This window comes from Zestomonas carbonaria, from assembly GCF_904061905.1.
In the GTDB taxonomy this organism is placed as follows: Bacteria; Pseudomonadota; Gammaproteobacteria; order Pseudomonadales; family Pseudomonadaceae; genus Aquipseudomonas; species Aquipseudomonas carbonaria.
The window spans coordinates 114,219-170,853 of the sequence record NZ_CAJFCI010000012.1 but is presented as its reverse complement, the minus strand read 5'-3'; the positions used below and the strand labels follow the sequence as shown (position 1 = coordinate 170,853).

Below are 56,635 nucleotides of genomic sequence, written 5' to 3'. Positions count from 1 at the left end.
CCGATCGCCACCGTGGGCAACAGCGGCGGACAAGATACCCCGGCGCTGTATTTCGCCATCCGCCAGCAGGGTCGCCCGAGCGACCCCGCGCAATGGTGCCGAGCGCAGGGCTAGGACGCCCGTCAGTGAGCGCCACCTTTATCTAGGAGTCAGTTCGACATGCCGTATCTGTCCCGCCTTCCCTTCCAGGCCCTGGCGCTCGCGCTACTGATCGGCGGAGCCCCGCTGCTGCAGGCCGCCGAGCCCAAGCCGGCCGCCAGTGCCGTGAGCAGCACCGCCAGGGACAAGGCGCCATTGCCGCTGGACGAACTGCGCACCTTTGCCGAGGTCCTCGACCGGGTCAAGGCCGCCTATGTCGAGCCGCTGGACGACAAGACCCTGCTGGAGAACGCCATCAAGGGCATGCTCGGCAACCTCGACCCGCACTCGGCCTACCTCGAACCCGAGGACTTCCAGGCGCTGCAGGAAAGCACCAGCGGCGAATTCGGCGGCCTGGGCATCGAAGTCGGCATGGAAGACGGCTTCGTCAAGGTCATCTCGCCGATCGACGACACCCCCGCCTCCAAGGCCGGCATCCAGCCCGGCGACCTGATCATCAAGCTCGACGGCCAGCCGACCAAGGGCATGACGATGATGGACGCGGTGGACAAGATGCGCGGCAAGCCGGGCGCGAAGATCCTGCTGACCATCGTCCGCGAGGGCGGCAAGCCCTTCGACCTGGAGCTGACCCGCGCGGTGATCAAGGTCAAGAGCGTCCGGAGCCAGTTGCTCGAACCCGATTACGGCTACCTGCGCATCACCCAGTTCCAGGTCAACACCGGCGAGGAAGTCGGCAAGGCCCTGGCCAGGCTGAGGAAGGACAACGACGGCAAGAAACTGCGCGGCCTGGTCCTCGACCTGCGCAACAACCCCGGCGGCGTGCTCCAGTCCGCGGTGGAAGTAGCCGACCACTTCCTCAAGAAGGGTCTGATCGTCTACACCAAGGGCCGCATCGCCAACTCCGAACTGCGCTTCTCCGCCACTCCGGCCGACGCCAGCGAAAACGTGCCGCTGGTGGTGCTGATCAACGGCGGCAGCGCCTCGGCCTCGGAAATCGTCGCCGGCGCCCTGCAAGACCACAAGCGCGGCGTGCTGATGGGTACCGACAGCTTCGGCAAGGGCTCGGTGCAGACCGTGCTGCCGCTCAGCAACGAGCGGGCGCTGAAGCTGACCACCGCGCTGTACTACACCCCCAACGGCCGCTCGATCCAGGCCCAGGGCATCGTCCCGGACATCGAGGTGGCGCGCGCCAAGATCACCCGCGAGCAGGACGGCGAGGCCTACAAGGAAGCCGACCTGGTCGGCCACCTGGGCAACGGCAACGGCGGCGAAGACCGGCCGAGCAGCAAGAAAGCCCGGAGCGAGCCGCGCCCGCAGGACGATGACTACCAGTTGGCCCAGGCCCTCAACCTGCTCAAGGGCCTGAACATCACCCGCAACAACTGATCGCAGCCCCAATGAAAAACCGGACCTCGATGGTCCGGCTTTTCATTGGCTCCACGCCCCGGATTGCATCCGGGCTACGTGCTGGCGCGCGACCTCGGTGCGCGCGGCGCACCCTACAAAAGCGGGATCAGCGCACCACGATACCGCGACTGGCCAGGTAGGCCTTGGCCTCCGGCACGGTGTACTCGCCGAAGTGGAAGATGCTCGCCGCCAGCACCGCGTCGGCCTTGCCTTCGAGGATGCCGGCAGCCAGGTGCTCGAGGTTGCCGACCCCGCCCGAGGCGATCACCGGGATGCGCACGGTTTCGCTGATGGCGCGGGTGACGCCGAGGTCGAAGCCGCTCTTCATGCCGTCCTGGTCCATGCTGGTCAGCAGGATCTCGCCAGCGCCCAGGTCTTCCATCTTCTTCGCCCAGGCCACCGCGTCCAGGCCGGTCGGCTTGCGCCCGCCGTGGGTGAAGATCTCCCAGCGCGGCGTCTCGCCCGGGCCGGAAACCTTCTTGGCATCGATGGCGACCACGATGCACTGCGAACCGAAGCGCTCGGCGGCCTCGCCGACGAACTCCGGGTTGAACACCGCGGCGGTGTTGATCGACACCTTGTCGGCACCGGCGTTGAGCAGGTTGCGGATGTCCTGCACGGTGCGCACGCCACCGCCGACGGTCAGCGGGATGAACACCTGGCTGGCCATGCGCTCCACGGTGTGCAGGGTGGTGGCGCGATCGTCGACGCTGGCGGTGATATCGAGGAAGGTGATCTCGTCGGCGCCCTGCTCGTCGTAGCGGCGGGCGATCTCGACCGGATCCCCCGCATCGCGGATGTTCTCGAACTTGACGCCCTTGACCACGCGGCCGTTGTCCACGTCGAGGCAGGGGATGATGCGTTTGGCCAAGGCCATGCTTTTTCTCCGAAAAAGAGCTGCAAGCTGCAAGCTGCAAGCTTCAAGAAGAAGCCGGAGCGAACAGCACCTCTATCTTGCGGCTTGTGGCTTGCCGCTTACCGCTGCATCGCATAGCGCCTGCGCTTCGGCGACGTCCAGGGTGCCCTCGTAGATCGCCCGGCCGGTGATGGCGCCGATGATGCCCGGAGTGCGCGCGTCCAGCAGCTTCTGGATGTCGCCCAGGTTGTGGATACCGCCGGAGGCGATCACCGGAATCTTCGTGGCGTTGGCCAGGGCGGCGGTGGCTTCGACGTTGCAACCCTGCATCATCCCGTCCTTGGCGATGTCGGTGTAGACGATGGCGGATACGCCATCGGCCTCGAAGCGCTTGGCCAGGTCGATCACCTGTACCTCGCTGACCTCGGCCCAGCCGTCGGTGGCGACGAAGCCATCCTTCGCGTCCAGGCCGACGATCACCTTGCCGGGGAAGGCGCGGCAGGCTTCGCCGACGAATTCCGGCTGCTTGACCGCCTTGGTGCCGATGATCACGTAGCTGACGCCGGCGCGCACGTAGTGCTCGATGGTTTCCAGCGAGCGGATGCCGCCGCCGATCTGGATCGGCAGCTCTGGGTAGCGCTTGGCAATCGCGGTGACCACCTCGCCGTTGACCGGCTGGCCTTCGAAGGCACCGTTGAGGTCGACCAGGTGCAGGCGACGGCAGCCGCCCTCGACCCACTTGGCGGCCATGGCCACCGGGTCATCGGAAAACACCGTCGCGTCTTCCATCAGGCCCTGGCGTAGACGCACGCAGGCGCCGTCCTTCAGATCGATAGCGGGGATGATCAGCATGTCTTTTTTCCTAACGTCAAAAAAGAGCAGCAAGCTGCAAGCCTCAAGCTGCAAGCAGGCGCATTCGTTTCTCTTTCAGCTTGAGGCTTGACGCTTTCAGCTGCTTTTTTCGAGTGCCCATAGGTCGCTCTCGATGCTCTCGAACCTGTCTTTCAGGTGCGCCTGCACGTCGAGAATCGCCTTGTTGTAGTAATGCGGTGCCAGCTCGCGGGTAATCAGGTCGAGCACTTCCTGCACCTCGAAGGTACCCAGCTCCAGCTCGAAACGCTCATCGAGAAAGCGCTGCAACAGCAGCAGCGCGGCATGCTCCTGGGCCGGCTCGAGCGCCAGGCTGGGAACCTTCGCGCGGGCCATTACCAGCGCCCATCCCAGGCAGCGAAGTTCTGCAGCAACTGCAAGCCGTGGGTGTGGCTCTTCTCCGGGTGGAACTGCACGGCGAAGCGCGAACCGTCGGCCAGCGCGGCGGCGAAGTCCTTGCCGTAGTGGCCGCGACCGACCACCTGCTTGGGGTTGCCGGCCTCGATGTAGTAGCTATGCACGAAGTAGAAGCGCCCGCGATCGGGGATGTTGTGCCAGAGCGGGTGGTCGATGCTCTGCGCCACTTCGTTCCAGCCCATGTGCGGCACCTTCAGCGGCTCGCCGTCTTCGACCAGGTCCTTGCCGAAGAAGCGCACCTGGCCGGGGAACAGGCCGATGCAGTCGACCCCGCCGTTCTCCTCGCTACGCTCCATCAGCGCCTGCATGCCGACGCAGATGCCTAGGAACGGGCGGTCCTGGCTGACTTCGCGGACCAGGGTGTCGAAGCCCAGACGCCGGATCTCCGCCATGCAATCGCGAATCGCGCCGACACCGGGGAACACCACCCGGTCGGCCTCGCGGATCACCTGGGCATCGCTGGTGATATGCACCCGGCCGGCACCGACGTGCTCGAGGGCCTTGGCCACCGAGTGCAGGTTGCCCATGCCGTAGTCGATGACAGCGACCGTCTGCATCAGAGAGTGCCCTTGGTCGACGGCATCTGCCCGGCCATGCGCGGGTCCAGTTCGACGGCCATGCGCAGCGCGCGGCCGAAGGCCTTGAACACCGTCTCGATCTGGTGGTGGGTGTTGTGGCCGCGCAGGTTGTCGATGTGCAGGCTGACCTGAGCGTGGTTGACGAAGCCCTGGAAGAACTCCTGGAACAGGTCGACGTCGAAGCCGCCGACCACCGCGCGGGTGAACGGCACGTGCATCTGCAGGCCGGGACGGCCGGAAAAGTCGATAACCACGCGCGACAGCGCTTCGTCCAGCGGCACGTAGGAGTGGCCGTAGCGGGTCATGCCCTTCTTGTCGCCGACGGCCTTGGCGAAGGCCTGGCCGAGGGTGATGCCGACATCTTCGACGGTGTGGTGATCGTCGATGTGCAGGTCGCCCTTGCAGTAGATGTCCAGGTCGATCAGCCCGTGGCGGGCGATCTGGTCGAGCATGTGCTCGAGGAAAGGCACGCCGATGTCGAACTTGGCCTGGCCGGTGCCATCCAGGTTGATCGCGACCTTGATCTGGGTCTCCAGGGTGTTGCGCTCGACGGACGCCTTGCGTTCGGCCATCACCAGCTCCACAAAATGCTCACGGAAAAGGCGGGCATTATAGGCCCGTGGCGCCCTACGCGGCTACCGACGGCGGTCGCCCACGGTTTACACTCGTCGGCCCTTTTCCGCGCCGGAGCCCGCCATGCCCGTGATCGTCGAAGCCGTCCGCCAACCCAGCGACCAGGATCGCAGCGACCTGGCGAAGATCTACGCCGACGCCCCCGACTGGCTGCTCGCCCCGCACGCCGACGGCGCGGCGCTGGTCGCCGCCGGCCTGGCCGCCGGCACGCTGATCGCCGGACGCTTCAACGACCGCCTGCTCGGCGCCGCCCTGCTGGAACGCGGCGACGGCCACTGGCGCCTGTCGCACCTGTGCGTGCGCAAGGTCACCCGTGGACGCGGCGTCGGCCAGCGCCTGCTCGACGAAGCCCGGCGCCTGGCCCGCGAAGCCGGCGCGCCACTACACCTGGCCGCGCCGGCCGGGCATCTGGAAAGCCAGGCGCTGGCGGCCCGCGCCGGCCTGCCGCTGGACAGCCTGTAACGCAGACCGCAGGCGGCCCCGGGCCTCCAGCGCCCATCGGCTTTCCGCAGCAGCCCTACTCGATGTTCACGTCGCGGGAACGCCGCGCCGCCTCGGCGCGCTTGGGCAGGGTCAGGTTCAGGACGCCGTCCTTGTACTCGGCCTTGATCTGCTCCTCATCGGCGTCCTCGGGCAGGCTGAAGACGCGCGAGAAGCTGCCGTAGAAGCGCTCCACGCGATGCTGCTTGCTGTCCTTGTCCTCTTTCTCGAAACGCCGCTCGCCACGCAGGCTGAGCTGGCCGCCCTCGATCTTGACCTGGATGTCCTCGCGCTTGACACCGGCAAGCTCGGCCTTGATCAGGTAGGCTTCGGGCGTCTCGCTGATATCCACCGCGGGCGCCCAGTCCGTGGCGGTCATCAGTTCCTGGCTGGCGCCTGTGCCGCCCTTGCCCAGCAGACGCGGATACTGGTTGAAGAATTCTTCGAACTCACGAAACGGATTCCAACGTGAAAGAGACATGATGGTTGCCTCCTCTATTGGTACACGGTCACGCCGACCGCTTTTCAAATATAGGCTTCGCATCCCCACCAACCTTGATGTGGATCAACCCCGCCCGCGCGCTTTCAGAAATATCCCATGGACCATCTCGACACCCTGATCATCGGCGCCGGAGCCCTCGGCCTGGCCTGCGCCGCGCGCCTGGCCCGCCCCGGCCACGACCTGCTGATCGCCGAAGCGGAGACGCTGATCGGCAGCCATACCTCCAGCCGCAATTCCGAGGTGATCCACGCCGGCATCTACTACCCGCCCGGTTCTCTCAAGGCCGAGTTGTGCCTGGAAGGCCGCGAACGCCTGTACGCCTGGTGCGCCCGGCACGACGTCGGCCACCGGAGGATCGGCAAGTTGCTGGTGGCGGTCAGGGAGGACGAGCGCGGCAAGCTGGAGGCCCTGGTCGCCAACGCCGAGGCCTGCGGGGTGGACGAACTGCAACCGCTGGACCGCGCCCAGTTGCGCCGCCTGGAGCCGGAAGTCGCGGCGGCGGCCGGGCTGCTGTCGCCCAATACCGGGATCATCGACAGCCACGCCTACCTGCAATCGCTGCTCGCCGCCGCCGAGCGCCAGGGCGCGCAACTGGCGCTGGACACCCGCATCGAACGCCTCGAACCCCATCCCGACGGCTGGCGGGTCACCGGCACCAGCGTCGGCGAGCCCTTCCAGTTGCTCGCCGACCGGGTGATCAACGCCGCCGGCCTCGGCGCCCAGGCCCTGGCCGCGACCATCCCCGGTCTGGCGGCAAGCGCCATCCCGCGCCTGCACCTGTGCCAGGGACGCTATTTCAGCTACAGCGGGCGCTCGCCGTTCAGCCATCTGATCTACCCGATGCCGGAAGCCAACACCGCCGGCCTGGGCATCCACGCCACCCTGGATCTCGCCGGGCAACTGCGCTTCGGCCCGGACGTGCACTACCTGGAACGGCTCGACTACGGCGTCGACGAGGCGCTGCGCGAGCCCTTCGCCACGGCGATCCGCCGCTACTGGCCGGGCCTCGACGCCGGGCGCCTGGTCCCCGGCTACAGCGGCGTGCGCCCGAAGCTGGCCGGCCCCGGTGAACCGGCGGCGGATTTCGTCATCCAAACCCCTGCACGACATGGGCTGGCCGGCCTGGTCAACCTGTTCGGCATCGAATCGCCGGGGCTGACCGCCAGCCTGGCGATCGCCGAACGCGTGGCAATGGCACTCTAGAACCCGTTCGGAGGCCAGGCACGAAGCCCATGGCGACCCGGGCGCGCTGCGCGCCCTTTTCCCGCTCATGGGAGAGGGAGCGAAAAGCGACGTTCCCGGGCGACAAAGGCTCCATTTGGCTCTCAACGACTCTTGGCGCTGGAAGCCCGTCATCATGGCGGCGTTATACTCGCCCTTTTCAGCAAGCGATCAACACGTAAGGAATCGTCCATGAAATCCATCGGCAAAATCCTGGGCCTGCTCTTCCTCGGACTGTTGCTGATCGTGGTGGCCCTGGGCTTCGCCCTCACCCACCTGTTCGATCCCAATGACTACAAGGACGAGATCCGCCAGATCGCTCGCGACAAGGCCAATCTGGAGCTGACCCTCAAAGGCGACATCGGCTGGAGCCTGTTCCCCTGGCTCGGCCTGGAACTGCACCAGGCAACCCTGGCCAACGCCGCCACGCCCGACCAGCCGTTCGCCGACCTCGACATGCTCGGCCTGTCGGTGCGCGTGATGCCGCTGCTGCGCAAGGAAGTGCAGATGAGCGACATCCGCGTCGAAGGCCTCAAGCTCAGCCTCAGCCGCGACAAGCAGGGGCGCGGCAACTGGGAAGACATCGGCCGCCCGGCCAAGCCGGCGGACAGCGGCGCCGCCCAGCCGCAGGCCGAAACGCCGACCGCCAGCGAACCGGCCGAGGAGAAACCCGGCCAGCCGCTCAGGCTGGACATCGACAGCCTGATCGTCAACAACGCACGGATCGACTACAGCGACGCCCGCGACGGCTCGCAGCTCAGCGCCGAGAGCATCCAGCTCACCACCGGCGCGATCCGCGAAGGGACCAACATCCCGGTCAAGCTGACCGCCTTCCTCGGCACCAACCAGCCGCTGATGCGCGCCAAGACCGAACTACAGGGCGAACTGCGCTTCGACCGCGCCCTCAAGCGCTACCAGTTCGAGGACATGCGCCTGTCCGGCGAAGCCTCCGGCCAGCCGCTGGAAGGCAAGACCGCGACCTTCGTCGCCCAGGGCCAGTTGCTCCTCGACCAGGCCGCGCAGATCGCCGAATGGAACGGCCTCAAGCTGTCGGTCAACCAGTTGCGCGCCCTCGGCGAACTGAACGTCCGCGAACTGGACAAGACGCCCAAGCTCACCGGCGCGCTGTCCATCGCCGAATTCAACCTGCGCCAGTTCCTCGAAGGCCTCGGCCAGAAGCTGCCGGCAATGGCCGACGGCAACACCCTGACCAAGGTCGAACTGGTCAGCCGCCTGAACGGCACCCCGAACAGCCTGGCCCTGGAAGAACTCAAGCTGAAGCTCGACGACAGCAGCTTCAATGGCCGCCTCGCCGTCGCCGACCTGGCCAAGCAGGCGCTGCGCGTGCAGCTCAAGGGCGACCGCCTGGACCTCGACCGCTACCTGCCGGCCAAGGCCGCCAAGGAGTCCGACGCCGCCAGTGCCACCCGCAAGGCCGAAGTGAAGAGCACGGTCACCGCCGCCACCACCAGCGGCACCAGCCCTCTGCCGCAAGCACCGTCCCAGCAGGCCTGGAGCGACGCGCCCATGCTGCCGATCGACAAGCTGCGCAGCCTCGACCTACAACTGGACCTCGGCCTCGGCCAACTGGTCATCGACAAGCTGCCGATCGACAACGCCATCCTCAAGGCCCAGGGCAAGGGCGGCCAACTGGCCCTCCAGGACCTGCGCGGCGACCTGTACAACGGCAACTTCAACGCCAAGGGCAGCCTCGACGTGCGCCAGGCGGTGCCGCAGCTCTCCATCCAGAACCGCATCAGCGGTGTGCCAGTGGAAAAACTGATCGAAAGCCAAGGCGAGAAATCCCCGCTCACCGGCCGTCTCGAACTGACCACCGACCTGCGCACCAGCGGCAACAGCCAGAAAGCCTGGATCGACGCCCTCAACGGCACCTCCAGCTTCACCCTCAACAACGGCGTGCTGCTCGACGCCAACCTCGAACAGCAGCTCTGCCAGGGCATCGCCCTGCTCAACCGCAAGAGCCTGGGCAGCAACCCGCGCGGCAAGGACACGCCGTTCCAGGAACTGCGCGGCAACCTCAACTTCACCAACGGCGTGGCCAGCAACCCCGACCTGCGCGCGCGCATCCCCGGCCTGACCGTCAACGGCAACGGCGACCTCGACCTGCGCGTGCTGGGCATGGACTACCGCCTGGGCATCGTCATCGAAGGCGACAAGAGCGAAATGCCCGACCCGGCCTGCCAGGTCAATCCGCGCTACGTCGGCCTGGAATGGCCGGTGCGCTGCCGCGGCCCGCTGGAACTGGGCGCCAAGGCCTGCCGCCTGGACCGCGACGGCCTCGGCAAGATCGCCGCCAAGCTGGCCGGCGACAAACTGACCGAGAAGCTCGAAGAGAAGGTCGGCGACAAGGTCAGCCCGGAACTGAAGGACGCCCTCAAGGGCCTGTTCAAGCGATGAGCCCGGAGCAATTCTCCGGCGCCGTGCTCGACTGGTACGACGCCCACGGCCGCAAGGACCTGCCCTGGCAGCAGGGCATCACCCCGTACCGGGTGTGGGTCTCGGAAATCATGTTGCAGCAGACCCAGGTCAGCACCGTGCTCGGCTACTTCGACCGCTTCATGGACGCGCTGCCGACGGTCCGTGACCTGGCCGAAGCTCCCGAGGACGAAGTGCTGCACCTGTGGACCGGCCTGGGCTACTACACCCGCGCGCGCAACCTTCAGAAAGCCGCGAAGATCGTCGTCGAACGGCACGGCGGCGAGTTTCCGCGCTCGGTCGAACAGCTCGCCGAACTACCCGGCATCGGCCGTTCCACCGCCGGCGCCATCGCCAGCCTGAGCATGGGCCTGCGCGCGCCGATCCTCGACGGCAACGTCAAGCGCGTACTGGCCCGCTACGCCGCCCAGGCCGGCTATCCCGGCGAGCCCAAGGTGGCGGCGAAGCTCTGGGAACTCGCCGAGCGCCTGACCCCGCACGCGCGGGTCAACCACTACACCCAGGCGATGATGGACCTCGGCGCCACCCTCTGCACCCGCAGCAAGCCGAGCTGCCTGCTCTGCCCGGTGCGCAGCGGCTGCCGTGCCCACCTGCTGGGTCGCGAGACCGCCTACCCGGAATCCAGGCCGCGCAAGGCGCTGCCGCAGAAACACACCCTGATGCCGATCCTGGCCAGCCGCGACGGCGCCATCCTGCTCTACCGGCGGCCATCGAGCGGCCTGTGGGGCGGCCTCTGGAGCCTGCCCGAGCTGGACGACCTGGCAGCCCTAGCCCCACTCGCCGCGCGCCACGCCCTGGAGCTCGGCGAGCGCCACGAACTGCCGGCGCTGACCCATACCTTCAGCCACTTCCAACTGGCCATCGAGCCCTGGCTGATCCACGTCGAGGCCACCTCCCCCGCCGTGGCCGAAGGCGACTGGCTCTGGTATAACCTCGCCACCCCGCCGCGCCTGGGCCTCGCCGCCCCGGTGAAGAAACTGCTCAAGCGCGCGGCCGCCGAGTTGAATGCAGGAGAGTCGTCATGACCCGCACCGTCCATTGCCGCAAGTACAAAGAAGACCTGCCCGGCCTCGACCGCCCCCCCTACCCGGGCGCCAAGGGCGAGGACATCTACAACAACGTCTCGAAGAAAGCCTGGGACGAGTGGCAGGCGCACCAGACCATGCTGATCAACGAACGCCGCCTGAACATGATGAACGCCGAGGACCGCAAGTTCCTCCAGCAGGAAATGGACAAGTTCCTGTCCGGCGAGGATTACGCCAAGGCAGACGGCTACGTACCGCCCAGCGAATGACCCGCTCGACGTAACCGCCCGTAACTGCTGGAAAAAATTTTGCGCCGCCGCTTGACACTGCAAGTCCAAATCCGTTTAATGGCGCCCCGTTGCCCAGGTAGCTCAGTCGGTAGAGCAGGGGATTGAAAATCCCCGTGTCGGCGGTTCGATTCCGTCCCTGGGCACCATCATTACGAAGCCCCTGATTCTCCCCGAGACTCAGGGGCTTTTTCGTTTCCGGCCTTCCGCCCCGCTTCCTGCTACCTTCAGTTGACGATCCCCGAGACTCGCAATGAGGCTTTTCAATGGGGATCATGGATTTTCTGCGTTTGCCGGGATTTCCCGTCTCGACAATCCTGTGCGCACTTCAGACGACTGATCTACGCGCAATCACAGGAGGGATCTCATGAAGACCGTGGCGCAAATTCTCGCGACCAAACAGAACCAGCAGGTCCACACCATCGCCCCGCACAACACCATGCTGGAGGCGTTGCAGGTGATGGCCGAGAAGAATGTCGGCGCCTTGCCGGTGGTCGAGGACGACCGACTGGTGGGCGTGGTCAGCGAGCGCGACTATGCGCGCAAGGTGGTGCTGCAAGGGCGTTCCTCGGTGGGCACGCCGGTCAGCATGGTGATGAGCGCCCCAGTGGTGACGGTGGAGCCGAAGCAGGATCTGCGGACCTGCATGTCGCTGATGACCGATCGCAAGCTGCGCCATCTGCCGGTGGTCGACGGCGGGCGGCTGGTCGGTCTGCTGTCGATCGGCGACCTGGTGAAGGAGGTCATCGCCGAGAAGGATGGCCTGATCCACCAGCTCGAACAGTACATCCGCGGGGAATGACGCCAGATGGTGCGTGCGACGCACCATTTTCCCCATGACGCCTTGTTGGTGGGCTGAAGCCCACCCTACCGCGCATCCCCCACAGGCAAAAGGATCGAAAAACCGGCAGGGTCCAGGCGAATCGATCCTTCGCGCCTGATAGCATTGCGCATCGACAACCCGGCCAGGCAGGTGGCTTTTGTGTCCTCGCGACAACAGGCGTCAGCGATGCGACAAGCGCGCCACCAGCGTCCGCTGTGCTCCGCTCGCGCGCTTGGCTGGCATTCCGACGCTATGCTAGCTTGGCGCCACGCAAGGATGGCCAGCCATGCCGGAGTGCATCCGCAAAGAACGATAACGAGGACCCTTTATGGCCGAGGCGACACCCGCGCTGGAAATCCGCAACCTGCATAAACGCTATGGCGACCTCGAAGTCCTTAAAGGCATTTCCCTGACCGCGCGCGACGGCGACGTGATTTCCATCCTCGGCTCTTCCGGCTCCGGCAAATCCACCTTCCTGCGCTGCATCAACCTGCTTGAAAACCCGCACGAGGGGCAGATCCTGGTGGCCGGCGAGGAACTCAAGCTCAAGGCCAGCAAGCACGGCGAACTGGTCGCCGCCGACAACAAGCAGATCAACCGCCTGCGCAGCGAGATCGGCTTCGTCTTCCAGAACTTCAACCTGTGGCCGCACATGACGGTGCTCGATAACATCATCGAGGCGCCGCGCCGTGTGCTGAAACAGAGCAAGGCCGAAGCCATCGAAGTGGCCGAGGCGCTGCTCGCCAAGGTCGGTATCGCCGACAAGCGCCACGCCTACCCCAACCAGCTCTCCGGCGGCCAGCAGCAACGCGCCGCCATCGCCCGCACCCTGGCCATGCAGCCGAAGGTGATCCTTTTCGACGAGCCGACTTCGGCGCTCGACCCGGAGATGGTACAGGAAGTGCTTAACGTGATCCGTGCGCTCGCCGAGGAAGGTCGCACTATGCTGCTGGTAACCCATGAAATGGGTTTCGCCCGTCAGGTTTCCAGTGAGGTGGTGTTCCTGCACCAGGGGCTGGTGGAGGAACAGGGCCCACCAGCGCAGGTTTTCGACAACCCGATTTCGGCACGCTGCAAACAATTCATGTCCAGCAATCACTAAAACGGAGCAACATCGCATGATGAACTATAAGAAGATTCTGCTGGCCGCTGCCGCCACCCTGGCCTTCGGGTCCAGTGCCTTCGCCGCGGAAAAACTCAGGATCGGTACCGAAGGCGCCTACCCGCCCTTCAACCTGATCGACGCCAGCGGCCAGGTGGTCGGTTTCGACGTGGAGATCGCCCAGGCCCTGTGCGCCAAGATGAAAGCCGAATGCACCGTGGTCACTTCCGACTGGGACGGCATCATCCCGGCCCTCAACGCCAAGAAGTTCGACTTCCTCGCCGCTTCCATGTCGATCACCGAGGAGCGCAAGCAGGCGGTGGACTTCACCGATCCCTACTACACCAACAAGCTGCAGTTCATCGCGCCGAAAAGCTCTGACTTCAAGACCGACGAAGCCAGCCTGAAAGGCAAGGTGATCGGTGCCCAGCGCGCGACCATCGCCGGTACCTGGCTGGAAGACAACCTGGGCAAGGTAGTCGACATCAAGCTCTACGACACCCAGGAAAACGCCTACCTCGACCTGTCCTCCGGCCGCCTCGACGGCGTGCTGGCCGACACCTTCGTCAACTGGGAATGGCTGAAGAGCGATGCCGGCAAGGACTTCGAGTTCAAGGGCGACCCGGTGTTCGACAACGACAAGATCGCCATCGCCGTGCGCAAGGGCGACCCGCTGCGCGAGCGCCTGAACGAAGCGCTGAAGGAAATCGTTGCCGACGGCACCTACAAGAAGATCAACGACAAGTACTTCCCGTTCAGCATCTACTGATCTGACCCAGGGGCGCCGTCACCCGGCGGCGCCCCTCGTCAGCCCTGGCTCCCATGACCTTCGATCTCTACGGATTCGGCCCCGCGCTGGCCGCCGGCGCCCTCATGACCATCAAGCTGGCGCTGTCCGCGCTGGCCCTGGGTCTGGTGCTCGGCCTGCTCGGCGCACTGGCCAAGACTTCGTCCCACAAGCCATTGCAGTGGCTGGGCGACGCCTATTCGACCATCGTTCGCGGCGTACCCGAGCTGCTCTGGGTGCTGCTGATCTATTTCGGCACGGTCAACGCCATGCGTGCCATCGGCGAATGGATCGGCTACCCCCAACTGGAACTGAGTCCGTTCGCCGCCGGCACCATCGCCCTCGGCCTGTGCTTCGGCTCCTACGCCACCGAGGTGTTCCGCGGCGCCATCCTGGCCATTCCCAAGGGGCACCGTGAAGCCGGCCTGGCCCTGGGCATGAGCAAGGGCCGGATTCTCTGGCGCCTGGTCCTGCCGCAGATGTGGCGCATCGCCCTGCCCGGCCTCGGCAACCTGTTCATGATCCTGATGAAGGACACCGCGCTGGTCTCGGTGATCGGCCTCGGCGAAATCATGCGCAACGCGCAGATCGCCGTATCGGTGAGCAAGAAACCGTTCACCTTCTTCCTAGTGGCGGCACTGATCTACCTCAGCCTGACGATCATCGCCATGATCGGCCTGCACTTCCTTGAAAAACGCGCTAGCCGCGGATTCGTGAGGGCTTCGCGATGAACTGGGAAGTGATCATCAAATGGCTGCCGCGCCTCGCCGAAGGCGCGGCCCTGACCCTCGAACTGGTCGCCATCGCCGTGGTCGCCGGGCTGATCCTCGCCGTGCCGCTGGGCATCGCCCGCGCCTCGCAGCACTGGTACGTGCGCGCCCTGCCCTACGGCTACATCTTCTTCTTCCGTGGCACTCCGCTGCTGGTGCAACTGTTCCTGGTCTACTACGGCATGGCGCAGTTCGACGTGATCCGCAAAGGGCCGCTGTGGCCGTACCTGCGCGATCCGTATTGGTGCGCGATCATCACCATGACCCTGCACACCGCCGCCTACATCGCCGAGATCATCCGCGGCGCCATCCAGGCCGTGCCGACGGGCGAGGTAGAAGCCGCGCGGGCGCTGGGCATGTCGAAGTGGCAGGCGCTGCTGCACATCATCCTGCCGCGCGCGGCGCGCATCGGCCTGCCGGCCTACAGCAACGAAGTGATCCTGATGCTCAAGGCCAGCGCCCTGGCCAGCACCATCACCCTGCTGGAACTCACCGGCATGGCGCGCACCATCATCGCCCGCACCTACCTGCCGGTGGAGATCTTCTTCGCCGCCGGGATGTTCTACCTGCTGATCGCCTTCATCCTGGTCCGCGCCTTCAAACTGCTGGAGCGCTGGCTGCGGGTCGACGCCACCCACCAGGGCCGCTGAGCGACGCTCCTCTCCCGTCGGGAGAGGGGCCGGTGGTGAGAGTCTCGGGCTAAGATAGCCGCCCAGTCGCTCACCACCGCCACCATGATCCTTACCGGCCCCGCCCTGCTCGAGCGCTTCCAGGCCCTCGACGACTTCCTCCTCGCCCACCAGGCACTCTGGCGCCCACGGCCGTTCCATCACCGCCGGCTGTCCTGGGAAGCCGACCACCCCGAACTGGCTGCCTGGCTACGACAGCGCACGCTGGACGACGCCGAAGCCGCCCACAACCACCCGGAACACCTCGAAGCCCCCACGCCCTTCCCGCAACTGGCGGCACGCGCGCTGGAACTGGGCTCGGTCGGCGAACTGCCGGAACGCCCCCTGGAAATGCCGCCGGCCCGTTTCGCCAGCGATGTGCCAGGGCGCAAGTGGCAGCAGATAGAAGCCTTCTCCCGGCATCTCGTCTTCGGACAGCCTCCCCGGCACTGGCTGGACTGGTGCTCCGGAAAGGGACACCTCGGCCACCTGCTGGCCTGGCAGGGCGGCGAACTGACCTGCCTGGAACATGACCAGGCACTGGTGGAGGCCGGCCAGCAGTTGAGCCAACGCCGCCACCTTCCCGCCCGGCATCTGCGGCAGGACGTACTCGCCGACGACACTGCCAGCCGAGTGGAAGCCAGCCACACCCCGGTCGCCCTGCACGCCTGCGGCGACCTGCACGTGCGCCTGCTGCAACTGGCCAGCGCCACCGGCTGCCCACAACTGGCCATCGCCCCGTGCTGCTACAACCGCACCGCCGCGCCGGACTATCGACCGCTGTCGGCCGCCACCCGGGCGTCAGCGCTACGCCTGTCCCGCGACGACCTCGGCCTGCCACTCAGCGAAACGATCACCGCCGGCGCCCGCGTCCGCCGCCAACGCGACGCCTCCATGGCCCGCCGCCTGGCCTTCGACCTGCTGCAACGCGAACTGCGCGGCCAGGACGACTACCTGCCAACCCCTTCGCTGCCCAGCGCCTGGCTGCACAAGGACTTCCGCACCTATTGCCGCGACCTCGCCGCCCTGAAAGACCTGCCCGAGCCAAGTGAACGCGACTGGCCTGCGCTGGAGGCCAAGGGCTGGCAACGCCTGGCCGAAGTGCGCAACCTGGAACTGGTCCGCGCTCTGTTCCGCCGCCCGCTGGAACTCTGGCTACTGCTCGATCGCGCGCTCTACCTGGTCGAGCAAGGCTACCGCGTACGACTGGGCCGCTTCTGCCCCAGCCACCTCACCCCGCGCAACCTGCTGCTGCTCGCCGAGCGTGAAGTTGCCCACAGTTCCTGTGGATAACTTTGTGGAGCGTTTCTGGGCAAACCGCTATGAGGCAGGCAGGACAAGGCTCGGCCAATACTGGCGATTTTTTACCCACCCGATAAAAACCAATAAAAACAGCAGCTTGTAAGAAAGCGTTATATGTCGCACAGAAAACAGGCACTAACGTACTAACCGCCTCGCAATTGTGCATAAGCCTCGCGCCAACGCTCTCCCACGCCCCTTGCAGCCCCACACGCCAGCTTTACTCGGACCTGCCAATGGATATAATGGCCGCCCACCAAAGCCGGTATAGCTCAGCTGGTAGAGCAACTGACTTGTAATCAGTAGGTCCCGGGTTCGACTCCTGGTGCCGGCACCATATAGATCAAGGGCTTGCAGCGATGCAGGCCCTTGTCGTTTCTGGCACGCGTAAAGAGGCTGCTTATTCGTCCGCCTCCACCTGACGCTGCTTCTCCTCCGCCCCACTCCGAGGGACCCCGGACATGACAGATATCCTGCGGGGCAGTTGCCTCTGCGACCGAGTCCAGTACCAACTGACGATGCGCCCCAAGGCGCTATCGCACTGCCATTGCACGCAGTGCCGCAAGGGCCACGGCAGTGCATTCGCCAGCTACGGCAGCGTCCCGCGCAGCCACCTCAGCGTGCGGGGAGCCGAACACCTCGCCAGCTTCCGCTCCTCCGCAACGGTGGCACGCCAGTTCTGCAGCCACTGCGGCTCGTCGCTATTCTGGTCGAACAGCGCGGGGGAATACGCCGACTGGGTGTCCATCGCCCTGGGTACCCTCGACAGCGACTTTCCCGCGAGCAAGCAGAAGCACCTGCACGTTGCCTCCAAGGCAGCCTGGTACGAAATCCACGACGCTTGGCCACAGCGTCCGTAAGGCGCCCTCACCGTTAACCGCGCAATGGGAAAAGGTCGCTGACCACCTTTTTCCAGCATGCCTCACGCATCTCGCAAAAGGTCATGGGCATCGAGCAGCCGGTAGGCGATCTCCGGACGTTTCTCCAACCCTCGGCGGATCGCCGCCGGGATCGACTGGCGGGTTTTGCGGCACAGGCCGGGCTGTTCGTCGATGTGGATGGCGATGCCCCGCATGCTGCGCACTTCATTATGGCTTGGGGCGATGCTGAGGCGGATGCCCAACTGCTCGTACATCCGGCGTTGCATACGCTCCAGGTCGGCCAGGCTCTCGATGCTCTCCAGTCGGTCGAGCAGGCGCTTTTCCTCATGGCGGGTCAGGAGCAGGATGCGCAGGTCCGCGCCGGGGGTATCCAGCAGTCGTTCACGCTCGCAGATGCAGGCACCTGGCGGGCAGGGTTGGCGGATCTGGGGAGTGGGCGTCATGGCTTCTGATCATAGCGATCCGGGATCGCCGTTGCCCACCGTGTTCGTCGGTGGGCGTCACTGGCCGGGCAGCATGCCACCGTCCGTCAGGCCAGTTTGAAGGCTGGCTAACAGACTCTTGAACCTTTGCCACGTAATTGCCACGGTCTTTCTGGTGAATAATCGGTACCCATCCCGATGGATTGCCGGCCACAGGCATATCCTCCCATCCAGGTCGAGGTAATCACATGAGTGACCTGCCCCAACTGCTCGGCACGCTGGACGCCCTTGCAGCCGAGCATCAGGACGCGGTGATGGCGACCGTCGTCAAGGTGGAGGGATCGGCCTACCGCCGCCCGGGGGCGCGCATGCTCATCCCCCGGCTCGGGCATTCGGTTGGAACCGTCAGCGGCGGATGCCTGGAGCAGGACCTGGCGAGGAAGGCCTGGTGGTTGACCGAGTCGGGAGTGCCGGTCATTCGCGAGTACAGCACGGGCATGGCGGATGACGAGGGAGGGGAAGAGGCCGAACTGATGTTCGGGCTGGGCTGCAACGGGACGGTGCATATCCTGCTGGAACGTATCCAGGCGGGGCATCCATCGCTGCCCGTCGAACTCCTGCGCAAGGTGCGGGCGCTGCAGAAACCGGCGGCGCTGGCCACGGTGATCGGCAGCACGGGCAACATTGCCGCCATCGGCGAGCGCGCCGCCATCGACCCGACGGGGGCCGTTCATCTCGCCGCCGGCAACCCCACGCTGGCCGATGCCCTGCAGGCCGATCTTCAGGAAACCCTGGCGCAAGGCCGCTCGACGATCCGCAGCTACGCACTGGAAAACGGCCTGGTGGAGGTTCTTCTCGAATACCTGCCAGCCCCGCGCCGGCTGGTCATCTTCGGTGCCGGTCACGATGCCCAGCCGCTGGTGCGCATGGCCAAGCAGCAGGACTGGTATGTCTGTGTGATCGATGCCCGTCCGCACTTCGCCCGCAAGGAGCGTTTCCCCGAAGCGGACGAGGTGCGGGTGGCGCCCCTGGAGCAGCCCTTCGCCTTGCACGCGCAGATTGCCAATGCGGCGGTGGCCATCATGACCCACAGCTACGCGCAGGATCGCCACTGGCTGGAACAGGCGCTGCGGCATGCGCCGCTGTATATCGGTCAACTGGGGCCACGTAGCCGGACCGAGCGTTTGCTCGATGACATGGAGCCGCCCTGCCGGTCACTCCCCGCCTACGCCGATCTTCACTACCCGATCGGACTCGACATCGGCGGAGACACCCCGGAAAGCGTGGCGCTGTCGATCCTCGCCGAGATCACCGCGCACCTCAACCGGCGCGACGGCGGCATGCTCAAGCAACGCAGGCAACCCATTCATATGCCGGAAGCGGAACTGTACCGGTCGCTTGCCACGACCCGCCGGACAGACAGCTCCACTCGTCGATGATTTCCATCACCTGCGGACCTCCACCAGGGCCACGCGGGCCCTGGCGCTCGGCCACCGGCTTCCGTGTCAGGCCTGCCTGAGTTCCTGTGAGTCGATGGGCAGGCTACGCAGTCGCTTGCCGCAGGCGGCGAAGATCGCATTCACCACCGCCGGAGCGATGAGTACGGTCGGCACCTCCCCCAGGCCGCCCGGGGACTCGCCGCTCTCCACCAGATGCGTCTCGATCTGCGGCACTTCGTTGAAGCGGAGCATGCGATACGTATCGAAGTTGCCCTGCTCGACCCGGCCATCCTTGAAGGTGATATTGCCGAACAAGACCGCCGTCAGCCCGAAAATGGTCCCGCCCTGCATTTGCGCCACCACGGAATCCGGGTTGATGGCGATGCCGCAATCGACCACGGAGGTGACCTTGTGGACCTGGACGTCGCCATTGGGGCTGACGCTCACCTCGGCTACCTGGGCCGCAAAGGTTCCGAAGCAATGGGTGAGCGCCAGGCCGCGGCCATGGCCTGATTCGAGGGACGAGTCCCAGCCCGACTTCTCCCTGACCAGTTCGAGCACCTTGAGTGCCCGGGGATGCTGCTGGAGCAGGGGATAACGGTATTCGAACGGGTCGGCCCTCACGAGGTGGGCCAGTTCGTCGAGGAAACCTTCCACCATGAAGGCGTTCTGGGTGTGGCCAACCCCGCGCCAGAAGGCGGGAAGAATACCGGCCGGCGGCTCGTGGCGCACGTAATGCACGGCCAGGTTGGGGAAGGCGTAAGGACCGCAGGCATCGCGGACCGCATCGCCGTCGACGTTGTTGGTGAAACGGGAGGGCGCCCAGCGCGCCAGGATCGACGCCCCGGTCACCTTGTGGGTCCAGGCGACGGGCCTGCCCTGCTCGTCCAGCCCCGCGCTCAGGTGGTTGTAGTGGTAGGGCCGCAAGGTGCTGTGCCGGGTGTCTTCCTCGCGGGACCAGATGACCTTCACCGGGTAGTCCACCTGCTTGGCGATCTTGACGGCATCGGCAACGAAGTCGACATCCAGCCGCCGCCCGAACCCGCCGCCGAGCAGATGGTTGTGAACCTGCACGGAATCTTCCGGCAGCCCGGTGAGCTCCGCCGCCACGGCCTTGGCGCGGGCGGGCACCTGGATGCCCAGCCACAGGTCGCAGCCGTCCTTGCGCACGTGCACGGTACAGTTCACCGGCTCCATGCAGGCGTGGGCCAGGAAGGGCACCTGATAGGTCACCTCGACCGTCCTGGCGGCGGTCTTCAGCGCCTCCTCGACGTTGCCCTCGCTCCGGGCCTGCGCCCCCGGCTGCTTCGAGGCCTCCTTGATCTTCTCCAGCATCTGCTCGCTGGAAACCGTGGCGTTGGCGCCCTCGTTCCACTTGATCTGCAAGGCAGCCAGCCCCTTGCGCGCTGCCCCCGTGTGATCGGCGATCACCGCCACGGAGTTGTCCGTGCGCAGCACTTGGCGGACGCCCTTGATCGCCAGCGCAGGCGCGGGGTCGACGTCGTCGAGCTTGCCGCCGATCACCGGACAGAGCGTCAGCGCGGCGACCTTCACGCCCTCCGGGCGGGCGTCGATGCCGAAGATGGCCTTGCCGTTGACCTTGTCCGGCGAGTCGGTGCGCCTGGCCGACGTACCGATCAGCTTGAATGCCTTCGGATCCTTCAGCGACACGCTCTCCGGCAGCGGCAGTTTGGCCGCGGCATCCGCCAGTTCGCCATAGCCGAGCTTGCGGCCGCTGGCCGGATGCAGGACCGCTCCGTTTTCCGCCTTGCAACTGTCGGCCGACACGCCCCACTGGCTGGCCGCGGCGCTCACCAGCAGGATTCGGGCCGCCGCCCCCGCTTCACGCAGGGGCTGCCAGTTGGCCGGCACGGATGTCGAGCCACCGGTGACCTGGAACCCCAGCATGGGGTTGGCGTAGCGCTTGTCATCCGCCGGCGCGTGCTCGATGACCACCTGATCGAGGCTGACTTCGAGCTCTTCGGCGATCAGCGCGGGCATCGAGGTGTAGGTCCCCTGCCCCATTTCCACCGGCTGGATCGTCAGGAATATCTTTCCTTCGCGATCGATGCGCACGTAGGCGTTGGGGGTGAACTCGCCTTCCTCGGCCCGGGCATCCCGCATCAGCCCAGGCATGGAGAAGCCGATCAGCAGCCCCCCGCTCACGGCGGCGCTGGCCTTGAGGAAACCCCGACGACTGATTCCAGGGCTATCTACCTGGTTCATCGGCGATGACGAAAGGTATCGAACGCTATCCATGGCTCAGCCCTCCGCCCTGGCGACAGGGCCCTGGCCGGACGCCGACTTGATCGCCTCGCGAATCCGCACATAGGTGCCGCAGCGACAGATGTTGCCGGCCATCGCACCATCGATCTCGCTGTCGCTCGGGTTGGCGTTGCTGGCCAGCAAGGCGGTGGCGGACATGATCTGGCCGGACTGGCAGTAGCCGCACTGCACCACTTCATGCGCCAGCCAGGCCTCCTGCACGCGCTTGCCGGCAGGAGATTCGCCGATCGCTTCTATCGTCGTGATCTCGGCACCGGCCAGGCTACCGACCGGCATGACGCAGGAGCGTACCGCACTGCCATTCATGTGCACGGTACAGGCGCCGCAGAGCGCCATGCCACAGCCGTACTTGGTTCCGGTCATGCCGAGAACGTCGCGAAGCACCCAGAGGAGCGGGGTATCGTCGTCCACGTCCACCTGGTACTCGGTACCGTTGATTTTCAGAGTGTGGGCCATAAAGCCTCCTCGCTAATCCGGTCGGTGACTCTCTCCGCGAAAAGCCGGCACTGAAGCGGCCTTGTCGGCGCAGAAGTCCTCTTCTTTCTTATTGGTTGGCCAGCACAGGCCCTGTGCCGTATTCCTAGTGGTTCGCAAGAATCCAGGCAGCGATATTCTCGAGGTCGGCCTGGCTCAGTTGCGCCTGTGGCGGCATGGGCACCGCTCCCCATGCGCCGGAACCACCCTTCCTTATGCGTTCTCCAAGCTGCGCGGCGGTCTTGCTGCCGTCGCGATAGCGCTCGGCGACTTCCTGCCAGGACGGCCCGACCGTGCGAACCGTGGGCTGGTGGCAGCCCGTACAGGCATTGCGCTGCATCAGCGCCGACACGTCGTCCTGCTGGGCATTGACCGCCTGGAAAAACAATAGGCCGATTATGGTAATCGCGGATAAGTTTCTGACCATGGGCTGCCCCCTGCCGCTGTCCTCCCAAGACTAGAGACCAAGCCGGCCCCGGAAAACCGGCGATTCGTGCAAGGGCCATGAAGGCAAACTTAAAATCCATGGCAGCGGTAGGAACTAGGCGTTCCCCTCGTGCCTACAGGCATATGTCGTAAGTCGCTCCGCCCTGGAGTTCATCGATTCCGCCCCTCACCCCCGGCCCCTCTCCCGGAGGGAGAGGGGAGCAGAACGCTCCGACGACACACTGCTCCCTAGGGCTGCAGAGGCTCGATGTCCCAGTCGATCTCCTGAGCATCTGGCACGGCGCCTCGCAAGTAGTCGATGAACAGGCGCAGCTTGCACGAAATGCCCCGGCGATCCGGGAAATAGACCATGTATCGGGCGGCCGGGCGGCCCCAGTCCTCCAGGACCTGAACCAGCCTCCCGCTTCGTACCAGATGGTCGATGTGACCGCTGGCCAGGTAGGCGATCCCGAGACCGTCGAGGGCGGCCGACACCACTGCGGCCGAGTCGTTGCATATCAACCGGCCCTTGACGGCCAGGTGGAAACTCTCCGTCCCGTTGTCGAGCAGCCAGCGCTCGACGACGCCGTTATCCGCCTGCCTATAGCCGATGCAGTCGTGTTCGAGCAGATCGCGTGGATGCCTGGGAGCGCCCCGGCGCGTCAGGTATTCCGGCGAAACCACCACTTGCATGGCAAGTTCCGGCCCCACGCTGACGGCCACCATGTCCCGTTCGACCTGCCATCCCAGGCGAATACCGGCATCGAAGCCCTCCTGAACGATATCCACCCGCGACTCATCCAGGGAAACCTCGATATCGATGGCGGGATATCGCTCGAAGAATCCCCCGAGCACAGGCCGGAGGACCGTCAGGTAGGCCGGCATCGTCGATGCCAGGCGCAGCATGCCGGAAGGGGTGTTCGAGCTGTCCGCGAGGTCTTCCGCGGCACTGGAAAGCTCCAGCACCAGGGGCTTGATCCGCTCCAGAAAACGCTCCCCCGCCTCGGTGAGCCTGACGCTGCGGGTGGTGCGATTGAACAGCACGACACCTGTCCGCTCTTCGAGGCTGCGTATGACCTGGCTGACCGCCGAAGGGGAAACCCCGAGCTGGTGGGAAGCTGCGGTAAAGCTGCAATGCTCGGCCACGTAGACGAAAGTCACAAGGCCATCGAGATGATCCTGGCGCATGCACGCCCTCTATCGTTCGTCCAGCCGACACACCGAAACGCTCGCCAACGGGTCGCGGCTGCGTGCGTGGCCCTGTCAGCGGGGAGTCGTGTATCGATCCTGGGAGCGGCATCGAGAGCTGACAAACGATAAAAACGGCATGTCTTGTTGAGTTTTTCTCAATCGAAAAGCTTCATGCTCCATCCGGAGCCCGATCGCAAAGCGACCGGGCCGGAACGATGGGCATCCGCTGGATCAAAGTCCCAGTTCGGACAACCCGGGGTGATCGTCGGGACGACGGCCCAAGGGCCAGTGGAACTTGCGCTCCGACTCCTTGATCGGCAGGTCGTTGATGTTCGCGTAGCGGTTCACCATCAATCCGTCCTCGCCGAACTCCCAGTTCTCGTTCCCGTAGGAACGGAACCAGTTGCCGGAATCGTCGCGCCACTCGTACGCATAGCGCACGGCGATGCGGTTCTCGGCAAACGCCCACAGTTCCTTGATCAGGCGGTATTCGAGCTCCTTCGACCATTTCCTCTCCAGGAAGGCGCGCGCCTCATCGCGGCCGTTGGCGAATTCGGCCCGGTTGCGCCAGCGAGTATCCAGGCTGTAGGCCAATGCCACCTTGGCGGCATCGCGGGAGTTCCAGCCGTCCTCGGCCAGGCGTACTTTCTGGATGGCGGTTTCCCGCGTGAACGGCGGCAGCGGGGGACGGATTTCAGTGTTCGACGACATCATTTCACCTCATGGCGTGGAAGGATCTCACCCATTGCTGGGCGTTACGGAGCGCAGCAGCAGCGCGGCTGCCCCGCCTGCACAGTCGGCGGCATCGGGTTGACCCGTCACCATGGCAACCGCCGTGGCACCGTCGATCAGTACGAGAAGTTGCCTGGCCACTTCCTCGTGTTCGGGAAGCCCGCAGGCTTTTGTCAGTGTTTTCAAGTAATCCAGGAGGCGCTGCTTGTGCAGCGCGGCCACCGCCCTGATGTCGCTCTCGGGGTCGCCGATTTCGCCGGCGGCGTTGATGAACGCGCAGCCATGGAAGCCCTCGGACTCGAACCACGTGCGCAGCGTGGGAAAGATGGCCAGCAGACGCTGGCGAGGCTCGCCCTCCGATGTCGACTCGATGAACCACTGCATCCAGCGCTCGTCACGCTCTCGCAGCGCCGCCGCGACCAGCGCTTCCTTGGTCGGATACAGGCGATAGATGCTTTTGCGGGCGACCCCGGATGCCTTGACGATGGCATCCATGCCCGTGGCATTGATGCCGCCGGCATAGATCAGCCGTTCCGTGGAGAGCAGCAGCCTGGACTGGATGGAGGCATCTTCCTGCATGGTTATCGACCCCTCGAGAATGATCGTTCTCACGCAGGGTAGAACGATCGTTCCCTGGTGTCAACAACCGCGTTCTCCGCACATGACGACCGGTATGGCCAAAAGTCGGTAGCATTCGGCATGTGCGAGCGGAAGGCCGTGGTTGCTCCGGGCTTCCGCAGGTGAGGCTGGGCGTGGATATGGAAGGCGGTCGCCTCGGACTCGCCGCTCCGCCACCCACGGAGCTGGCGCTTCTGGCCGCATCGAGAATAATGACCAACGTGCATCGATTATCTTGCCGAGCAGCTTTCGCAAAGGCTTCGAATGTGGGAGACAGCCGATGAGGGCGCTATCCGGCCCATCCACCGAGGTGATCGGCCTCGTACTCGCCGCGGGACGCAGCAGGCGTTTCGATGGCGACAAGCGCCGCGCCCTCCTGCCCGACGGCCGCAGCCTGCTGGGCGCCAGCATCGAGACGGCCTGCCAGGCGTTTGCCGAAGTCTGGATCGTGCTGCGCCCCGACGACGACGCCCAGGACCTCGGCATCCCGCCCGGCGTGGGTATCGTGCGCAGCGAGTTGGCCGACCTGGGCATGGGGCACAGCCTCGCCGCGGGCATCCAGCACCTGGCTTCGTCCCGCGCCCGAGCCGTCGCCATCCTGCTCGGCGACATGCCGTGGATCGCCCCGGCCAGCCTGCGTACGCTGGCGCGGGCCGCCGATCCGCAGCGCATCGTTCTGCCCTGGTATACCGGCCAGCGCGGTCATCCGGTCATCTTCGGCCGTCAATTCTGGCCCGCCCTGGAGCTGACCCGGGGCGACCAGGGCGCAAAGGAGCTGATCAAGGCCAACGCCGCGCTCTGCGACTCCATCCAACTGGACGATCCGGCGATATTGCGCGATGTGGATACGCGAGCGGACCTGAGCCAGTTCGGCGCCGACACGGAGCGGGGCTCCTAGCGGGGCACTTTCAAAGCTGCGACTCGATTGGCAACACCCGCGTCAGCCAGGCCAGCGCGCGGCGTCCCATCGAAGCGTAGGGCTCGCTCTCGTATTCCCGCTTGCCGTCGCTCCAGCGCACGTCGCCCCGCTCCAGGGTCACGGCCCAGGCGAACTCGGTGATCTGCCGCTCGAACAGCGCTTCCAGTTGCTCGGCCAGGTCTGGATGACGCACGAGGATACCCTGCTCGCAGTTGAGCACCGCCGAGCGGGCGTCGAGGTTGTAGCTGCCGACGAACACCTGGCTGCGGTCGATCACCATGGCCTTGGTATGCAGGCTGGCGCCGGAGGAACCGAACAGGCTGGCCCGCACGTGGGAACGCGGCTTCAGCTCCCAGAGCTGCACGCCGCCCGCGATCAGCGGCTTGCGGTACTTGGTGTAGCCGCCGTGCACGGCCACCACGTCATTCGCGGCCAGGGAGTTGGTCAGCACCCGCACCCGGCTGCCGGCGCCAGCGCGCTCCGTCAGCGCGTCCATACCCAGTTTGCCGGGCACGAAGTAAGGGGAAATGATGCTCAGCCGCTCGCGACTCGACTTCACGGCGGGCAGGAGGCCGGCCAGCACCTTGGAGCCGTACAGGCCCTGCTCGATGCCCCGCACTTTCAGCGGATCGTCGGAGATGAACTGGTAGTCGTCGCTCCAGTCCATGGGCCAGTCGCCCTTGATCAGGCGTTGCACGGCATCGTCCTGCCTGAGCGCCTGGGCATAGGCGCCCTGGGTAATCCGCGCCACGTAGGGGTCGAGCTTCGCCCTCAGTTCGGCGAGCGCCTGTTCGGTGACGTCCCCCGGCGCCAGCAGCTCCACCGGATAGGTGACGCTGGCGTTCCAATAGCGATCGAACGACTCCGCCGCCTCCTTCACCACCGGGCCGACCATGGCGAAGTCCAGGTCGGAGAAATTCACCACCGGGCTGGCATCGAAGTACTCGTCCCCCAGGTTGCGCCCTCCCGCCACGGCCAGGCGGCCGTCGGCGATCCAGGTCTTGTTGTGCATGCGGTGGTTGATGCGGTTGAAGCTCTGCAGCGCCTCCAGCACCTTGCTGACGGTCCCGTAGCGGGACGAGAAGGGATTGAAGTGCCTCACGGCGATGTTCGGATGCGCCGACAGCGCGGCAAAACCGTAGTGCTTCGCGCGGGCATCCATGTCGTCGACCAGCAGGCGGACCCGCACGCCACGGTCGGCGGCCTTCAGCAACACATGGACCAGGTACAGCCCGGTCTGGTCCTCGTGCCAGATGTAGGTCTGCACATCCAGGCTGCGCCCGGCCAGGTTGGCCGAATGCACCCGCAGCGCGAAGGCCTCCATGCCGTCATGCACCAGGCGAAATCCGGACTTGCCCGGCACTTGGGTGTCGGCGGGAGAAACCAGGCGATCCAGGGCGGTATCCGTCCCCACCGGCAAGGACAACTCCGGCTCCTGGGGTGGCAGGGGCTCGAGGGTAGAGCATCCGCACAGCAGCAGCGGAATGACCAGACCGAAAGCACGAAGGCAGTGGAGCACAAGCGTATTCATCGTCCACCCCGGCATGAAAGGGTGTTGGATTTGCTGGTGCCGGTTGAGTCTAGTCGTGCGAACCCTGAACGGCCTCAAATAGAATGCGTCGTGCGCCCTGGATATCCGACACCGCCCCTCTACTCGCGGCGCACCCTACCCGAGTATTTCGGTACGCAGGAGGCTACTGCGCGGACCACTCGTCCTTCAGCAAAATCTCCTCGAGCCGTTCCGCGCTCTCTTTCCAGGTCAGCCATGGAATATCGCCGGATGCGGGATGCCGGCCGACCCTGTACAGCTCCAGCCAGCCAGTCACCGCGCGGGCCAGGTCCTCGGCGGCCATGCCGGCGAAATAATGGGCACGCTCACCGGCCACTTCGCGGAACACCGGGATATCGCGGGCGATGACCGGCAGTCCATGCTGGGCCGCCTCCAGCAGCGGCAGGCCGAAGCCTTCGCCATGGGAGGCGGCGACAAGGCAGGTGCTGGTAGCGTAGACCTGTTCCAGGTACTCGTCGCTGATGCCTTCCAGCCAGAACAGACGCCGGCCCTGCCCGGGGTGGCTGCGCAGCCTGGCGGCCAGCTCATCGACCATCCAGCCCTGCTTGCCCACGATCACCAGGTTGACCTCCAGTCCGGCCGACCAAAGCCGCTCGAACGCTTCCAGCGCTTGCGCATATCCCTTGCGGGGCTCGACGGTGCCGACCATCAGGAAGCTGGGACGCGCGCGCAAGCCGGCCAGGACGGAAGCCGAATCATCGGGCAATCCGGTCGTAGGGGCCGACTGATCCACATCCGCGCCCAGGTGGAACCAGTCCAGCCTGAAGGGATGCCCACGCTCTGCCCCGTGCCGCTCCAGCCAGGCCGACAGGTCGTCCGCCACCGCCCTGGAGATGCACAGCGCGCCATCGGACCGGGCAACCACATTCAACCAACCTTCGAACACACGGGCACTGCCTTCGGGAAAACAATGCGGGAATTGCAGGATGAGCAGGTCGTACACCACGAACTGGACGCTGACGCCCTGCCGCCGCATGCGCTGGTAGAGATCGTCCTGCGCGAGCACGACCTCGGGCTGGAGGTCCAGCCCGACGAACACATCGCCTGCGCGGTACGAGATGGGTTCATCCACCAGGGTGGTCTCCGGGCAACCCAGGAAGCCGAGCGTGAAACGCCGCGCATAACGGTAGCCGGGCTGGCCCGCCGTCGCATACACCGGCTCGACCCGGTATCCCGGCGGCGGATTCAGCAACCATTCCAGCAGGATGCTGCGCACCACGCGCTGGATACCGCTTCTGGCATCGCGCTGAACCAACTCGGAAATGTCGACGAGGAGCTGCCGCTGTGCCAACGGCGGCGTGATGGAGCCGCCTATCGCGCTCGCCAGCGCTGCCCACTCGCCGTCATCGGTCGGGGCCGAGTCGAGTTGCGCGATCTTCCCGACCAATGCGGGAACCGCCGTGGCGGCCGCACGATGGAAGCCTTCGATAGCCGTGAAGTACTGCTCCGCGCATTCGCCTGGAGCGTGCCGGGTCCGCACGATCTCACGGGCGCGACTGCCCAGGCCGCGCCGCCGGGCCGGGTCCCGCCACAGGACGGTGAGGGCCTCGGAGAGTTGTTCGTCCGTGAATTCGTCCGGCAACTTCCAGACGCTGTCGTCCTCGAGGTCGGCCATGCAGCCATTCGCGTTGACGATGGTGGCCAGCCCGTGATTCATGCAGTCGAGAACCGCCGCAGAAGTCTCGCCGCGTGACAGCGTGCGCAACTGCACGCCGATGTCCGCTGCCGCCAGGTACTGCTCGAAAACCTCGGCATCCGTCCAGCCGGTTATGCGGATACGTTCCGCGCCAGCGCTGCCGGCGATCATGCCGAGCATCTTCTGCCCGTAGTACTCCTCGACGCTCTCCCCCACGAAAACCAGCAGGCACCGCACATCGGCCGCCAGGGGCGAAGCCAGCCAGGCATCGAGTAGCCGGTGGTTGAGCTTGCTCGGACCCAGCATGCCGAAACTGCAGACGACGAAGTCGCCGTCCCTCAGCCCCAGGACAGCACGCGCATTTTCCCGGCCATGCCCATCCCACGGATCGGGAATACGCAGCAGCGGAATGTGCGCCCAGTTCCTGGCGGCCTGTGCGCCATACCACTGCCGCGCCAGCCGCCGGGAGTTTTCCGAATGGACGATGACGCCCTGCGCGTTGCGCAACACCGCATGGTTGCAGGGGTACTTCCAGACGACCTCCGCCGTGTCCACGGCCTGGAAGCGCTGCCGCACCGCCGTGTAGCCATGCCCCCTGTAGAGCGCCTCGACCCACACACCTCGCGCGGCGCCCTGGCACTCCATGTGGGCGACGATGCCGGAAAGGAAGAAGTCGTGCAGGACCACCACGCCGGGCACCTCCTCCAACAGGGCGAACATGTGCTGGTGAAACGCCGAATTGCCGAAGTGGTACAGCACCCGGTCGAACCGGGCGGCATGCTCACGGAACCACGCCACCGTGCGAATCGGGCAGTTGGCGGTGATCCAGGGCGCGGCAACCGTCTCCTGGACCACGACGACCTCGATCTCGTAGTGACGCGCAAGCTCCGGAATCAGCGCGGCGCTGTAGTCGCTGATGCCGCTGCGCTCGGGCGGCATAGGGGAAACGTAGGCCAGGCGTGGACGGCGCAGTGACCGATGGGGCGCATGGACGGCCGCCTGGGCGACGGTTTTCTCCATCGCCGCGATGGCCAGCCGGGCGGTCCTGTCCCACGAGAACTTGCCGGCCTGCTTCTGCGCATGATGCTTCAGCGCCCGCCTGAACTTGCTGTCGCTCAGCACCCGCCGCAGCCGATCGGCGATGGACGCGTCGTCGAACGGATCGAACAGTGCCTTTTCGCAGCCGATAACCTCCGGCAGGCTGGAGGTGTTCGAGCCGATGACCGCCCGGCCGCAGGCCATGGCTTCGAGCGCGGGCAGCCCGAAGCCCTCGTGCCTGGACGGGAAAACGAAGACCTTGCACAGGTTATAGAGGTCGACCAGATCCTCCTCGGGCACATAGCCGGTCAGCACCAGCTCCCCCTTCGCCAACCCCTGTTCGCTCGCGAGCGCCTCCAGGCGCGCGCGATCCTCCGGCCGGATGGAGCAGACGATCGCCAGTTGGTGCCGCTGCCGCAGCCTGGCGGGCAGAAGCGCATAGGCGCGGATCAGCCCTTCGATGTTCTTGCGGTGGTCGATACCGCCCGTGTACATCGCATAAGGCCGTTCGAGGCCGTAACGCTGCCGCAGTTCGCCACGCCGGTCCTCTCCGACCGGCCGTATGCGGAACTGGGCATCCGCCGCCGTGGAGATGGTGGAAATGCGCTCGACGGGCATGTCGAGCCGGTCGATCCCCTCCTGCCGCGACGACTCCGAAATGGCCAGCAGCAGGTCGGCGCGGCGCAGGTGATCGAGCTTGTCCTCGTACCACTGCGCCACCCTGGGATCATCTAGGTAAGGGCTTCGATTGATCAGCGGGATCAGGTCATACAGCATGGCGGCGGTCGGGACCGTCCGGCTCAGGCTGCCGATACTGGTCACCGCATCGTCCCCCATGCCTTCGAACAGGCTGGTCACGAGGACGATCGAGGGATCGAGACTGGCGATGAAGGCTTCCCGCACCAGCTCGGCGGACTGGCGGCGCCAGGTGTTGTCCGGATCGACGTGGCTGACCGGACCGGGCGCATTCCAGACATGGATGCGATCCCGGGGCAGCAGATTCCGGAAGGTGGCGCGGATCGGCTCGATAGTCTCGGGAAAGCGGCCGTTGAGCACGAGGAACACTTCATACCCACCGCGATTCCTGACGATGGCCAGGGCCAAGGCGAGCGAATAGCGCCCGATACCCCGCATGCCGTTCCCGCCCTGGGCTCCCTGCATATCGATCACGATACGCAACGAGTCCATCTCAGCGCCCTGCTGGCTCGTCGTGCGAAGCACGACTTCCTGCGTTCCGGCATGGTCCGGCTCGCCTCCCCGGCTCCGGATGCGGGCCGCCACCCCGGCCGATTCCGCCGCGGGAGGCTTCGGTGGTCGCGCCTCCACTTCCCTCAGCAAGCCACGGTACATGGCGAACCGGCGCAGATGCTGGAACACCCGTGGGCAGCGGCGCAGGCAGCCTGCCAGTCGCTGCCGCAACCCCGGGCGCCTGAGCACCGCGCGCATCGCCAGGAGAGCCACGGGGCGAAGCAGAGCCTTGAACATTCGCCAGGGCAAGCGCACGAGCCCACGCAGCCCCTCCATCGCAATGCGCAGCGGCCAGGTGATGCGCCAGGACGTGCTGCCGAGCAACGCGTTGACGCGCACCTCCTGGGCGTTCGCCTGCAGGTGCCAGTGATGAGCGTTGGACAGGGATTCGTTCAGTTGCTGCTGGAGCTGCCGGGCCTGGGCTTCGTGGGCTACCGACTGCTGCTGCCAATTGTGCGCATCGGACAGGGACTCGTTCAGTTGCAACTGGAGCTGCCGGGCCTGGGCCTCATGGGCTACCGATTGCTGGTACCAGAGGTGCATATTGGCCCACGACTCATCCAACTGATGCCGTACTTGCTGCAACTGGCTTTCCAGCTCCCCGGCACGGAGCTGCTGCATCTCGCTCATCGACTCCGCGGCCGCCTGCTTCGCTTCGGCCTGCGCCTGGAGAGCCATTCTTTCCTGAAGGGCCTGTTCGGCTGCGTGCCGGAGATCCTCCGCCCGCTGGATGAGGGCATCCTGCTCCCTCACCCTTTCCTCTGCTTGCCACTGCCTTTCTTCCAGCAGCTTGCAGAATGACTGGGAGGCCGTGCCGCTCAACAGAAAACCATCGAAGACATTCGGCGGGCAGTCGAACGCAGCCTGCAACTCCAGCCTGTCTTCATGCAGGTAGAACCGGTTCAGCCCGTCGAAATGAACGAACCTGTAGCCCTTGGCCAGAACCAGGGGCTCCCATTGAAAGTGGGTCTGCACCTGCGTGCCGGGCAAGGTACTTTCGATGACCAGAACCCAGGGACGTACCGATGACGAATGCCAGCTCTCGAGTACGCTTTGCTCCCAGCCTTCCACATCGATCTTCAACCAGTGGATGGCTCTTTCCCCATGCTTCTCCAGCACCTCATCGAGCGTCACGACCGGCACTTCCGTCCGGGTGGCGGCAAAGCCCGCCGTCATGTGACGTTCGGCCAGTTCGGGGTCGGCGGTGGAAAGCCCGGTGTCCCTGAACTCGTAGAACCCCAGAAGCCCCCGTGCATTGCCGATGGCGACCTGCTCGACGACCTCGTCGGGTCGCCGCTCCCTGAGCTTCTCCGAATATTGCCGGGTCGGTTCGACATGCACGCCACGCCAGCCATGTTCATAGAACGCCAGGCTTACCGAATCCACTACCGGGTCCTGGGCACCGATATCGATATAGAACCCGTGCTCCACGTCCTTGAGGGCCCGCCACAGCATGACGTCCTCGAAGTTCTGCGCATGCGACACAAAACTCATGCTCCGGCCACCCTGATCACGGGATCGATCCAGGCGCACCCCGCGAAATGCTCCTTGCCGATGTTCACGACATTGAAGACCAGCGCAAGGTCACGCCATTCGTAGTTGTTGACCAGATGACTATCGGAGCTGCACAAGGCCGTCTGCAACGAATAACTGCCCGGCCCCAGGTTCATGGGGAAATCGATTTCGTAGATGAGCCTCGATCCGGCCGCCACGTTCGAGAGCGTCTGTTTCTTCAGGTAGGTATTGGTCCCGTACATCACCTGTCCCAACCGGTCCTTGATCCCGTATCCCAACACCAGCCTCTCTATGTAGGAGTGAACATTCACTTCGATCCGCAGGGTCACCATCTGCCCCACGTCGACGTGCTCTATGCGGCGTCCCGACCGATCGATTATGGCGATGTCGCCCACCGTCGCTTCCCCCGTCCCTGAAACCACCTGGGCCTTCCCGTTATCCAGCTTTCTCACTTCGATGGTGCTGTTCTCCTTTTCCGCGATGATGGCGTTGTAGAAATCCATCACCTCCTCCGGGCATCCGTCCTTGATGATCCTCCCCTTCTCCAGGAGGATCGCCCGGTTGCACAGCGACTGGATGGGCCCGCGATCGTGGGACACGATGAGCAGCGTCGTGCCCTGCTTCCGGAACTGGCGAATGCGCTCGAAGCTCTTGTGCTGGAAATAGCTGTCGCCCACCGACAGCGCTTCGTCGACGACGAGCACGTCCGGCCGGAAGGCGGTGGCCACGGAGAAGGCGACGCGCATCTGCATGCCGCTGGAATAGATGCGTACCGGCTGGTCGAAGTATTCGCCAATCTCCGCGAACGCCTCGATGTCATCCATGGCCCGGCTTATCTGCTCGGCGCCGAAGCCCATCAGCCCGGCCGCGTGCCGGACGTTCTGGCGACCGGTCAGCTCGGGGTTGAAGCCCATGCCCAGTTCGAGGATCGCGGCGATGCGGCCGTTGACCCGCACACGGCCTTCGGAGGGCTGCAAGGTGCCGGTAACCATCTTGAGCAGGGTGGATTTGCCGGCGCCATTCTGGCCGACGATACCGATGGCCTCGCCGGGCTCGATGGAGAAGCTGACGTGCCTGAGCACCCAGTGCTCTTCCGTGGGCCGGGCCGGCAGGTAGAACCAGCGCGCTATGCGCAACCATTCGGAGCGGTAGGCCCGGTAGGCCTTGCCCAGGTTCTCGACGCTCAGCAGGCTCATAGCGAGTCCACCATTTCCGGGACCGCCCGGCGGAACATGAACAGCCCGAGCAACATCAGGGCAAGCGCCACGCCGGTGGTCACCGCCACCTGCCGCAGGTCCGGAGCGTTCCCGTACACGAGGATCTCGTGGTAGGCGTCGACGATGGGATACATGGGGTTGGCGGCGATGGTGCCGCGCAGGTAATCGGGGATGATGCCCACGGGATAGACGATCGGGGTGAACCAGAACCACGCCTGCAAAACGATGGGAACGACCTGGCCGACATCCCGCACGAAGACGTTCAGCACCCCCAGCACCAGGCCGATGCCGACCGCCAGAGCGATGACGGCGAAAGTGAGCGGAACCAGCCAGAACAACGACAAGCTGGGCGCATGCCCGAGCAGGGCGAATACCGTCAGCAGGGCGACGAACAGCAACAGGTAGTTGAGCAGGCTGGAGCCCACCACGATCACCGGCAGGGTGATGCGTGGGAAACGCATCTTCTTCATCAGGCCGCCCTGCTCGATGAACAGCGTCAGGCAGCGGCCGATGATCTCCGCGAACAGGCTCCAGGCCAGCATGCCGGCCATCAGGTACAGGGCGTAGGCGTACTTGTTGTCGATGCCGGGCAGCTTGGCCGCCAGTACGCTGGAGAGGACCAGCGCATAGATGGCCACCTGCGCCAGCGGATGGATGATCATCCACAGCCCGCCCAGGCGGCTGCGGGCAAAACGCGCGATGAACTCGTTGCGGATGGACGACAGGACAAAGCCGCGGTATTCCCACAGGCTACGCAACATCGGAAACATGCTGACCCCCGAACGAGTCGCGCCAATCAGTCGGTATTGGCACAACCCGATGACACCATTCTTATAAGTTGGACTCGCGCATCGACGCGCCGCCGCTCACGCGCCCGCGCGACCGTAGGCATCGTCGAAACGCACGATGTCGTCCTCGCCGAGATAGTCGCCGCTCTGCACTTCGATCAATACCAGGTCGATCACGCCGGGGTTCTCCAGGCGATGCTTGTGCCCTGCGGAAATGAAGGTGGACTCGTTGGTGTCGAGCATGATGTCACGCGTTCCGTTGATGACCCGCGCCATGCCGCTCACCACTGTCCAGTGCTCGCTGCGGTGATGATGCATCTGCAGGGACAACGACGCCTTGGGCTTTACCACCAGGCGCTTGATCTTGAAACGCTGCCCCTCCTCCAGCGTGGTGTAGGAGCCCCATGGACGATGCACCGTGCGGTGCATCAGGTGGGCCTGGTGCCCCTTGCTCTTCAACTCGCTGACGATGTGCTTGACGTCCTGCACACGGTCCTTGTGCGCCACCAGCACGGCATCCGGCGTATCGACGACGATCAGATCGTCCACACCCACCAGCGCCGTCAGGCGATGGGCACTCTGCACGTAGTTGTTGGCGGACTCGTGCACCAGCACCTCCCCCGCCAGCCGGTTGCCATTGGCATCGGCGGCGACGAGACTGCTCATCGCGGACCATGAGCCGATGTCCTTCCAGCCGATGCTGCAGGGAATGGTCGCGACCTTGTCCGAGCGCTCCATCAGCGCGTAGTCGATCGAAATGTCCGGAACCCTGGCGAAGGTTTCCGCCGCCAGTTCGAGGCTGTGCCGCCCATTGCCGTCCATCGGGCTGCCGGCCTGCATGCAGGCCTCCACGGACTGCAGCACGTCGGGCGCGCAACGCTTCAGTTCGTCGATCAGCATGCCGACCTCGAAGCAGAACATCCCCGAGTTCCACAGGTAGTTTCCCGAAGCCACGTAGTCCTGCGCCGATCCGCTGTCCGGTTTCTCGACGAAGCGCTGGACCTTGTAGCCCAGTCCGAGATTGGCCGAACGGTCGATCTGGATGTAGCCATAGCCCGTTTCGGGGCGCTCGGGCTGAATGCCGAAGGTGACCAGCCAGCCCTGCTCGGCCAACTGCCGGGCCTGCTCCACGGCCGACGCGAACGCTTCGACGTCCTCGATGAGATGGTCCGCCGGCAGCACCAGCATGACGGCATCGCTGCCATGCGTCGCGGCGATATGGAGAGCGGCCGCGGCAATCGCCGGCGCGGTGTTGCGCCCGAAAGGCTCGAGAATGAAACCCAGCCGGCACCCCGAAGCGCTCACCTGGCGGTATTCGTCGACGGTCTTGAAGTACAGTTCGCGATTGGTGACCGTCAGCACCTCGTCGACGCCCGCGAGACCCAGGGCGCGCGCGAAAGTCTTCTGAATCAGATCGCCGCCACCCGGCAGCTCCATGAATGGTTTGGGATGAGCGACGCGTGAAACCGGCCATAGGCGACTGCCACAACCACCACACACGATGACAGGGATCATCTTCACGGTAATGCGCTCCGTTACCAGCCATCCGAATAACTGAAACTCTAGATCACAAACGGCGCCGGAGAGGGGAAAGGCAAAAAGCCATCTCCATGCCCCGCAGGGCGCGCCATTGAGCGGTTCCGATTGCCGGGAAGCGCCCGCCGACACCCAGCCGAACCGAGGCCGTGCATAATGTGCACAAGCCCCGGAAGCTCTGGACCATGATCGCCGTTACCCACCGCCGCCCCCGCTGGCGCAGCCTGATCCTGCTGGCCCTGCTGCTGGCCCCGCTGCTCTGGCCGTTGCAGCAGCTCGCCGAGCGTTACTACAGCGCCCAGTTGGCCGAGCAGAACCGCCAGACCCTCGACCTCTACGTCGCCAACCTGCTCGGTACGCTGCGGCGCTTCGAGGTGCTGCCGACGATCCTTGGCGACCTGCCGGCGCTGCGCAGCCTGCTGGCCGAGCCGGGCGACCCGGAGCGGATCGACGCCGCCAACCGCCTGCTGGCCCGGGTGCGCCAGGAGACCGGGGCCGACGTGATGTACCTGATGTCGCCGAGCGGCCGCTCCCTGGCCAGTTCCAACTGGGACCAGATCGACAGCTTCGTCGGCCGCGACTTCGCCTTCCGGCCCTATTTCCGTGGGGCGATGACCGGCAAGCTGACCGGCTTCTTCGGGCTCGGCACCACCTCCGGCAAGCGCGGCTACTACTACGCCGCCCCGATCGGCGGGCCCGGGCAGGTGCTCGGCATCCTGGTGGTCAAGGTCGACCTGGACGACGCCGAGACCCTCTGGGGCAACACCCCCGAGCAGGTGGTGGTGACCGACGGCAACGGCGTGGTGATCCTCACCTCGCGCGCCGACTGGCGTTTCCGCGCCAGCCGTCCGCTGAGCGCCGAGGAGCGCCAGCGCATCGCCGCCGACCAGCCCTACCCGACCATCGACCCCGCGCCGCTGGGGCTCGACGAAAAGGCCTGGCTGATGCAGAGCCGCGACCTCAAGGAGACCGGCTGGAACGTCAGCATCCTCGCCCCGCGCGCACTGGTCGACCGCCCGGTGCGCACCGCCCTGGCGGTGGGCGGCGCCGGGCTGCTGGCGCTGTTGCTGCTGCTCGGCCTGCTGCTGCAACGCCGCCGCCACTACCTCGAACGCATCGCCCTGGACGCCCAGGCCCGCCGCGAGCTGGAAATCCGCGTGCAGGAACGCACCCGCGACCTGGAAACCCTGAACAGCCGCCTGAAAGAGGAAGTGCTGGAGCGCGAGCAGGCGCAGCAGGAACTGATCCGCGCCCAGGATGAACTGGTCCAGGCCGGCAAGCTCTCGGCCCTCGGCACCATGTCGGCGAGCATCAGCCACGAGCTCAACCAGCCGCTGGCGGCGATCCGCAGCTATGCGGAGAACGGCGAAGTGCTGCTCGACCACGAGCGCATCGACGACGCGCGCGGCAACCTGCGGCTGATCGGCGAGCTGACCGGGCGCATGTCCTCGATCATCGCCCACCTGCGCGCCTTCGCCCGCCGCGACCACCACGCGCCGGAACGCGTCGCCCTGCAGCCGGCCCTCGACGACGCCCTGGCGCTGCTGGCCAAGCGGCGGCGGGCGATGGAAGTCGAACTGGTCCGCGACCTGCCGGAGGCGACCCTCTGGGTGCAGGCCGGCGAGACCCGCCTGCGCCAGGTGTTGAGCAACCTGCTGGCCAACGCCCTCGACGCGCTGAGCGAGAAGGCCCCGCCGCGCCGCATCTGGCTGAGCGCCAGCCAGGGCGAGGACGGCGTGGTGCTGACCCTGCGCGACAACGGCCCCGGCTTCTCCGCCGAAGCCCTGGCCCGCGCGCGCGAGCCGTTCTTCACCACCAAGACCAGCGCCCAGGGCCTGGGCCTGGGCCTGGCGATCTGCGATACCCTGATGCGCGCGCTCGGCGGCGAACTGCTGCTGGACAACCACCCCGAGGGCGGTGCGCTGCTGACCCTGCGCCTGCGTAGCGCCGAGCCCGGCGCCGCCCTGCTGTCTCCCGAGGACACCTTTGCATGACATCCATTGACGACGCCCAGGTCCTGCTGATCGACGACGACCCGCACCTGCGCCAGGCACTCGCCCAGACCCTCGACCTCGCCGGCCTCAAGGTGGCCGCCCTGGACGACGCGCGCGGACTCGCCGCGCGGATCGAGCGCGACTGGCCGGGCGTGGTGGTCAGCGACATCCGCATGCCCGGTGTCGACGGCCTGCAACTGCTCGCCCAGTTGCAGGAGCAGGACCCGGAACTGCCGGTGCTGCTGATCACCGGCCACGGCGACGTGCCGCTGGCGGTGCAGGCGATGCGCGCCGGCGCCTACGACTTCCTGGAAAAGCCCTTCGCCAACGACGCCATGCTCGACAGCGTGCGCCGAGCCCTGGGGCTGCGCCGCCTGGTGCTGGACAACCGCAGCCTGCGCCTGGCCCTGGCCGACCGCCGCCAGCTCGACGCCCGGGTGATCGGCCAGTCGCCGGGCATCCAGCGCCTGCGCGAGCAGATCGGCGCGCTGGCGGCGATCAACGCCGACGTGCTGATCCTCGGCGAGACCGGTTCCGGCAAGGAGGTGGTGGCGCGCGCCCTGCACGATCTGTCGGCGCGCCGCGACGGTCCCTTCGTGGCGATCAACGCCGGCGCGCTGGCCGAGTCGGTGGTGGAGAGCGAACTGTTCGGCCACGAGCCCGGCGCCTTCACCGGCGCGCAGAAGCGCCGCATCGGCAAATTCGAGTTCGCCAACGGCGGCACCCTGTTCCTCGACGAGATCGAGAGCATGAGCCTCGACGTGCAGGTCAAGCTGCTGCGCCTGTTGCAGGAACGGGTGGTCGAGCGGCTCGGCGGCAACCAGTCGATCCCGCTGGACATCCGCATCATCGCCGCGACCAAGGAAGACCTGCGCCAGGCCGCCGACCAGGGCCGCTTCCGCGCCGACCTCTACTACCGCCTGAACGTCGCGCCGCTGCGCATCCCGCCGCTGCGCGAGCGCGGCGAAGACATCCTGCTGCTGTTCCAGCACTACGCCGAGGCGGCCAGCGAGCGCCACGGCCTGCCGCCGCGCAGCCTGCAACCGGCGCAACGCGCCGAGCTGCTGCGCCACGACTGGCCGGGCAACGTCCGCGAGCTGCAGAACTGCGCCGAGCGCTTCGCCATCGGCCTCGATCTCGACCTGCCACTGGACGGCCCTTCCGCCGCCGACCTGCCGTCGGACGCAAACGGCCTGAGCGCCCAGGTGGAAGCCTACGAACGCAGCCTGATCCTCGCCGAGCTGGCCAACCCGCACAACTCGCTGCGCAGCCTCGCCGAAGCGCTCGGCATCCCGCGCAAGACCCTGCACGACAAACTCCGCAAGCACGGCCTGAGCTTCTCCGAGCAGGGCGGGGACTGACGGTGGGCTGAAGCCCACCCTACGCGCTGAGCTCCCCGCACTGCGCACGGCCCCCGTAGGGTGCGCCGTGCGCACCGCCTGCCGGGAACAGGCGCGGTGCTTGTCAGGAAACACCGGTGTCGCCTCCCCATCGGTGCGCGCGGCGCACCCTACCAGGGCCTTGGGCTGCTGGGCCAAAGCCCGCCCTATGGTGTTATCCATGTTCGCGGGCGAGCCGCCCCGAAAACACGGCCAATGGCCACCAACCCCGCCGCAGCCCCCTTCCTTGCAGGCCGCCCAAACTTGACTAGGTTTGATTACACGGCACCGGAACTGTGCATCCGCACGCCTCTTTCCGTGTGCCATCAAACCGCAATGGCCGGTGGGCTATTTGATGAAGGAACCAGCCGGACATGGATAGTTAGCCTGCTATTGACCCATGTCACGCACCCCCCGTTGCACCAGCGTTTAACTGATAACGAATTCTTCCTTGGATTGGAGGTTTGTAATGTCAGAGTCCGCACAGAAGCTACGTCTTCCCGCGTTGGTTGCTCTGGTGGTCGGTTCGATGGTGGGCGGTGGGATCTTCTCCCTTCCGCAAAACATGGCAGCCAGCGCCGATGTCGGCGCCATCCTGATCGGCTGGGCCATCACCGCTGTCGGTATGCTCACCCTGGCGTTCGTCTTCCAGACCCTCGCCAACCGCAAGCCTGACCTGGACGGCGGTGTATACGCCTACGCCAAGGCCGGGTTCGGCGACTACATGGGTTTCTCATCGGCCTGGGGATACTGGATCAGCGCATGGCTCGGTAACGTCGGTTACTTCGTCCTGCTGTTCAGCACCCTCGGCTACTTCTTCCCGATCTTCGGCGAAGGCAACACCCTGGCCGCCATCATCGGCGCATCGGTCCTGCTCTGGGGCGTGCACTTCCTGGTCCTGCGGGGCATCAAGGAAGCGGCCTTCATCAACGTCATCACCACCATCGCCAAGATGGTGCCGTTGCTGCTGTTCATCCTGATCTGCTTCTTCGCCTTCAAGCTCGACATCTTCACCCGCGACATCTGGGGCAGCATGAACCCCGACCTGGGCAGCGTGATGAACCAGGTGCGCAACATGATGCTGGTCACCGTCTGGGTGTTCATCGGCATCGAGGGTGCGAGCATCTTCTCGGCCCGCGCCGAGAAGCGCAGCGACGTCGGCAAGGCCACCGTGATCGGCTTCGTCACCGTGCTGTTGCTGCTGGTGCTGGTCAACGTGCTGTCCCTCGGCATCATGACCCAGCCGGAACTGGCCAAGCTGCAGAACCCGTCGATGGCCGCCGTGCTCGAGCACGTGGTCGGCCACTGGGGGGCGATCCTGATCAGCGTCGGCCTGGTGATCTCCCTGCTCGGCGCCCTGCTGTCCTGGGTGCTGCTGTGCGCGGAAATCATGTTCGCATCGGCCAGGGACCACACCATGCCGGCCTTCCTGCGCAAGGAAAACGCCCGTCACGTGCCGGCCAACGCCCTGTGGCTGACCAACGCCTGCGTGCAGGTGTTCCTGGTCATCACCCTGTTCAGCGCCAGCACCTACCTGAACCTCATCTACCTCGCCACCTCGATGATCCTGGTGCCTTACCTGTGGTCGGCGGCCTATGCCCTGCTCCTGCCGCTGCGTGGCGAGACCTACGAGACCGATTCGCGCGACCGCACCAAGGACCTGATCATCGGCGCCATCGCCCTGATCTACGCCGTCTGGCTGCTGTACGCCGGCGGCATGAAGTACCTGCTGCTGTCGGCGCTGCTCTACGCCCCGGGCGTGATCCTCTTCGCCAAGGCCAAGCGCGAGATCGGCCAGCCCATCTTCACCCATGTCGAGAAGCTGATTTTCGCCGCTGTGGTAATCGGCGCCCTGGTCGCCGCCTACGGCCTCTACGACGGCTTCCTGACTCTGTAAATTCGCAAGGAGAATTGCTGCCATGAGCAAAGAGAAAGTCAAACTCGGTGTCCATTCAGAGGCCGGCAAACTACGCAAGGTAATGGTCTGCTCGCCCGGCCTGGCGCACCTGCGCCTGACTCCGAACAACTGCGACGAACTGCTCTTCGACGACGTGATCTGGGTCAGCCAGGCCAAGCGCGACCACTTCGACTTCATGACCAAGATGCGCGAGCGCGGCATCGAAGTGGTCGAGATGCACAACCTGCTGGAAGAGACCGTCCAGAACAAGGAAGCCCTGGACTGGATCCTCGACCGCAAGATCACCCCCAACAGCGTCGGCCTCGGCCTGCAGGGCGAAGTGCGCAACTTCATCGAAAGCCTGGAACCGCGACGTATCGCCGAATTCCTGATCGGCGGCGTATCCGGCGCCGACCTGGCCAAGTACAAGGAAACCGAGGCGGCGAAGATGTTCAACGCCTACCTCGGCGCCTCCAGCTTCGTCTTCCCGCCGCTGCCCAACACCCAGTTCACCCGCGACACCACCTGCTGGATCTACGGCGGCGTGACCCTCAACCCGATGTACTGGCCGGCTCGCCGCCAGGAAACCCTGCTGACCACCGCCATCTACAAGTTCCACCCGGACTTCGCGGACGCCGACTTCCAGGTCTGGTACGGCGACCCGGACAAGGACCACGGCGCAGCCACCCTCGAAGGCGGCGACGTGATGCCGATCGGTAACGGCACCGTGCTGATCGGCATGGGCGAACGTACCTCGCACCAGGCCATCGGCCAGGTGGCCCAGGCGCTGTTCAAGGCCGGCGCCGCCGAGAAGGTGGTGGTCGCCGGGCTCGGCAAGTCCCGCGCGGCGATGCACCTGGATACCGTGTTCAGCTTCTGCGACCGCGACCTGGTGACCATCTTCCCGGACGTCGCCCACGATATCGTGCCCTTCGTGCTGCGCCCGGACGAGAGCAAGCCCGGCGGCATCGACGTGCGCCGCGAGAGCAAATCCTTCCTCGACGTGGTCGCCGAGTCCCTCAACCTGAAGAAACTGCGCGTGGTGGAAACCGGCGGCGACAGCTACGAAGCCGAACGCGAGCAATGGGACGACGGCAACAACGTGGTCGCCCTGGAGCCCGGCGTGGTGATCGGCTACGACCGCAACACCTACACCAACACCCTGCTGCGCAAGGCTGGCGTCGAGGTGATCACCATCAGCGCCAGCGAACTCGGCCGCGGCCGTGGCGGCGGTCACTGCATGACCTGCCCGATCATCCGCGACCCGATCGACTACTGAGACAACCGCAACCCCGGCGGCCTCTTCCGGGAGGCCGCCCGCCCCGCCAGCCATGAGTCGTTCTGACGGAGCCGGACATCCGCTGCCTTACCCAAGGAGAAAGATCAAATGGCTTTCAACCTGCACAACCGCAACCTGCTCAGCCTGATGCATCACAGCACCCGCGAGCTGCGCTATCTCCTCGACCTGTCACGCGACCTGAAACGCGCCAAGTACATCGGCACCGAGCAGCAACACCTGCAACGCAAGAACATCGCCCTGATCTTCGAAAAGACCTCCACCCGCACCCGCTGCGCCTTCGAAGTGGCCGCCTACGACCAGGGCGCCAACGTCACCTACATCGACCCGAATTCCTCGCAGATCGGCCACAAGGAGAGCATGAAGGACACCGCCCGCGTGCTCGGCCGCATGTACGACGCCATCGAGTATCGCGGCTTCAAGCAGGAGATCGTCGAAGAGCTCGCCCAGTTCGCCGGCGTGCCGGTGTTCAACGGCCTGACCGACGAATACCACCCGACCCAGATGCTCGCCGACGTGCTGACCATGCTCGAGCACAGCGACAAGCCGCTGCACGACATCGCCTACGCCTACCTCGGCGACGCCCGCAACAACATGGGCAACTCGCTGCTGCTGGTCGGCGCCAAGCTCGGCATGGACGTGCGCATCGCCGCGCCCAAGGAACTCTGGCCGCACGACGACCACGTCGCCGCCTGCAAGAAATTCGCCGAGGAAAGCGGCGGGCGCATCACCCTCACCGAAGACCCGAAAGCCGCGGTCAAGGGCGTCGACTTCATCCACACCGACGTCTGGGTGTCCATGGGCGAGCCGGTGGAAGCCTGGGGCGAACGCATCAAGGTACTGCTGCCCTACCAGGTCAACACCGAGCTGATGAAGGCCGCCGGCAACCCGCGCGTGAAGTTCATGCACTGCCTGCCGGCCTTCCACAACAGCGAGACCAAGGTCGGCAAGCAGATCGCCGAACAGTACCCGAACCTGGCCAACGGCATCGAAGTCACCGAAGACGTGTTCGAGTCGCCCTACAACATCGCCTTCGAGCAGGCGGAAAACCGCATGCACACCATCAAGGCGATCCTCGTTTCGACCCTCGCCGACATCTGACAGCCCTCTCCCCGCGCGGTGAGCCCGACGGCCGCCGCACGGGGAGCTTTTTTCAGGAGGAACTCCCATGCGTATCGTCATCGCCCTGGGCGGTAACGCGTTGCTGCGTCGCGGCGAGCCCATGACCGCGGACAACCAGCGTGAGAACGTGAAGATCGCCGCCGAACAGATCGCCAAGGTGGCTCCCGGCAACGAACTGGTGATCGCCCACGGCAACGGCCCGCAGGTCGGCCTGCTCGCCCTGCAGGGCGCCGCCTACGACGCCTCGAACCCCTACCCGCTGGACGTCCTCGGCGCCGAGACCGAAGGTATGATCGGCTACATGATCGAACAGGAAATGGGCAACCTGCTGCCCTTCGAAGTACCCTTCGCCACCATCCTCACCCAGGTCGAGGTGGACGGTAAGGACCCGGCCTTCCAGAACCCGACCAAGCCCATCGGCCCGGTCTACGCCAAGGAAGAGGCGGAAAGGCTGGCCAAGGAAAAAGGCTGGAGCATCGCCCCGGACGGCGACAAGTTCCGCCGCGTGGTAGCCAGCCCACGGCCGAAGCGGATCTTCGAAATCCGCCCGGTGAAATGGCTGCTGGAGAAAGGCACCATCGTCATCTGCGCCGGCGGCGGCGGCATTCCCACCATGTACGACGAAAGCGGCAAGAAGCTCTCCGGCGTCGAGGCGGTGATCGACAAGGACCTCTGCTCCTCGCTGCTCGCCCAGGAACTGAACGCCGACCTGCTGGTGATCGCCACCGACGTCAACGCCGCCTACGTCGACTGGGGCAAGCCGACCCAGAAGGCCATCTCCGAAGCCCATCCGGACGAACTGGAACGCCTCGGCTTCGCCGCCGGCTCCATGGGGCCCAAGGTCCAGGCCGCCAGCGAGTTCGCCCAGGCGACCGGCAAGGTCGCGGTGATCGGCTCGCTCGCCGACATCGAGGCCATCGTCCAGGGCAAGGCCGGCACCCGGGTCAGTACCGCCAAGCCAGGCCTGAGCTACTATTGATCCATCGGCGGCGGCCCGGCCAAGGAGCCGCCGCCGGTCCCGTATCGGCATGACCAGCCGAATACGGAGTGACTTGCAAGTCACGAGTCACGTCACCATAAGCATTCCAATCTTGGCCATTGCGCCGCTGGCGGGTACCTCCCCTCGCCGGCCTTCCCGAGTTGACGCCGCTTTTCCGGCGTCTCTGCTCCTGCCGCCCATGCGCAATGGTCTATTCGAAGGAGTCGCTTGTGATGTCTCGTTTGCCGGTCATTGTTGGATTTGGTGGCTATAACGCCTCCGGCCGAAGCTCCTTTCACCACGGCTTTCGCCGCACCGTGCTCGAGTCCCTCGACGCTCCCACACGCCAGGAAACCCTCGCCGGCCTGGCGGTGATGATGAAGCTGGTCAAGGTGGTCGACGGCCAGTTCCGCTCCAGCGCGGACGAAGCCCTGACCCCGGCCGACATCGAAAGCCGCTACGCCACGCAGATCCTCGACGCCACCCTGGTGCGCCGCATCGAGAAGCGCTACCTCGACGTCGACGCCGCGCACTGGCAGAAGAGCCTCAGCCTCTCCGCCCCCGAAGGCAGCCCGCTGACCTTCGTCACCCAGCGCAAGCAACTCCCTGAGCCGCTGCCGGCAAGCTGGTCGGTGGAGCCGCTGGACGGCAGCGAAGTGCGTGTCACCCTGCACGGCGGTTGCGACGTCAAGGTCGACAGCTTCCGCGAGCTGCCGGTGAAATCCGCCGGCCAGTTGCCCAGCGGCTTCGAGCCCGGCGAACTCTACAACTCGCGCTTCCACCCGCGCGGCCTGCAGTTCGCGGTGATCGGCGCCACCGACGCGTTGCGCTCGGTGGGCGTCGACTGGAGCACCATCCTCGAACACGTCGCGCCCGACGAAGTGGCGGTGTTCTCCGGCAGCATCATGAGCCAGCTCGACGAAAACGGCTTCGGCGGCATGCTGCAATCACGCCTCAAGGGTGGCCGGGTCACCGCCAAGCAGTGCCCGCTGGGCCTCAACACCATGCCGGCGGACTTCATCAACGCCTACGTGCTCGGCAGCGTCGGCACTACCGGCAGCGTCACCGGCGCCTGCGCCACCTTCCTCTACAACCTGCAGAAAGCCATCGACCTGATCACCAGCGGCCGCGCCCGCGTCGCGCTGGTCGGCAACAGCGAAGCGCCGATCACCCAGGAATGCATCGACGGCTACGGCGCGATGAGCGCGCTGGCCACCGAAGACGGCCTGCGCAACGTGCAGGGCGGCGGCGAGCAAGTCGACTTCCGCCGCGCCAGCCGGCCGTTCGGCGAGAACTGCGGCTTCACCCTGGCCGAATCCACCCAGTACCTGGTGCTGATGGACGACGCCCTGGCCATGGAACTGGGCGCCGACATCCACGGCGCGGCCACCGACGTGTTCATCAACGCCGATGGCTTCAAGAAGTCCATCTCCGCCCCCGGTCCGGGCAACTACCTGACCCTCGCCAAGGCGGTGGCCAGCGCCGTGCAACTGGTCGGCCTGGAAGGCGTGCGCCAGCACAGCTTCGTCCACGCCCACGGCTCCAGCACCCCGGCCAACCGGGTCACCGAATCCGAACTGCTGGATCGCGTCGCCGAAGCCTTCGGCATCGAGGAATGGCCGCTGGTGGCGGTCAAGGCGTTCGTCGGCCACTCGCTGGCGGCTGCCAGCGCCGACCAGGTGATCTCCGCCCTGGGCACCTTCAGGTACGGCATCCTGCCGGGCATCAAGACCATCGACCGGGTCGCCGACGACGTGCACCGCGACCACCTGAGCATCGAAACCCGCGACCGCCTGCGCCAGGACAAGCCGCTGGACGTCTGCTTCATCAACTCCAAGGGCTTCGGCGGCAACAACGCCACCGGCGTGCTGCTGTCGCCGCGCGTGGTGGAAAAGATGCTGCGCAAGCGCTACGGCGACGAAGCCTTCGCCGCCTACACAGCCAAGCGCGAAGCCACCCGCGCCGCCGCCCGCCGGTACGACGAACAGGCGCTCAAGGGCCAGTTCGACATCATCTACAACTTCGGCAACGACATGATCGACGAACAGGCCATCGAACTGAGCGCCGACAGCATCAAGGTGCCGGGCTTCCCGCAGCCGCTGGTCTACCGGAAGGACAAGCGCTTCAGCGACATGCTCGACTGAGCCTCGCCCTAGGACGTATTTATTGGTTCCCCGCGTTCGCGGGGATGACAGGGACGGCAGCGGGGGTGTCCCCAATCCCGTCACGCCCGCAAACACGGGAGTCCAGTAAAGGGCGAGCGAAGCGACACCCATGGATATCGATTCGATAGGTATCGTCGCCATCCTGCATACCTTCCCCGTAGGAGCGGGCCACGCCCGCGATTCGCGGCCATGGGCCGCTCCTACGAGGTGTGCGTCGCCTTGAAGCGTGTCTATTGGTTCCCCGCGTTCGCGGGGATGACAGGGACGGCAGCGGGGGTGCCCCCAATCCCGTCACACCCGCAAACACGGGAGCCCAGTAAAGGGCGAGCGAAGCGACACCCATCGATATCGATTCGATAGGTATCGTCGCCATCCTGCATACCTTCCCCGTAGGAGCGGGCCACGCCCGCGATTCGCGGCCATGGGCCGCTCCTACGAAGTGTGCGTCGCCTTGAAGCGTGTTTATTGGTTCCCCGCGTTCGCGGGGATGATGGGGACGGCAGCGGGGGTGTCCCTAATCCCGTCACGCCCGCAAACACGGGAGTCCAGTAAAGGGCGAGCGAAGCGACACCCATCGATATCGATTCGATAGGTATCGTCGCCATCCTGCATACCGTCCCCGTAGGAGCGGGCCATGCCCGCGATTCGCGGCCATGGGCCGCTCCTACGAGGTGTGCGTCGCCTTGAAGCGTGTCTATTGGTTCCCCGCGTTCGCGGGGATGACGGGGACGGCAGCGGGAGTGCCCCCAATCCCGTCACGCCCGCAAACACGGGAGCCCAGTAAAGGGCGAGCGAAGCGACACCCATGGATACCGATTCGATAGGTATCGTCGCCATCCTGCATACCGTCCCCGTAGGAGCGGGCCATGCCCGCGATTCGCGGCCATGGGCCGCTCCCACGAGGTGTGCGTCGCCCTGGGGCGTATCTATTGGGTTCCCGCGAACGCGGGAATCTAGAAAAGGGCGAGCGAAGCGAGTAATCCAAGCTCCGTAGGGTGGGCTTCAGCCCACCAGGGCAAATCACGCCAGCTCCCGCGCCAGGCGCAGCAACTCGTCACGCCAGGCCGCCCCGGCCGGCAGGGCGAGGAACCAGGGATTGAGGTAGGTCTCGCGCGCCGCATAGGTCAGTGGCGCGCCATGGATATCCAGCACCTCGCCGCCCGCTCCTTCCAGCACGCCCTGGGCCGCCGCGGTATCCCACTGTGAGGTCGGCGCCAGGCGCGGATAGCAGTCGGCCTCGCCCTCGGCGAGCAGGCAGAACTTCAGCGAGCTGCCGATGTTCGCCAGCTCCAGGTCGCCCAGATGATGGCTCAGGCCGGCCAGCAGGTTCTCCTGGGCCGGGCTGGAATGACGCCGGCTGGCCACCACGGTGAGCACCCCGTCCGGGGTGTCGCGTACGCCGATCGGCTCGGCCGCGCCGGCCGCCCCGCTGCGCCAGGCGCCCAGGCCGGCGCCGCCGTAATAGCAGCGACCGTTGGTCGGTTGCCCTACCACGCCGAACAGCACCCGCCCGCGCTCGATCAGCGCGACGTTCACGGTGAACTCCTCGCTGCCGGCGATGAACTCCTTGGTGCCGTCCAACGGATCGACCAGCCACCAGCGCTCCCAGGTCGCGCGCTCGGCCAGCGGGATCTGGCTGTCCTCCTCGGACAGCACCGGGATGGCTGGGTCGAGCGCCGCCAGCCCCTCGGCCAGCACCCGATGGGCGGCCAGGTCGGCAGCGGTGACCGGCGAAGCATCGGACTTCTCGATCACCTCCACATCGGCGCGCCAGTACGGCAAGGCGGAGGCGCCGGCGGCGCGCACCAGATCGATCACGGCAGGCAGCAGCGGATGGCTCACAGTACGAACTCCCCACGCTGGCTGAGCAGGTCGCGCGCCAGGTACAAGGCAGCCAGCGCGCGTCCTTCGCTGAACTGCGGATGCTGGGCCAGGCTCGACAGCTCGCGCAGGTTGACCTTGTCCACCCGCATCGGCTCCGGCTCGTCGCCGGGCAGGCGCTCTTCGTACAGGTCGCGGGCCAGCACCACCTGGATGCGCTGGCTCATGTATCCGGGCGACAGGCTCAGCTCGGTGAGGTGCTCCAGTTGCCGCGCGCCGAACCCGGCTTCTTCCTTCAACTCGCGGTTGGCGGCGACCAGCACGTCCTCGCCGGGCTCGATCAGCCCCTTGGGCAGCGACAGTTGGTAATCGTCGGTCCCCGCGCAGTATTCCTCCACCAGCAGCGCGTGCTCGGCGTCGGCCAGCGCCACCACCATCACCGCGCCATAGCCGCTGCCCCGGTTGGCCAGCCGCTCGTAGGTCCGCTCGACTCCGTTGGCGAAACGCAGTTGCAGCTCCTCGACGGTGAACAGGCGGCTCTTCGCCACGACTTCGCGACCGAGCACTGTGGGTTTCTGACGCATGGGAAGACTCCGTGGCTTGAGCTGGCGGGTTATCATACCCCGGCTTTGAGGCTGGAGCGTTCGCCGCTCTCATCCCTCACGTAGGGTGCGCCGTGCGCACCGTTCACCCTGGCGCTGGCGGGGTGTCTCGCCGGAACGTCAGTGCGGGCCCCCGGTCGGTGCGCACGGCGCACCCTACCACGGCAAGACCGCCTGTTTCGTCCAGCCTCCAACGCTTCTATCGTCTTGACCGCCCCAGGATACACACCGTGCCGACACTACCCTGGCCCGCTATCGACACCGTGCTGCTCGACATGGACGGCACCCTGCTCGACCTGCATTTCGACAACCATTTCTGGCTCGAACACCTGCCGCAGCGCTACGCCGAACACCACGGCATCACCCGCGCGCAGGCCGATGCCGAGCTGCTGCCGCTGTTCCGCGACCACGCCGGCACCCTGAACTGGTACTGCACGGACTTCTGGAGTCGCGAACTGCGCCTGTCGATCCGCGACCTCAAGCGCGAAGTGGCCGAACTGATCAGCCTGCGCCAAGACGCCGACACCTTCCTCGCCGCCCTGCGCCGCGCCGGCAAGCGCGTGGCGCTGATCACCAACGCGCACCGCGACTCGCTGTCGCTGAAACTGGAACGGGTCGAGCTGGCGCCGTACTTCGACCGCCTGATCAGCTCCCATGACTACGGCTTCCCCAAGGAGGACCAGCAGTTCTGGTTCGCCCTGCAACAGGACTTCGGCTTCGACCCGGCACGCAGCCTGTTCATCGACGACAGCCTGCCGATCCTGCGCAGCGCCGGGCGGTTCGGTGTCGCGCACCTGCTCGCGGTGCACGAGCCGGACAGCCGCAAGGGGCCGAAGGACACCGGGGAGTTCGCGGCCCTGGCGGATTACCGGGAGCTGCTGGCGGGGCTTTGACGGGTCGCGTGGCCGGCTGGTGGAAAACGCTTCGCGGTTTTCCACCCTACGGGTTTTGCTTGGTTGCTGGTTCCCCGCGTTCGCGGGGAACCAGAAAAACGACGCAGCCCGGATGCGATCCGGAATCGCACCTGGGCTGCGCAGGGTAACGCTTACTCGGGAATGCGCAGAACCTGCCCCGGATAGATCTTGTCCGGGTGGCTGAGCATCGGCTTGTTGGCCTCGAAGATCTTCATGTACAGGTTGGCGTTGCCGTACTCGGCCTTGGCGATGGCACTCAGGGTGTCGCCCTTTTTCACCGTGACGAAACGCGCTTCCGGCGCCGGGGTGGCCACCGTGATGCGATCCTCGACTTCACCGACACCAGACACGTTGCCCAGGGCGAGGAGAATCTTTTCCTTCTCTTCCTGACTGGCCACCTCACCGGCGGCGATCACCTTGTCACCTTCCACCGACACCTGGATGTTCGGGTTGCCCAGGCCGACCTTGGCCACGTGATCCTTGAGCGATTCCGCTGCCTTGGCCTCGTTGCCCACCAGCGTGTCCCAAAGTTTTTCACCCGCTTCCTTCACGAACGCAAAGATGCTCATATCGGTTTTCTCCCTGTGAATATCCGACAGCGTCCTCTCGAACGGGACGCCAGCCTGCTGAGTCTAGACAGTGCTCCAGATTCGGCGATCCGTCCTCAGCCGACACGGCAGAGTCGACACCAGTGGTGGCCATAAGTTCACCATGCCGCACCAGGTTTCCCGGACCGCAGCCCTTCCGTCCGTTTTTCGAGGACGTCCGCCCCGTCGTCCGCTCCGCGCTAGAATCGCCGACACTTCGCTGCCCGGAGCGGCCCATGGATATCAAGCAACTTAAATTCCTCATCGCCCTCGACGAGACCCGCCACTTCAGCCAGGCGGCGGCGCGCTGCCACGTCACCCAGCCGACCCTGTCGATGCGCCTGCGCAACCTGGAAGACGAACTGGAGTTGCCACTGGTCCGCCGTGGCCAGCGTTTCGAAGGCTTCACCGAGGCCGGCGAGCGGGTGCTGGCCTGGGCGCGCACCCTGCTGGCCGCCCACGACGGCCTGTACGCCGAGGCGGCGGCCTGTCGCGGCAGCCTCAGCGGCACCCTGCGCCTGGGCGTGGTGCCGCTGTCCAGCTTCGACCCGGTGCCACTGCTGCGACGCCTGCACAACCGCCATCCGCACCTGCGCTTCGTGCTCTCGTCGCTCAGCTCCGGGCAGATCCTCGAACAACTGGCGAGCAACCGCCTGGATATCGGCCTCTCCTACCTGGATCGCCTGGACGCCGAGCATTTCGAATCCCGGCCGCTCTGCGAGACGCACATGGGCCTGCTCCACGACCGGCGCCATTTCCACTTCGACGCCGAGCCGCTGCGCTGGGAAGCGCTGGTCGAACTGCCCCTCGGCCTGCTCAGCAGCGGCATGCACTTCCGCCAGTCGATCGACCACGCCTTCCGCAGTCGTGGCCTGCTGCCGACCCCGCTGCTGGAAACCGACGCCGTGCACCAGCTCCTGCAAGCCGTGCAGGGCGGCCTGTGCTGCGCGGTGATGCCGCTGCCCAGCGGGCTGGAACTGGGCGAGCACCTGCGCCTGCAACCCATCGAGGACGCCCACACCCTGGCGCCGCTCGGCCTGATCATGCGCCGTGGCGAACCACGCTCGGCGCTGGCCGAAGCCTGTTTCGCCGAGCTGGGAGAAGACGCCTAGGACTGCTCATCGACAGCATCTATAACAACATCGAAACACGCGATTAGACGTGACCCTCCGCGAGGCCTAGGCTGGTCAAAAAAGCACCAACGGTACTTTGCCATGCCTGCCTTGCACCAGCCCCGCCCGGATCTGGCGGATAGCCGTCTCGCCACCGAACTGGCGGAGGCCAGCTCCACCTACCAGTACCTCGAAACAGCCAGGAACCAGCGGGCAGACGCCGAGCTGGCGGAAGAAGCCGCCCTGGCCGTCGCCTTCAACGGCGTGAGCCAGGCGGTGATGCTGGTGTCGCCCGCCGATCTGGAAGATTTCGTGGTCGGCTTCAGCCTTGGCAGCGGCATCGTCGACTCCATCGACGACATCTATGACATCCGCCTGCAAGGCACCGACGCCGCCCGTCGTGCGGAAGTGAAGATCAGCAACCGCGCCTTCTGGCGCCTCAAGCAGCAGCGCCGCCAACTGGCCGGCAGCAGCGGCTGCGGACTGTGCGGCGTCGAGGCGCTGGAACAGGCGCTGCCCAGCCTGCCGACGCTGGCCCAGGCGCCCCTGCCGCCGGTCGAATGGCTGGACGACCTGCGCCAGCGCATCGCGGCCTGGCAGACCCTCGGCCAGCACTGCGGCGCGGTGCACGCGGCGCTGTTCATGGACGGCCACGGCGAACTGCGCCTGGCCCGCGAGGACATCGGCCGCCACAACGCCCTCGACAAGCTGATCGGCGCCCTGCTGCGCCAGCGCCAGCCGCTCGACGGCGGCCTGGTCATCGTCACCAGCCGCTGCAGCCTGGAGTTGATCCACAAGGTGCTGCGCGCCGGCATCCACACCCTGGTCAGCCTCTCGTCGCCCACCGGCCTGGCCGTGCAATGGGCACGCCGCCATCACCTCAACCTGATCCACCTGCCGCAACACGCCGCTCCGCGCGTGTACAGCCCGGAGTTCCCCGCATGACCCACCGCATCCACGAACACCCGACGCGCCGCTTCAAGCCTTACCAGGGGCCCGCCGGCGGCTGGGGCGCGTTGCGCAGCGTGACCCGCCACTGGCTGGAGAGCGACAACGCGCTGAAGAACATCCGCACCCTGCTCAAGACCAACCAGCACGGCGGCTTCGACTGCCCCGGCTGCGCCTGGGGCGAGGCGCCCGACAGCGGCCGGGTGAACTTCTGCGAGAACGGCGCCAAGGCGGTCAACTGGGAAGCCACCCAGCGCCGGGTGGACGCCGGATTCTTCGCCCGCCACAGCGTCGGCGCGCTGCGCGGGCAGAGCGACTACTGGCTGGAGTACCAGGGCCGGCTGACCGAGCCGATGCGCTACGACCCGGCCAGCGACCGCTACGTGCCGGTGAGCTGGGACGACGCCTTCGCGCTGATCGCCAGGCACCTGCGCGCCCTGGAAAGCCCCGACCAGGCCGAGTTCTACACCTCCGGGCGGGCCAGCAACGAGGCGGCCTACCTCTACCAACTCTTCGTGCGCGCCTACGGCACCAACAACTTCCCGGACTGCTCGAACATGTGCCACGAGGCCAGCGGCGTGGCCCTCGGGCAGAGCATCGGGGTCGGCAAAGGCACGGTGACCTTCGACGACCTGCACAAGGCCGACGCCATCTTCGTGCTCGGCCAGAACCCCGGCACCAACCACCCGCGCATGCTCGAACCGCTGCGCGAGGCGGTCGCCCGAGGCGCCCGGGTGGTCTGCGTCAACCCGCTGCGGGAACGCGGCCTGGAGCGCTTCCAGAACCCGCAGCACACCATCGAGATGCTCGGCAACCGCTCCAAGCCGACCCACACCCACTACTTCCGCCCGGCCCTCGGCGGCGACATGGCGGTGCTGCGCGGCATGGCCAAGTACCTGCTGCAATGGGAGCGCGAGGCGCCGGGCAGCGTGTTCGACCATGCCTTCATCGCCGAGCACACCGACGGCCTGGACGGCTACCTGGCCGCCGTGGAGGCCAGCGACTGGGCGGGCATCGAGGCGCAATCCGGCCTCCCCCGCGTGGACATCGAACGACTGGCACGGCTCTACGCCGACGCCGAACGGGTGGTCATGTGCTGGGCCATGGGCATCACCCAGCATCGCCATTCGGTGGCGACCATCCAGGAAATCTCCAACCTCATGCTGCTGCGCGGCAACCTCGGCAAGCCCGGCGCCGGCCTGTGCCCGGTGCGCGGCCACAGCAACGTGCAGGGCGACCGCACCGTCGGCATCAACGACCGCCCGCCGGCGGCGCTGCTCGACGCCCTGGAGCGCCGCTTCGGCTTCGCCCCGCCGCGCCATCCCGGCCACAACACGGTGGAAGCCATCCAGGCCATGCTCGACGGCCGCAGCAAGGTGTTCATCGGCCTCGGTGGCAACTTCGCCCAGGCCACCCCGGACAGCACGCGCACCCACCAGGCGCTGCGCAACTGTGCGCTGACCGTGCAGATCAGCACCAAGCTCAACCGCAGCCACCTGATGCACGGCCAGGACGCGCTGATCCTGCCCTGCCTCGGCCGCACCGACATCGACCTGCAGGCCGGCGGCGAGCAGGCGGTGACCGTCGAGGACTCGTTCAGCATGGTGCACGCCTCCCACGGCCAGTTGCGCCCGCTATCCACGCAAATGCGCTCGGAACCGGCCATCGTCGCCGGCATCGCCGACGCCACCCTGGGCGCCTGGCCGGTGGACTGGCTCTGGCTGGTCGAGGACTACGCACGCATCCGCGCCCTGATCGCCGACACCATTCCCGGCTTCGCCGATTTCGAACAGCGGCTGGCGGCGCCGGGCGGCTTCTACCTGGGCAACGCGGCGGCCCGCCGCGAGTGGAGCACGCCGGGCGGCAAGGCGCGCTTCCAGGCCAATGCTCTGCCTGCCTCGCTGCTCCACGAGAAGCTCGCCGAACAGCCGGACCTGATCCTCCAGACCCTGCGCTCCCACGACCAGTACAACACCACCATCTACGGCCTCGACGACCGCTATCGCGGGGTCAAGGGCCAGCGCCGGGTGATCTTCGCCAACGAGGCGGACATCCTGCGCCTGGGCTTCAAGCCGGGGCAGAAGGTGGACATTCGTTCGCTGTGGGAGGATGGGATCGAGCGGCGGGTGGACGGCTTCACCCTGCTGGCCTTCGACGTGCCGGCCGGCCAGGCGGCGGCCTACTACCCGGAAACCAACCCGCTGGTGCCGCTGGAGAGCTTCGGCGACGGCAGCTTCACGCCGACCTCGAAGTTCGTCGCCATCCGCCTGGAACCGGCGGGGGACGATGGGCGGATCGTCTAGCGATCCTGGCTATCGCGGCCATGGGCCGCTCCTACATGTAAACCGATGGGGTTCTTAACCCGATGGGTATCGTCGCTGCGCTCCTCGACCCATCCTACGACGGTGATACCACGTCACCCCTCTCCCATTCATGGGAGAGGGGCCGGGGGAGAGGGCTCCGTAGGAGCGGCCCATGGCCGCGAAAGCTGCGGCTTCATGTCTTGCATGGGTAACGCGAGGCCGCCCAGGTCGTGCGCACCGGGCACCGGCATGGTGCCCGGCCGGAAACACCTGCGCCGCCCCTCATCGGTGCGCACGGCGCACCCTGCGAGAGCGTTCGGAGCGTCCTGGCGATTGCCATCATCGAGCCATCGAAAAGGGCATTACAAGGCTGTAACGAACGGCCTTTGAGCGTCAGGAAATCCGTAAAGTTCCCTTGAAAAACACTCGGTTACAGACTTCGAAAAAAGTCTGTACCGCTCGTCTGCCGGCGCTTGTAAGGCCCCCTTGGTGAACACAGGATCGCCTCATCACCACAAACACAAGGTTCGCCTTCGTATGAAACGTCTCTCGATAATCCTGATGTCCCTGGGCCTGTTCAGTGGCGCGGCGATGGCTGACAACGACACCCGTGCCGGTGTCGGCGGCGCCCTGGGCGGGGTACTCGGCTCGGTGGTCGGCAACCAGGTCGGCGGCAGCACCGGTGCGGCCATCGGCGCGGGCCTCGGCGGCGCGGCGGGCAGCGCGGTTGGCGCCGATCGTCGCAGCCGCACCGAAGCGGCGCTCGGCGGCGCCCTGGGCGCGGCCGGCGGCAACGTCGTCGGCAACCAGGTCGGCGGCACCACCGGCGGCCTCATCGGCGCGGCCCTGGGCGGCGGGGCCGGTGGCGCGCTGGGCAACCACTACGGCATGAAGAGCTACAACGACGACCGCGACAGCCGTCGCTATGCCGGGCACAAGCACTACCACAAGGCGAAGTACAAGCACCGCCACCACAAGCATAAGCACAAGCATCACCGTCACTGATCGCACCCGCGCACCGGCTCCCGGCCGGTGCGCAGCCCCTCCTCAGCGGCCCAGGCCGTCCGGCTCGTCCAATCGCTCCAGCAACCACGCCCGCGTCTCGTCGCGCAGGCCGATCGCCTCCAGCCAGCCGTCTCCCCGCGCCCACAGCGACGTGCCGATATCGATCTCGATCCCCGCATGGCGCGGGAACCAGCAGCCGTCGGGCAGCAGCGTGCGCGTGCCACGAATGGCCACCGGCAGCAGCGGCAGATCGGAACGCGCGGCCAGGACGAAAGCGCCCATGCGGAAGGCCC

Annotated in this window: 50 protein-coding genes and 2 tRNA genes (2 of these 52 only partly in view); 30 read left to right on the top strand and 22 right to left on the bottom strand. The window is 66.0% G+C overall.

All coding sequences use genetic code 11. The features are described from left to right. Positions 1-114: the 3' portion of a murein hydrolase activator EnvC family protein gene (locus PSEWESI4_RS00950; RefSeq protein WP_187669329.1), read on the top strand. It extends 1,146 nt beyond the left edge of the window; only the last 114 of its 1,260 coding nucleotides appear in the window; the start codon falls outside the window, past its left edge; its stop codon occupies positions 112-114. Positions 115-159: 45 nt separating this feature from the next. Next, positions 160-1,485 (top strand): S41 family peptidase, encoded by a 1,326-nt coding sequence (locus PSEWESI4_RS00945; protein ID WP_187669313.1) that lies wholly within the window; start codon positions 160-162, stop codon positions 1,483-1,485. A gap of 127 nt (positions 1,486-1,612) precedes the next feature. On the opposite strand, the gene hisF is transcribed toward PSEWESI4_RS00945, so the two are convergent. The 5 genes from hisF to hisB form a co-directional block, all read right to left on the bottom strand. Then, positions 1,613-2,383, bottom strand: a complete 771-nt coding sequence (gene hisF, locus PSEWESI4_RS00940; RefSeq protein ID WP_187669312.1) for an imidazole glycerol phosphate synthase subunit HisF — start codon at positions 2,381-2,383, stop codon at positions 1,613-1,615. Between the two features lie 72 nt (positions 2,384-2,455). Next, positions 2,456-3,214, bottom strand: a complete 759-nt coding sequence (gene hisA, locus PSEWESI4_RS00935) for a 1-(5-phosphoribosyl)-5-[(5-phosphoribosylamino)methylideneamino]imidazole-4-carboxamide isomerase (RefSeq protein ID WP_187669311.1) — start codon at positions 3,212-3,214, stop codon at positions 2,456-2,458. 96 nt (positions 3,215-3,310) lie between these two features. Continuing rightward, on the bottom strand, positions 3,311-3,568 hold the full coding sequence (locus PSEWESI4_RS00930; RefSeq protein WP_187669310.1) for a DUF2164 domain-containing protein: 258 nt from the start codon (positions 3,566-3,568) through the stop codon (positions 3,311-3,313). Next, complete coding sequence (gene hisH, locus PSEWESI4_RS00925; RefSeq protein WP_187669309.1) at positions 3,568-4,206, bottom strand: imidazole glycerol phosphate synthase subunit HisH; 639 nt, start codon at positions 4,204-4,206, stop codon at positions 3,568-3,570. Before hisH ends, PSEWESI4_RS00930 begins: the two co-directional genes overlap by 1 nt. Then, positions 4,206-4,799: an imidazoleglycerol-phosphate dehydratase HisB gene (gene hisB, locus PSEWESI4_RS00920; RefSeq protein WP_187669308.1), complete on the bottom strand. Its 594-nt coding sequence runs from the start codon at positions 4,797-4,799 to the stop codon at positions 4,206-4,208. The genes hisH and hisB overlap by 1 nt, the downstream gene beginning before the upstream one ends. A 124-nt stretch (positions 4,800-4,923) precedes the next feature. On the opposite strand from hisB, the gene PSEWESI4_RS00915 reads away from it, so the two are divergent. After that, a complete protein-coding gene (locus tag PSEWESI4_RS00915) occupies positions 4,924-5,322 on the top strand; it encodes an acetyl-CoA sensor PanZ family protein (protein ID WP_187669307.1) in 399 nt (132 codons plus the stop codon). A gap of 55 nt (positions 5,323-5,377) precedes the next feature. Here PSEWESI4_RS00915 and PSEWESI4_RS00910 read toward each other — a convergent pair whose 3' ends face one another. Further along, positions 5,378-5,821 (bottom strand): Hsp20/alpha crystallin family protein, encoded by a 444-nt coding sequence (locus PSEWESI4_RS00910; protein ID WP_187669306.1) that lies wholly within the window; start codon positions 5,819-5,821, stop codon positions 5,378-5,380. Between the two features lie 117 nt (positions 5,822-5,938). Between PSEWESI4_RS00910 and PSEWESI4_RS00905 the strand changes: the two genes are divergently transcribed. The 13 genes from PSEWESI4_RS00905 to PSEWESI4_RS00845 all read left to right on the top strand — a co-directional run bounded on the left by PSEWESI4_RS00905 (position 5,939) and on the right by PSEWESI4_RS00845 (position 17,141). Beyond that, positions 5,939-7,045: an NAD(P)/FAD-dependent oxidoreductase gene (locus tag PSEWESI4_RS00905; RefSeq protein ID WP_187669305.1), complete on the top strand. Its 1,107-nt coding sequence runs from the start codon at positions 5,939-5,941 to the stop codon at positions 7,043-7,045. A gap of 210 nt (positions 7,046-7,255) precedes the next feature. After that, positions 7,256-9,481 (top strand): AsmA family protein, encoded by a 2,226-nt coding sequence (locus PSEWESI4_RS00900; protein ID WP_187669304.1) that lies wholly within the window; start codon positions 7,256-7,258, stop codon positions 9,479-9,481. Further along, complete coding sequence (gene mutY / locus PSEWESI4_RS00895) at positions 9,478-10,545, top strand: A/G-specific adenine glycosylase (RefSeq protein WP_187669303.1); 1,068 nt, start codon at positions 9,478-9,480, stop codon at positions 10,543-10,545. The genes PSEWESI4_RS00900 and mutY overlap by 4 nt, the downstream gene beginning before the upstream one ends. Beyond that, complete coding sequence (locus PSEWESI4_RS00890; RefSeq protein WP_187669302.1) at positions 10,542-10,814, top strand: oxidative damage protection protein; 273 nt, start codon at positions 10,542-10,544, stop codon at positions 10,812-10,814. Before mutY ends, PSEWESI4_RS00890 begins: the two co-directional genes overlap by 4 nt. Positions 10,815-10,905: 91 nt before the next feature. After that, positions 10,906-10,981, top strand: a tRNA-Phe gene (locus PSEWESI4_RS00885). Between the two features lie 218 nt (positions 10,982-11,199). Next, positions 11,200-11,634: a CBS domain-containing protein gene (locus PSEWESI4_RS00880; protein WP_187669301.1), complete on the top strand. Its 435-nt coding sequence runs from the start codon at positions 11,200-11,202 to the stop codon at positions 11,632-11,634. A gap of 349 nt (positions 11,635-11,983) precedes the next feature. Next, the gene (locus PSEWESI4_RS00875) at positions 11,984-12,757 is read left to right on the top strand and encodes an ABC transporter ATP-binding protein (RefSeq protein WP_187669300.1); all 774 of its coding nucleotides are present in this window, start codon (positions 11,984-11,986) and stop codon (positions 12,755-12,757) included. A gap of 16 nt (positions 12,758-12,773) precedes the next feature. Continuing rightward, positions 12,774-13,526 (top strand): ABC transporter substrate-binding protein, encoded by a 753-nt coding sequence (locus PSEWESI4_RS00870; RefSeq protein ID WP_187669299.1) that lies wholly within the window; start codon positions 12,774-12,776, stop codon positions 13,524-13,526. A gap of 53 nt (positions 13,527-13,579) precedes the next feature. Beyond that, positions 13,580-14,275 (top strand): ABC transporter permease, encoded by a 696-nt coding sequence (locus PSEWESI4_RS00865; protein WP_187669298.1) that lies wholly within the window; start codon positions 13,580-13,582, stop codon positions 14,273-14,275. Next, positions 14,272-14,964: an ABC transporter permease gene (locus tag PSEWESI4_RS00860; protein WP_187669297.1), complete on the top strand. Its 693-nt coding sequence runs from the start codon at positions 14,272-14,274 to the stop codon at positions 14,962-14,964. Before PSEWESI4_RS00865 ends, PSEWESI4_RS00860 begins: the two co-directional genes overlap by 4 nt. An 84-nt stretch (positions 14,965-15,048) precedes the next feature. Further along, positions 15,049-16,275: a methyltransferase gene (locus tag PSEWESI4_RS00855; RefSeq protein WP_187669296.1), complete on the top strand. Its 1,227-nt coding sequence runs from the start codon at positions 15,049-15,051 to the stop codon at positions 16,273-16,275. Between the two features lie 267 nt (positions 16,276-16,542). Continuing rightward, positions 16,543-16,618: transfer RNA gene (locus PSEWESI4_RS00850), tRNA-Thr, on the top strand. 124 nt (positions 16,619-16,742) lie between these two features. Next, positions 16,743-17,141 carry a GFA family protein gene (locus tag PSEWESI4_RS00845; RefSeq protein WP_187669295.1) on the top strand — a complete coding sequence of 133 codons (399 nt, stop codon included), beginning with the start codon at positions 16,743-16,745 and terminating at the stop codon, positions 17,139-17,141. 62 nt (positions 17,142-17,203) lie between these two features. Here the strand turns inward: PSEWESI4_RS00845 and PSEWESI4_RS00840 are convergent, their stop codons facing one another. Continuing rightward, positions 17,204-17,605: a hypothetical protein gene (locus PSEWESI4_RS00840; RefSeq protein ID WP_187669294.1), complete on the bottom strand. Its 402-nt coding sequence runs from the start codon at positions 17,603-17,605 to the stop codon at positions 17,204-17,206. 227 nt (positions 17,606-17,832) lie between these two features. On the opposite strand from PSEWESI4_RS00840, the gene PSEWESI4_RS00835 reads away from it, so the two are divergent. Beyond that, complete coding sequence (locus PSEWESI4_RS00835; RefSeq protein WP_187669293.1) at positions 17,833-19,023, top strand: XdhC family protein; 1,191 nt, start codon at positions 17,833-17,835, stop codon at positions 19,021-19,023. A gap of 66 nt (positions 19,024-19,089) precedes the next feature. Here PSEWESI4_RS00835 and PSEWESI4_RS00830 read toward each other — a convergent pair whose 3' ends face one another. The 6 genes from PSEWESI4_RS00830 to PSEWESI4_RS00805 form a co-directional block, all read right to left on the bottom strand. Continuing rightward, positions 19,090-21,282 (bottom strand): xanthine dehydrogenase family protein molybdopterin-binding subunit, encoded by a 2,193-nt coding sequence (locus PSEWESI4_RS00830; RefSeq protein WP_235978853.1) that lies wholly within the window; start codon positions 21,280-21,282, stop codon positions 19,090-19,092. A gap of 3 nt (positions 21,283-21,285) precedes the next feature. Next, positions 21,286-21,765, bottom strand: coding sequence for a (2Fe-2S)-binding protein (locus PSEWESI4_RS00825; protein WP_187669292.1), 480 nt, complete (start codon positions 21,763-21,765; stop codon positions 21,286-21,288). A gap of 124 nt (positions 21,766-21,889) precedes the next feature. Further along, positions 21,890-22,210, bottom strand: a complete 321-nt coding sequence (locus PSEWESI4_RS00820) for a c-type cytochrome (protein ID WP_187669291.1) — start codon at positions 22,208-22,210, stop codon at positions 21,890-21,892. 248 nt (positions 22,211-22,458) lie between these two features. Then, positions 22,459-23,397: a LysR family transcriptional regulator gene (locus PSEWESI4_RS00815; RefSeq protein ID WP_187669290.1), complete on the bottom strand. Its 939-nt coding sequence runs from the start codon at positions 23,395-23,397 to the stop codon at positions 22,459-22,461. A 234-nt stretch (positions 23,398-23,631) separates the two neighbouring features. After that, on the bottom strand, positions 23,632-24,111 hold the full coding sequence (locus PSEWESI4_RS00810; RefSeq protein ID WP_187669289.1) for a nuclear transport factor 2 family protein: 480 nt from the start codon (positions 24,109-24,111) through the stop codon (positions 23,632-23,634). 27 nt (positions 24,112-24,138) lie between these two features. Next, on the bottom strand, positions 24,139-24,711 hold the full coding sequence (locus PSEWESI4_RS00805) for a TetR/AcrR family transcriptional regulator (RefSeq protein ID WP_187669288.1): 573 nt from the start codon (positions 24,709-24,711) through the stop codon (positions 24,139-24,141). Positions 24,712-25,030: 319 nt separating this feature from the next. On the opposite strand from PSEWESI4_RS00805, the gene PSEWESI4_RS00800 reads away from it, so the two are divergent. After that, positions 25,031-25,648, top strand: a complete 618-nt coding sequence (locus tag PSEWESI4_RS00800; protein ID WP_187669287.1) for a nucleotidyltransferase family protein — start codon at positions 25,031-25,033, stop codon at positions 25,646-25,648. 10 nt (positions 25,649-25,658) lie between these two features. Here PSEWESI4_RS00800 and PSEWESI4_RS00795 read toward each other — a convergent pair whose 3' ends face one another. From PSEWESI4_RS00795 to PSEWESI4_RS00775, 5 genes are all read right to left on the bottom strand, one after another. Next, on the bottom strand, positions 25,659-27,095 hold the full coding sequence (locus PSEWESI4_RS00795; RefSeq protein WP_187669286.1) for a phospholipase D-like domain-containing protein: 1,437 nt from the start codon (positions 27,093-27,095) through the stop codon (positions 25,659-25,661). Between the two features lie 268 nt (positions 27,096-27,363). Then, entirely contained in the window at positions 27,364-32,655 is a 5,292-nt protein-coding gene (locus tag PSEWESI4_RS00790) for an FkbM family methyltransferase (RefSeq protein ID WP_187669285.1), read from the bottom strand. Continuing rightward, positions 32,652-33,872, bottom strand: coding sequence for an ABC transporter ATP-binding protein (locus tag PSEWESI4_RS00785; RefSeq protein WP_187669284.1), 1,221 nt, complete (start codon positions 33,870-33,872; stop codon positions 32,652-32,654). The genes PSEWESI4_RS00790 and PSEWESI4_RS00785 overlap by 4 nt, the downstream gene beginning before the upstream one ends. Continuing rightward, positions 33,869-34,663 carry an ABC transporter permease gene (locus PSEWESI4_RS00780; protein WP_187669283.1) on the bottom strand — a complete coding sequence of 265 codons (795 nt, stop codon included), beginning with the start codon at positions 34,661-34,663 and terminating at the stop codon, positions 33,869-33,871. Before PSEWESI4_RS00780 ends, PSEWESI4_RS00785 begins: the two co-directional genes overlap by 4 nt. Positions 34,664-34,759: 96 nt before the next feature. Beyond that, positions 34,760-36,202 (bottom strand): mannose-1-phosphate guanylyltransferase/mannose-6-phosphate isomerase, encoded by a 1,443-nt coding sequence (locus PSEWESI4_RS00775; RefSeq protein ID WP_187669282.1) that lies wholly within the window; start codon positions 36,200-36,202, stop codon positions 34,760-34,762. A 200-nt stretch (positions 36,203-36,402) separates the two neighbouring features. Here PSEWESI4_RS00775 and PSEWESI4_RS00770 point away from each other — a divergent pair, with 200 nt between their 5' ends. From PSEWESI4_RS00770 to PSEWESI4_RS00740, 7 genes are all read left to right on the top strand, one after another. After that, complete coding sequence (locus tag PSEWESI4_RS00770; RefSeq protein WP_187669281.1) at positions 36,403-38,211, top strand: sensor histidine kinase; 1,809 nt, start codon at positions 36,403-36,405, stop codon at positions 38,209-38,211. Continuing rightward, positions 38,208-39,572: a two-component system response regulator DctD gene (dctD, locus tag PSEWESI4_RS00765; protein ID WP_187669280.1), complete on the top strand. Its 1,365-nt coding sequence runs from the start codon at positions 38,208-38,210 to the stop codon at positions 39,570-39,572. Before PSEWESI4_RS00770 ends, dctD begins: the two co-directional genes overlap by 4 nt. 487 nt (positions 39,573-40,059) lie before the next feature. Beyond that, positions 40,060-41,487, top strand: a complete 1,428-nt coding sequence (arcD, locus tag PSEWESI4_RS00760) for an arginine-ornithine antiporter (protein ID WP_187669279.1) — start codon at positions 40,060-40,062, stop codon at positions 41,485-41,487. Positions 41,488-41,509: 22 nt separating this feature from the next. Further along, positions 41,510-42,766, top strand: a complete 1,257-nt coding sequence (arcA, locus tag PSEWESI4_RS00755; protein ID WP_187669278.1) for an arginine deiminase — start codon at positions 41,510-41,512, stop codon at positions 42,764-42,766. A gap of 108 nt (positions 42,767-42,874) precedes the next feature. Then, positions 42,875-43,885, top strand: a complete 1,011-nt coding sequence (locus PSEWESI4_RS00750; RefSeq protein ID WP_187669277.1) for an ornithine carbamoyltransferase — start codon at positions 42,875-42,877, stop codon at positions 43,883-43,885. A gap of 67 nt (positions 43,886-43,952) precedes the next feature. Then, a complete protein-coding gene (arcC, locus tag PSEWESI4_RS00745; protein WP_187669276.1) occupies positions 43,953-44,885 on the top strand; it encodes a carbamate kinase in 933 nt (310 codons plus the stop codon). 233 nt (positions 44,886-45,118) lie between these two features. Continuing rightward, positions 45,119-47,029: a beta-ketoacyl synthase gene (locus tag PSEWESI4_RS00740; RefSeq protein WP_187669275.1), complete on the top strand. Its 1,911-nt coding sequence runs from the start codon at positions 45,119-45,121 to the stop codon at positions 47,027-47,029. A gap of 1,041 nt (positions 47,030-48,070) precedes the next feature. Here the strand turns inward: PSEWESI4_RS00740 and cysQ are convergent. Both cysQ and nudE read right to left on the bottom strand, forming a co-directional pair. Further along, positions 48,071-48,892, bottom strand: a complete 822-nt coding sequence (cysQ, locus tag PSEWESI4_RS00735; RefSeq protein WP_187669274.1) for a 3'(2'),5'-bisphosphate nucleotidase CysQ — start codon at positions 48,890-48,892, stop codon at positions 48,071-48,073. Continuing rightward, on the bottom strand, positions 48,889-49,455 hold the full coding sequence (gene nudE, locus PSEWESI4_RS00730) for an ADP compounds hydrolase NudE (protein ID WP_187669273.1): 567 nt from the start codon (positions 49,453-49,455) through the stop codon (positions 48,889-48,891). Before nudE ends, cysQ begins: the two co-directional genes overlap by 4 nt. A gap of 248 nt (positions 49,456-49,703) precedes the next feature. On the opposite strand from nudE, the gene yrfG reads away from it, so the two are divergent. After that, complete coding sequence (gene yrfG / locus PSEWESI4_RS00725; RefSeq protein ID WP_187669272.1) at positions 49,704-50,366, top strand: GMP/IMP nucleotidase; 663 nt, start codon at positions 49,704-49,706, stop codon at positions 50,364-50,366. Between the two features lie 152 nt (positions 50,367-50,518). Here the strand turns inward: yrfG and lysM are convergent, their stop codons facing one another. Next, the gene (lysM, locus tag PSEWESI4_RS00720) at positions 50,519-50,956 is read right to left on the bottom strand and encodes a peptidoglycan-binding protein LysM (protein ID WP_187669271.1); all 438 of its coding nucleotides are present in this window, start codon (positions 50,954-50,956) and stop codon (positions 50,519-50,521) included. Between the two features lie 254 nt (positions 50,957-51,210). On the opposite strand from lysM, the gene PSEWESI4_RS00715 reads away from it, so the two are divergent. The 4 genes from PSEWESI4_RS00715 to PSEWESI4_RS00700 all read left to right on the top strand — a co-directional run bounded on the left by PSEWESI4_RS00715 (position 51,211) and on the right by PSEWESI4_RS00700 (position 56,342). After that, positions 51,211-52,086: a LysR family transcriptional regulator gene (locus PSEWESI4_RS00715; protein WP_187669270.1), complete on the top strand. Its 876-nt coding sequence runs from the start codon at positions 51,211-51,213 to the stop codon at positions 52,084-52,086. 111 nt (positions 52,087-52,197) lie between these two features. Next, complete coding sequence (gene fdhD, locus PSEWESI4_RS00710; protein WP_408004262.1) at positions 52,198-53,031, top strand: formate dehydrogenase accessory sulfurtransferase FdhD; 834 nt, start codon at positions 52,198-52,200, stop codon at positions 53,029-53,031. Further along, positions 53,028-55,337, top strand: a complete 2,310-nt coding sequence (locus PSEWESI4_RS00705) for an FdhF/YdeP family oxidoreductase (protein WP_408004261.1) — start codon at positions 53,028-53,030, stop codon at positions 55,335-55,337. Before fdhD ends, PSEWESI4_RS00705 begins: the two co-directional genes overlap by 4 nt. Positions 55,338-55,874: 537 nt before the next feature. Further along, on the top strand, positions 55,875-56,342 hold the full coding sequence (locus PSEWESI4_RS00700) for a hypothetical protein (RefSeq protein WP_187669268.1): 468 nt from the start codon (positions 55,875-55,877) through the stop codon (positions 56,340-56,342). Positions 56,343-56,384: 42 nt separating this feature from the next. Here PSEWESI4_RS00700 and PSEWESI4_RS00695 read toward each other — a convergent pair whose 3' ends face one another. Then, a protein-coding gene (locus PSEWESI4_RS00695; protein WP_187669267.1) for an AMP-binding protein crosses the window boundary here: on the bottom strand, positions 56,385-56,635 show its final stretch. It continues 2,578 nt past the right edge of the window; only the last 251 of its 2,829 coding nucleotides appear in the window; its start codon lies off the right edge, out of view; the stop codon is at positions 56,385-56,387.

What these genes read in the sequence shown, in the direction of transcription:
- PSEWESI4_RS00945 (WP_187669313.1), top strand. Translation starts at nt 160, where the DNA reads ATGCCGTATCTGTCCCGCCTTCCCTTCCAGGCCCTGGCGCTCGCGCTA.
- hisF (WP_187669312.1), bottom strand. Translation starts at nt 2,383, where the DNA reads ATGGCCTTGGCCAAACGCATCATCCCCTGCCTCGACGTGGACAACGGC.
- hisA (WP_187669311.1), bottom strand. Translation starts at nt 3,214, where the DNA reads ATGCTGATCATCCCCGCTATCGATCTGAAGGACGGCGCCTGCGTGCGT.
- PSEWESI4_RS00930 (WP_187669310.1), bottom strand. Translation starts at nt 3,568, where the DNA reads ATGGCCCGCGCGAAGGTTCCCAGCCTGGCGCTCGAGCCGGCCCAGGAG.
- hisH (WP_187669309.1), bottom strand. Translation starts at nt 4,206, where the DNA reads ATGCAGACGGTCGCTGTCATCGACTACGGCATGGGCAACCTGCACTCG.
- hisB (WP_187669308.1), bottom strand. Translation starts at nt 4,799, where the DNA reads ATGGCCGAACGCAAGGCGTCCGTCGAGCGCAACACCCTGGAGACCCAG.
- PSEWESI4_RS00915 (WP_187669307.1), top strand. Translation starts at nt 4,924, where the DNA reads ATGCCCGTGATCGTCGAAGCCGTCCGCCAACCCAGCGACCAGGATCGC.
- PSEWESI4_RS00910 (WP_187669306.1), bottom strand. Translation starts at nt 5,821, where the DNA reads ATGTCTCTTTCACGTTGGAATCCGTTTCGTGAGTTCGAAGAATTCTTC.
- PSEWESI4_RS00905 (WP_187669305.1), top strand. Translation starts at nt 5,939, where the DNA reads ATGGACCATCTCGACACCCTGATCATCGGCGCCGGAGCCCTCGGCCTG.
- PSEWESI4_RS00900 (WP_187669304.1), top strand. Translation starts at nt 7,256, where the DNA reads ATGAAATCCATCGGCAAAATCCTGGGCCTGCTCTTCCTCGGACTGTTG.
- mutY (WP_187669303.1), top strand. Translation starts at nt 9,478, where the DNA reads ATGAGCCCGGAGCAATTCTCCGGCGCCGTGCTCGACTGGTACGACGCC.
- PSEWESI4_RS00890 (WP_187669302.1), top strand. Translation starts at nt 10,542, where the DNA reads ATGACCCGCACCGTCCATTGCCGCAAGTACAAAGAAGACCTGCCCGGC.
- PSEWESI4_RS00880 (WP_187669301.1), top strand. Translation starts at nt 11,200, where the DNA reads ATGAAGACCGTGGCGCAAATTCTCGCGACCAAACAGAACCAGCAGGTC.
- PSEWESI4_RS00875 (WP_187669300.1), top strand. Translation starts at nt 11,984, where the DNA reads ATGGCCGAGGCGACACCCGCGCTGGAAATCCGCAACCTGCATAAACGC.
- PSEWESI4_RS00870 (WP_187669299.1), top strand. Translation starts at nt 12,774, where the DNA reads ATGATGAACTATAAGAAGATTCTGCTGGCCGCTGCCGCCACCCTGGCC.
- PSEWESI4_RS00865 (WP_187669298.1), top strand. Translation starts at nt 13,580, where the DNA reads ATGACCTTCGATCTCTACGGATTCGGCCCCGCGCTGGCCGCCGGCGCC.
- PSEWESI4_RS00860 (WP_187669297.1), top strand. Translation starts at nt 14,272, where the DNA reads ATGAACTGGGAAGTGATCATCAAATGGCTGCCGCGCCTCGCCGAAGGC.
- PSEWESI4_RS00855 (WP_187669296.1), top strand. Translation starts at nt 15,049, where the DNA reads ATGATCCTTACCGGCCCCGCCCTGCTCGAGCGCTTCCAGGCCCTCGAC.
- PSEWESI4_RS00845 (WP_187669295.1), top strand. Translation starts at nt 16,743, where the DNA reads ATGACAGATATCCTGCGGGGCAGTTGCCTCTGCGACCGAGTCCAGTAC.
- PSEWESI4_RS00840 (WP_187669294.1), bottom strand. Translation starts at nt 17,605, where the DNA reads ATGACGCCCACTCCCCAGATCCGCCAACCCTGCCCGCCAGGTGCCTGC.
- PSEWESI4_RS00835 (WP_187669293.1), top strand. Translation starts at nt 17,833, where the DNA reads ATGAGTGACCTGCCCCAACTGCTCGGCACGCTGGACGCCCTTGCAGCC.
- PSEWESI4_RS00830 (WP_235978853.1), bottom strand. Translation starts at nt 21,282, where the DNA reads ATGGATAGCGTTCGATACCTTTCGTCATCGCCGATGAACCAGGTAGAT.
- PSEWESI4_RS00825 (WP_187669292.1), bottom strand. Translation starts at nt 21,765, where the DNA reads ATGGCCCACACTCTGAAAATCAACGGTACCGAGTACCAGGTGGACGTG.
- PSEWESI4_RS00820 (WP_187669291.1), bottom strand. Translation starts at nt 22,210, where the DNA reads ATGGTCAGAAACTTATCCGCGATTACCATAATCGGCCTATTGTTTTTC.
- PSEWESI4_RS00815 (WP_187669290.1), bottom strand. Translation starts at nt 23,397, where the DNA reads ATGCGCCAGGATCATCTCGATGGCCTTGTGACTTTCGTCTACGTGGCC.
- PSEWESI4_RS00810 (WP_187669289.1), bottom strand. Translation starts at nt 24,111, where the DNA reads ATGTCGTCGAACACTGAAATCCGTCCCCCGCTGCCGCCGTTCACGCGG.
- PSEWESI4_RS00805 (WP_187669288.1), bottom strand. Translation starts at nt 24,711, where the DNA reads ATGCAGGAAGATGCCTCCATCCAGTCCAGGCTGCTGCTCTCCACGGAA.
- PSEWESI4_RS00800 (WP_187669287.1), top strand. Translation starts at nt 25,031, where the DNA reads ATGAGGGCGCTATCCGGCCCATCCACCGAGGTGATCGGCCTCGTACTC.
- PSEWESI4_RS00790 (WP_187669285.1), bottom strand. Translation starts at nt 32,655, where the DNA reads ATGAGTTTTGTGTCGCATGCGCAGAACTTCGAGGACGTCATGCTGTGG.
- PSEWESI4_RS00785 (WP_187669284.1), bottom strand. Translation starts at nt 33,872, where the DNA reads ATGAGCCTGCTGAGCGTCGAGAACCTGGGCAAGGCCTACCGGGCCTAC.
- PSEWESI4_RS00780 (WP_187669283.1), bottom strand. Translation starts at nt 34,663, where the DNA reads ATGTTTCCGATGTTGCGTAGCCTGTGGGAATACCGCGGCTTTGTCCTG.
- PSEWESI4_RS00770 (WP_187669281.1), top strand. Translation starts at nt 36,403, where the DNA reads ATGATCGCCGTTACCCACCGCCGCCCCCGCTGGCGCAGCCTGATCCTG.
- dctD (WP_187669280.1), top strand. Translation starts at nt 38,208, where the DNA reads ATGACATCCATTGACGACGCCCAGGTCCTGCTGATCGACGACGACCCG.
- arcD (WP_187669279.1), top strand. Translation starts at nt 40,060, where the DNA reads ATGTCAGAGTCCGCACAGAAGCTACGTCTTCCCGCGTTGGTTGCTCTG.
- arcA (WP_187669278.1), top strand. Translation starts at nt 41,510, where the DNA reads ATGAGCAAAGAGAAAGTCAAACTCGGTGTCCATTCAGAGGCCGGCAAA.
- PSEWESI4_RS00750 (WP_187669277.1), top strand. Translation starts at nt 42,875, where the DNA reads ATGGCTTTCAACCTGCACAACCGCAACCTGCTCAGCCTGATGCATCAC.
- arcC (WP_187669276.1), top strand. Translation starts at nt 43,953, where the DNA reads ATGCGTATCGTCATCGCCCTGGGCGGTAACGCGTTGCTGCGTCGCGGC.
- PSEWESI4_RS00740 (WP_187669275.1), top strand. Translation starts at nt 45,119, where the DNA reads ATGTCTCGTTTGCCGGTCATTGTTGGATTTGGTGGCTATAACGCCTCC.
- nudE (WP_187669273.1), bottom strand. Translation starts at nt 49,455, where the DNA reads ATGCGTCAGAAACCCACAGTGCTCGGTCGCGAAGTCGTGGCGAAGAGC.
- lysM (WP_187669271.1), bottom strand. Translation starts at nt 50,956, where the DNA reads ATGAGCATCTTTGCGTTCGTGAAGGAAGCGGGTGAAAAACTTTGGGAC.
- PSEWESI4_RS00715 (WP_187669270.1), top strand. Translation starts at nt 51,211, where the DNA reads ATGGATATCAAGCAACTTAAATTCCTCATCGCCCTCGACGAGACCCGC.
- PSEWESI4_RS00705 (WP_408004261.1), top strand. Translation starts at nt 53,028, where the DNA reads ATGACCCACCGCATCCACGAACACCCGACGCGCCGCTTCAAGCCTTAC.
- PSEWESI4_RS00700 (WP_187669268.1), top strand. Translation starts at nt 55,875, where the DNA reads ATGAAACGTCTCTCGATAATCCTGATGTCCCTGGGCCTGTTCAGTGGC.